This window comes from Pseudoduganella sp. UC29_106 (assembly GCF_044055365.1).
Taxonomy (GTDB): domain Bacteria; phylum Pseudomonadota; class Gammaproteobacteria; order Burkholderiales; family Burkholderiaceae_D; genus Rugamonas.
On sequence record NZ_CP171977.1, the window covers coordinates 3,852,930 to 3,909,807 of the forward strand.

The following is a 56,878-nucleotide window of genomic DNA, read 5'->3' on the forward strand; positions in this document are numbered from 1 at the left end:
CCTGCCGCAAGGAGATCGATGAAGCCCTTTCCGGTAACCTGTGCCGCTGCACCGGCTACCGCCCCATTATCGACGCCGCCGCCCGCATGGGCGAGCTGCCGGCCGTCAGCTTCGACCGGGAAGCCCTGAAGGCTACCCTGCAGGACTTGCAACGAGACACCATGTTCAGCTACACCCACGACGGCCAGACTTTCCACGCGCCGCGCACCCTGGCCGAAATGACGGCGCTGCGCGCCGCCAAGCCCACCGCCACCATCCTGGCCGGTTCCACCGACGTCGGCCTGTGGGTGACCAAGCAGATGCGCAACCTGGGCGATGTGATCTACACGCGCCAGGTTGCGGAACTGCATCGCATCGCCATCGCGGATGGCAAGCTCGAAATCGGCGCCGCCGTGTCGCTGGACGACGCCTACCGCGCCGTCAATAATCTGTACCAGAATGACTCGCTGCACGAAATGTGGCAGCGTTTCGCTTCCCAGCCTATCCGCAGCACCGGCACCCTGGGCGGCAGCGTGGCCAACGGGTCGCCCATCGGCGACTCCGCGCCGTGGATGATCGTGCTGGGCGCCGAAATCGTGCTGCGTTCGGACAAGGGCCAGCGCGTGCTGCTGCTGCAGGACTTCTACCTGGATTACATGAAGAAGGATTGGCAGCCGGGCGAATTCGTGGAAGCCGTGCGCATCCCGCTGCCGAAAAAAGACCAGCAATTCCGCACCTACAAACTGGCCAAGCGCTACGACCAGGACATTTCCGCCGTCTGCGCCGCCTTTGCCATCGAACTGGAAAACGGCATCGTGCGCAATGCGCGCATCGCCTACGGAGGCATGGCCGCCACCTCGCGCCGCGCGCCGCAGGCGGAAGCCGCCATCAACGGCCAGCCATGGAACGAAGACGCCATGCGCGCCGGCATGGAAGCGCTGGCCCGCGATTACACGCCGCTGACCGATATGCGCGCTTCGGCCAACTACCGCATGCGCACTGCGCAGAACCTGCTGCGCCGCTTCTGGATGGAGTCGCGCGTGGAGGACGCCGTACCGAACACCTATGTCAACGCATACGCATACAAGGAAGGAGCCGCAGCATGAACAGCAAGTCCGAATCGTTCATGACCATCGGCGCCGCCAAGGGCTGGGCCGAAGTGGGCCAGAGCCATCCGCACGAATCGGCCATCCTGCACGTGCTGGGTGAAGCCGTCTACACCGACGATATCCCGGAGGCGCAGGGCACGCTGCATGCCGCGCTGGGCCTGTCCGCCAAGGCGCACGCGCGCATCCTGTCCATCAACCTGGAGCCGGTGAAAGCGATGCCGGGCGTGGTGGCCGTGTACACCTACAAGGATATCCCCGGCACCAACGACTGCGGCCCGATCATCCACGACGACCCAATCCTCGCCGAGGAAAAAGTGGAATACATCGGCCAGCCCATCTTCGTGGTTGTGGCGGACACGCACGACCACGCGCGCCACGCCGCGCGCAAGGCCGATATCCAGTACGAAGAGCTGCCCGCCATCCTCACGCCGCAAGCGGCGCGCGATGCCGAATCCTTCGTCGTGCCGCCGATGCGGCTGACGCGCGGCGATGCACAGGCGGCTTTCGAACGCTCGCCCAACATCCTGAAGGGCACGCTGAACGTGGGCGGCCAGGAGCAGTTCTACCTGGAAGGCCAGATTTCCTATGCCGTGCCCAAGGAAGGCAACGGCATGCATGTCTACTGCTCCACCCAGCACCCGACCGAGATGCAGCACGTGGTGTCGCACGCCCTGCACTACCCGTCGCACGCCGTAGTGGTGGAATGCCGCCGCATGGGCGGCGGCTTCGGCGGCAAGGAATCGCAGTCCGCGCTGTGGGCTGCTTGTGCCGCCGTCAGCGCCGCGCACCTGAAGCGCCCGGTGAAGCTGCGCGCCGACCGCGACGACGACATGATGGTGACCGGCAAGCGCCACTGCTTCTATTATGAATACGAGATCGGCTACGACGAGCAGGGCCTGATCACCGCCGCCAAGGTGCAGATGGTGAGCCGCGCCGGCTTCTCGGCCGACCTGTCCGCGCCGGTCGCCACGCGCGCCATCTGCCACTTCGACAATACCTACTACCTGAGCGACTGTGATATCCGCGCCATGGCGGGCAAGACGAATACCCAGTCCAACACGGCCTTCCGTGGCTTTGGCGGACCGCAGGGAGCGATTGCGATCGAATACATCATCGATGAAATCGCCCGCAACCTGGGCAAGGACGCGCTGGACGTGCGCAAGCTGAACTTCTACGGCCGCAACGACGAGGAAGGCCGCAATGTCACGCAGTACGGCCAGAAGGTGGTGGACAATGTGATCCACGAGCTGGTGGGCCAGTTGGAGAACGAATCCGCTTACCGCGCCCGCCGCGAAGCCATCCGCGCCTTCAATGCCACCAGCCCGGTGCTGAAGAAAGGCCTGGCGCTGACGCCGGTGAAGTTCGGCATCGCCTTCAATGTCACCCACTTCAACCAGGCCGGCGCGCTGGTGCACATCTATACCGACGGCTCGGTGCTGGTGAACCACGGCGGCACGGAAATGGGCCAGGGCATTAATACCAAGGTGTGCCAGGTGGTGGCGCATGAACTGGGCATTCCGCTGTCCCGCGTGCGCGCCAGCGCCACCGATACCAGCAAGGTCGCCAACACTTCCGCCACTGCCGCATCGACCGGCGCGGACCTGAACGGCAAGGCCGCGCAGGATGCCGCGGGAACGCTGCGCAAGCGGCTGGTGGAATTCGCTGCGCGCACCTACGGCTGCGCGTCCGACGAGGTGATGCTGGCCAACGGCACCGTGTTCGCCGGCGAGCTGGCCGTGCCTTTCGCCGACCTGGTGCAGAAAGCCTACCTGGCGCGCGTGCAGCTATGGTCCGACGGCTTCTACGCCACGCCGGGCCTGAGCTGGGACCGTGAATCCATGAGCGGCAATCCCTTCGGCTACTACGCATACGGCGCGGCGGTGGCGGAAGTGATCGTCGATACGCTGACCGGCGAATGGAAGCTGCTGAAGGCGGATGCCCTGTACGACGCGGGCAATTCACTGAACCCGGCCATCGACGTGGGCCAGGTGGAAGGCGCCTTCATCCAGGGCATGGGCTGGCTGACGACGGAAGAATTGTGGTGGAACCCGCAGGGCAAGCTGATGACGCACGCGCCGTCCACCTACAAGATTCCGGGCGTATCCGACTGTCCGGAAAACTTCAATGTGCGCCTGTTCAAGAACCGCAATCCCTTCGACAGCATCCACCGCTCGAAAGCGGTCGGCGAGCCGCCGCTGCTGCTGCCGTTCTCCGTGTTCCTGGCCATCCGCGACGCCATCGCCTCGGTGGCCGACTACCGCGTCAACCCGCCTCTGCGCGCTCCGGCAACCGGCGAGGCGATCCTGGATGCAGTGGACGCCGTGCGCGCTCTGGCATGACGCTGGCGCGCCGTCTCAGCGCTGAAGCCCTTGGCACAGCGCTGCTGCTGGCCATGGTGGTGGGTTCCGCCATCATGGCCAACCGCCTGGCCGGCGGCAATGCCGCCCTCGCCCTGCTCGCCAACTCGATCGCCTCCGGCGCGGGGCTGCTCGCGCTGGTCCTGGCGTTCGGCGACATCTCCGGCGCGCACTTCAACCCTGCCCTCACCTTGTCCCAGGCATTGCAAGGCAAGATGGACTGGCGCGAGGCACTGCCCTACGCCTCCGCGCAGGTGCTCGGCGCTTTCGCCGGCGTGGCAGCAGCGCATCTCATGTTCGGCGAGCCGCCGATTACCGCCGCCAGCGTCGCCCGCGCTGGCGCATCGTTGTGGCTAAGCGAGTTCCTGGCCACCTTCGGCCTGATCGCCGTAATCATCGGCTGCTCGCGCAAGCGGCCGGACCTCACGCCCTTCGCAGCCGCCGCTTACATCACGTCCGCCTACTGGTTCACCGCCTCTTCATCGTTCGCCAACCCAGCCCTCACGCTGGCGCGCATGGCGAGCAACACTATCGCCGGAATCCGCCCAGGCGACGTCCCCGCCTACATCGCCGCCCAACTCCTCGGTACCATCGCCGCAACAGCAATCTTCAACTGGCTGCACCGCCCAGCTCGCTCCGCCGCCAAAAATTCGGGGTCAGCTCTGTCATTCGGACACGACTGACGCACCTTTGAGATTTCTCAATACTTTTCGCACGAAAAGAAAACACCCGCCACGCAATTACGCTGTGGCGGGTGTTTTGATCTGGATCAAAGGTGTGGCGCGGATGTCCGAATGACAGAGCTGACCCCGAATTTTGACTCCGAATTTTAGCCGACGGTGCCGATGATGGAGACTTCGCGGTTTTCGGGGACTTCGTTGTAGGACAGCACATGCAGCCCCGGCGCGAACAGGCGGGCGTAGCGCGCGAGCAGCGGACGGATCTGCGGCAGCACGAGCAGCAGCGGCGGCGTGGCCTGTTGCTTCATCTGCTCGCGCGCCACCGGCATGTTGACTTGCAACTGCGCCAGCAGGTGCGGGTCGATCGGGTAGTTGTCGAGCACGACCTTGCCGGTCTGGCGCGCCTGGTTCAGTGAGCCGAGCAGCATGTTTTCCAGCTCGCCGCCCAGGTTGAAGGCGAGCAGCTCGGATTTTTGCCCGAACAGCCCGGATACGATCTGGCGCCGCAGCGCGCAGCGCACCTCCGCCGCCAGCAGGATCGGGTCCTTGGTGGTTTCGGACGAATCCAGCAGCGTGGTCGCAATCGGCACGATGTCCTTCAGCGACACATTCTCCGCCAGCAGCACGCGGAACACGCGCAGCAGCTGGGTGTGCGTGAGCGCCTTGCCCAGCGCGTCGGCCAGCTTGGGCGACATCGCCGTCAGGCGTTCCAGGATGGCCGGCACGTCCTCGTGGCGGAACAGCTCCGGCAGGTATTCGCGAACCAGCTTGGAGACGTGGGTGGCGATCGCGCTCGGCGCCTCCACCACCTGGTAGCCCATGCCCAGCGCGTGCGCCTTGTCCTTCGGCTCGATCCAGGTCACGGGCATGCCGTAGGCCGGCTCCACGCCCGGGATGCCGTCGATATCGCCGTACACATTGGGCGACGGAATCGCCATCAGGCGCTCGGCAAACACTTCGGATTGCGCCACCACGGTGCCGCTCAAGACAACGGAATACTGCGAGGGCTTCAGCCCCAGGTCGTCGCGCACATGGATATTGGGGATCACCATGCCCATGCCTTCGGACACGCTCTGGCGCACCCCGCGCAGGCGCTTGGTCAGCACCTCGCCATGCGCCTTGTCGATCATGCCGACCAGCTTATAGCCCAGCATCACCTGCAGCTGCTGTACGGCCGGCAAGCTATGCCACTCCAGCTCCGGCGCCTTTTCGTCGCGCAGCGCGGCTTCGATGGCGGCCAGGTTGTCCGGCGGCGGCGCCACCTGGATCTGGTTCATGCGGTAGGCCACATAGGCCAGCACGCCGGCAAAGGTGAGGAACATCAGCCACGGCATGCCCGGCACCAGGCCGAGGATGACCATCACGGCCGATGCGCTGAACAGGACGTTCGGATTGGCCAGCAGCTGGCTGCCCACCTGCTTTTCGAAGTCGCCCGAGTCGGACACGCGGGTCACGATGATCGCAGCCGCGGCGGACAGCAGCAGCGCCGGGATCTGAGCGACGAGGCCGTCACCGATGGTCAGCAGCGCGTACTGGCGGAAGGCGTCGCCAAAGCTCATGTCCTGCATCAGGGCGCCGATGGCCACGCCGCCGACGATATTGATGATCAGGATCAGGATGGATGCGATCGCGTCGCCGCGCACGAACTTGGCCGCACCATCCATGGCGCCATAGAAGTCCGCTTCCATCGCCACTTCCTTGCGGCGCAGGGTGGCTTTCTCCTGGTCGATCAGGCCCGCGTTCAGGTCGGCGTCGATCGCCATCTGCTTGCCGGGCAAGGCGTCCAGCGTGAAGCGCGCAGACACTTCGGAAATACGTTCCGCACCCTTGGTCACCACGGCGAAGTTGATGATCATCAGGATCACGAACACCACCAGGCCAACGACATAGTTACCGCCGATGACCACCTGGCCGAAGGCTTCAATCACGCGGCCCGCGGCATGCGTGCCCTCGTGGCCGTGCAACAGCACCACGCGGGTGGAGGCAACGTTCAGTGTCAGGCGCAGCAAGGTTGTCGCCAGGATCACGGTCGGGAAGACCGAGAAGTCCAGCGGCCGCTTGGCGTTCACGCTGACCAGGATGACGATCAGCGCGAGGACGATGTTAAACGTGAACAGTACATCCAGCAGGATGGGCGGCAGCGGCAGGATGATCATCGCCAGGATCGTCAGCAGGAACGCTGGCGTGGCGAATTTATGGCGACGCATCTCTGCGATCAACCTGGTCAGGAAATTCATGACGGGGTAACCTCACTCATACTGGTTGGTACTGGAACCTGGTCCCGGGAACGCCGGCTCGGCCTTACGCCGTCCGTCGCGGAATGCTTTCAATTGCAGCACGTAGTTCAGGACCATGGACACGGCCTGATACAGCTGCACGGGGATCTGCTGGTTGACCTGGCTGGTATTGTAAATCGCGCGCGCCAGCGGCGGCAAAGTCATGACCTCCACACGGTGCTCGGTGGCGATCTGGCGGATGTAGAGTGCCATTTCGTCCACACCCTTGGCGATCACGAACGGCGCCTCGGCGCGCTTCTCGTCGTATTTCAGCGCCACCGCATAGTGCTCGGGGTTGACGATGACGACGTCCGCCGTCGGCACCGACTTGCGCGCGCTACGCTGGGCCAGCGCGCGCTGCAGCTGGCGGATGCGCTGGCGCACTTCGGGCCGGCCTTCATTGCTCTTGTGTTCTTCCTTCAGCTCCTGCTTGCTCATGCGCTGCTGCTTGGCGAAGAAGAAGGCCTGCGCCGGCACGTCGATGATGGCGAAGATGATGAAGACGGCGACCATGGCCATCAAACCATCCATCATCTGGCCCGAGCCGAGCACGATGGCGTCGCCGAGCGGCAGGCCTTGCAGGCGCGTATAGTCGCTGACGGCGCCACGCGCCACATGCACCAGCACCCAGGCCAGCACCGCGGCCTTGCCGACGGAGATCGCCAGCTCGAAGCCATGCTTGCCGCTGAACAGGCGGCCGATATTGCTCATCGGGTTGAGGCGCTCGAATTTCGGCTCCAGGTTCTTGGCGCTGGCGACCCAGCCGCCAGGTACCATCGCGCCCAGCACGATGAAGAGCGGCACGGTGAACAGCGGCATCACCATCTTCAGCAGCAGCAGACCCGCGCTGAGGAAGACGGTGGTGACGATATTGTCGATGGCGCCTTCGCTGTCCAGCGGCGCAAAGCTCTGGTGGAAGATCTCGCGGAATTCGGCCACATAGGTCGGCAGCAGCCAGGCGAACAGCTTCAGGCTGACGAGGATGCCAATGGCCGTCGCCAGGTCGCGCGAACGCACCACCTGGCCTTCCTGGCGGGATTTCCTCAGCTTCTGTTGTGAAGCCTTTTCTGACTTGTCGCCGCCGGTATCGTCAGCCATGGCCAGTCGCCCGCATCTGTTGCTGGATCATGTCGAGCACCTGGTTCGACATGCGGATGTAATGCGCCGGGATGAAGCGCACCACCTGGCCCAGCATCAGCAGGCCGAAGATGGTGATCATCGAGAATCCCAGCGCGAAAAGGTTCAGGGTCGGCGCCACGCGGTTCAGGAAGCCGAAGCCCAGTTGCACCACCATCGTCGAAAACACGATGGGAATGGCCAGCAGCATGGCGGCCGAGAATATCCAGGCCACGTTCCAGGCCACGGTCTGCAGCAGCAGCGGGCCATAGCCGCCGCCCAGCGGCCAGGCCTTGAAACTGGCGCCCAGCACGCCGGTGATGACAAGGTGGCCATCGATGCCGAAGAAGACGAGGATGGCCAGCATCGCCAGCAGGGCCGAAATCACGTCGGAGGAAGTGCCGTTCAGCGGATCGTTCATCACCGCCAGCGAGAAGCCTACCTGGCTCGATACCACGAAGCCCAGCGTGGCAATCACCGACATGGCGAAATGGAAAGCCAGCCCCAGCACGCCGCCAATGACGGCCTGCTCTACGGTTGCCGCCACACCTGCCATGGAAATCGGTTCGATCGCCATGCCCTGGCTGCCGGACACCGGCGCCATCAAAATAGCCAGCACCACGGAAACGAGAATGCGCACCGTCACCGGCACCATCGCTTCGCCAATCACCGGCGCGGCCGACAGCATCGCCATGGCGCGCACGAAGGGCCACCACAAGGCGCTCAGCAGGGGAACGAAATTGGCGAGGACCTGTTCCATGGCCTAGCCGACCAGTGTCGCCGCTCGCGTGAAGATGGACACACAGTAGTCCATGAGATAGCCCGTCATCCAGCGCCCGGTAAGGACGATGGCCAGCAGCGTGATCAGCAGGCGCGGCAGGAAGCTCAGCGTCTGCTCGTTGATCTGCGTAGCGGCCTGGATGAAGGCTACTACCAGGCCCGCAACGAGGCCCGGCACCACCAGTACCATCACAAGGATCATCACGATGTGCAGCGCCTCGATGACGAGATCGACGGCGACGTCCGGGGTCAGCATGCTAATACGCCTGTATGCTCGTGACGAGCGTGTTGACAGTCAGGGTCCAGCCATCCACCAGCACGAACAGCAGCAGCTTGAACGGCAGCGAAATCACCAGCGGCGACAGCATCATCATACCCATCGCCATCAGCACCGACGACACGACAAGGTCAATGATCAGGAAGGGAATGAAGAGCAGCGCGCCGATCTGGAAAGCCGTTTTCAGTTCCGACAGCACGAAGGCCGCCAGCTTGACGGTGAAGGCATGGTCGGCCGGCGTGGCGACGTTGTCTTCTCCCGCCAGGTGGGCAATCTGCTTCAGCGCCGCCTTGCTGGTCTGGGCCAGCATGAATTTCGACACGGGGCGCTCGGCAATCTTCAGCGCTTCCTGCAGGCCGATCTTGTCCTGGTCATACGGCAGGAAGGCATCCTTCCACACCTGGTCGCCAATCGGCTTCATCACCAGCAGGGTCAGGATCAGCGCCACGCCCGTGATGATGCGGTTGGGCAGGCCCTGCTGCAGGCCCAGGGCCTGACGCAGCAGCGCGAGCACAATGACGAAACGGGTAAAGCTCGTCATCATCATGACCATGATGGGCAGCAGGCCCAGCAGCGTCATGATGATGAGGATCTGCATCTTCACCGAGAGCTCGGTCTTGGCGCCGGGGACCACCCCGGCCAGCAGATCCTGCGCCTGCACGGCCGTGCAGGCGCCCGAAAAGCAATGCACCGGCCAGCAGGCCGGGCATCAGACGGCGCACAGTCATGGCGCCATCATGTCCAAGTTCAAACCATCCAGATCGATGACCTTGAGACCATAGTTTTCACCGGCTACCACCACTTCGGCGCGGCCGATGGCGGTGCCGTTCACCTTGATCACCAGCGGCTCGCCGGCCAGCACATCGAGCTCCACCACGCTGTCCGGGCCGATGTTCATCAAGTCTTCCAGCGACAGGCGGGCCGAACCCACTTCCAGGGTCAGGGTGACGGGAATCTTGCGCATCATCGCCGGTAAATCGCGGCGCGGCGCGCGCGCTTGCGGCAGCTCGGACAGGTCGCTGTTCACCGTATCGATGATCATCTCTTCGCCCATATCCTCCAGCAGCGCATCATTGGTGCCGTTCGGATTCACATTCATCATATTCATTCGGTATCTTCAAAAGAGGTTAAGCAGAGTTTGCCCTTGTGCTCGGTAACCGCAGCTGTAAACAGGCGGGAGTCTTCGAGCAATACATCTGCTCTGTGCAGGCTGACCGGAATCACATCCCCGACACGCAAGTCAAACAGCATGCCCAGGGTGACTTCCTTGCTGACCAGCCGGCCATTCAGGCCGACCTGGAGCCGCGCCGCCAGCGGCCCAAGGTTCTTACTACTCTTCCTCGTCGCGTCGCGCTCGGGCAAGACGCCGCGCAGCACATCGGACATCAGATTCTTGTCGAGTGCGAACCAGCACTTGCCTTGCAGTTCGCCATCGCTGAGGTGGACGGTGATGACCCAGGTGCCTTTCGGCGGATGGGTGCCAACTCCATATTTAATAGCCTCGCCGTCCGCTTCACGGGTGGCGCCGGCTGGCAGATTCGATTCGATGCGGCCCGCCAGCGTGGCGGCCAACTGTTGCCCCAGCGCCACAGAAAGACGCTCTTCCGTTGCCGTGACGCGGGCATTTTCGTCCACCACGGCCACCGCATTGTCGCCCGCCCTGGCGCTGCGGCCGTAACGGAAATTGAGTACGCGCAGCAACACTTTGCGTTCGAGCGAGAAGGCGATATTGCCCGCAGGGGCTGCAAAATTGAGCCAGCGCGTACGTGCTTCACTGCCGTCGAGGCGGCCAAATTCCACCTCGTCCACCTGGAAGCTGCCCCAGTAGCGGCGGTTGACGTTCAGGCGCATGGCCTGGGTCAGGTCATCCCTTAGCTGCGCTGCAAAAACAGGCAGGCGATGCACCGGGCGCCCCAACAAAGAGGGGTCAAGGACTTCGTGTCGCACTGTGGTCTTGGTGATGGTCATTCGAATGGTCATCCTTCCTCGCTACATCCTAGCGCAATACCACGCCGTACAGGAGGATCTCGGGACCGTAGAATAACCGAAATTCGGCGATATTGCCACGGAACAATACAACGCCTCTGCAAAAAGACTTTACAGGAAAGTTGCTAGCGGGTAAGCTTCAGGGGATTTCGCGAGTGCAGCAAATTGCATTTTAAAAGCGCTTACTATCTGATTAATAAGCACTTTTTGAAAAAGAGCAAATGTTAGTAGTGATAACAACATTGCGCTGAAACCAATACTCAAAGTGACAGGCTCTTGCTTTGGATTTTACATTTCACCGCGCCCCGGCGGGCTCCTGGGCAAGCATGCAACTAAAAGTAATGGATGAGCTGCACGTCCCGGCCGGAAATGGAGAAAGCAATGGCAAATGAATTCGCGGGCCTGATCAGGGCCGACCTCGCCTCCCTCAGTAACGCGGCCGCCGACCTGGCCCAGCAAGCCGGCACCATCGCCCCGGCCGCCCAGTTCGGCAATTCTGCTGCGCCGCAGCATTTCTCTTCGCCCAATCGATGAAGGACGCCGTGGACGGCGTCAACGCTGCCGATGTTGCAGCCGGCGCCAGGATGGCCGATGTCGACGCCGGCCGCAGCGACGACCTGGTGGGCGCCATGCTGGCCAGCCAGGAAGCCAGCCTGTCCTTCTCGATGCTGATGCAGGTCCGTAATAAAGTGATGGGCGCCGTAGATGAGCTCATCAAGCTTCCGCTGTAAGCCACGAAAGTTCCTGACGTGATCACCACCCTCAAGTCCGCCTTCGGGCGCTGGCGCTCCGGCGCCACCGCCACGCCTGCCGTCAACCCGGCTGTCCTGAAGAACCTGTATCCCCTGCTGCTGCTGGCCATTGGCCTCACGGCGCTGGTCCTGATGTTCCTGTGGAAGGACCAGAGCGGCTACAAGCCCGTGTTCGGTGCGCGTGAAAAAGTCGCCGTGTCCGACATGATGAGCGTGCTGGACGCCGAGAAGATTTCCTACCGCATCCACCCGGACAGCGGCCAGGTCCTGGTCCCTGAATCCCAGCTGGGCAAGGTGCGCATGCTGCTCGCCGCCAAGGGCGTGACCGCGCAGCTGCCGGCCGGCCTGGAGCTGATGGACAAGAACGACCCGCTGGGCGTTTCCCAGTTCGTGCAGGACGTGCGCTTCCGCCGCGGCCTGGAAGGTGAACTGGCGCAGTCCATCATGACGCTGGATGCGATCTCGCATGCCCGCGTCCACCTGTCGATCGCCAAGTCCACTTCCTTCGTTTCTTCCGACGGCGAAAAGTCGTCCGCTTCGGTGGTGGTGCAGACCAAGCCGGGCCGCACGCTGGCGCCGGAGCATATCGCCGCCATCGTGAACATGGTGTCCGGCAGCGTTGCTTCGCTGAGCCCGGCACGCGTGAGCCTGGTGGACCAGAGCGGCAACCTGCTCTCATCCCACGTTGACCTGGCCGACGGCTTCGATGCCTCCAGCGCGACCAACGAGAACGCCAAGCGCTTCCAGGACGAGATCAAGGCCAATATCAAGGGCCTGCTCGGTCCCATCGTCGGCGACGACAATTTCAAGATCAGCGTGACCGCGGCCGTCGATAACGACAAGGTCGAAGAGACGATCGAAAAATACGGCGCCGATCCGAAGGTGACCAGCGAAGCCATGCGCGAAGAGCAGGACCGCAACCGCATCGCCATGGGCGTGCCGGGCACGCTGTCCAACCGCCCTCCTCCAGCCCAGGCCGCCACCAATGCCGGCCAGTCCGGCGAAGGCCAGAACCAGCCGGAAGGCACGGCGCCAAGAACGCCACCAGCCGCCAGTACGCCTATGACCGCAGCATCACCCAGACCAAGCGCGCCCGCGGCCGCCTGGAGCGCCAGAGCGTGGCTGTGGTGCTGGCGCACGCCGCGGCAGTCAATCCGAAGACCGGCTGGTCCGCCGCCGAAATCGCCAACATCGACAAGGTGTTGCGCAACGGTCTGGGCATCAACGCCGAGCGCGGCGACACGCTGGTCGTCAGTGCCATGAACTTCCCGGCCAAGGCCGCGCCGACGCCATGGTGGCAGGAGCGCGACACAGTGGTCGATGCATCCAGCTGGCTCAGTTACGCAGTGGCCGCCATCCTGGGCTACCTGCTGATCCTGCGTCCGCTGATGCGCCTGCTGACCGCGCGCTTCGCTCCGGCCGCAGCGCCACGCAGCACGGCCCGCATCGAAGCGACGCTGGCGCCGAATGGCCAGCCGCTGGGCGGCAATGGCAGCGCGCTGCCGGGCGCCGCCGGCGCCGCCCCTGCCCTGCCGGGCGCCACCGCAGCCGCCGCACTGGCCGCACCAGAGGGCGCGACGGCCGAAGCAACCGGCGAAACCATGCATGCCGGCGCCAGCCCCGTGGTGCCGCTGCTCGAGAATTACGACCTGCCGCCAGCTGGTTCCGCTGTCGATGTGATGGTCGACCACCTGAAGGTACTGGCCGAGAAGGAACCGGAGCGCGTGGCCGAAGTCGTCAAACAATGGATGCAGAAAAATGGCAGATCTCAACAATAATCCCGAGAACCTGGACGTTGATAACGGCCTGAACCCGGTCGAACAGGCCGCCATCGTGCTGCTGTCGATCGGCGAGGAAGGCGCGGCCGCCGTGCTGCGCTGCCTGTCGCGCGAGGAACTGCTGGAAGTGACCCAGGTCATGTCGCGCATGAGCGGCATCAAGGTCGAGCAGGTCAAGCACGCCATGCAAACCTTCTTCGACGACTACCGCCAGCAATCCGGCGTGCATGGCGCGTCGCGCTCCTACCTGAAGCGCTCGCTGGACCTGGCGCTGGGCGGCGATATCGCGAACAGCGTGCTGAACAGCATCTACGGCGACGAGCTGCGTCCGAAGATGGCGCGCCTGCAGTGGGCTTCGCCGAAGTGGCTGGCAGACTACATCGCCAATGAACACGTACAGATGCAGGCTGTCTTCCTGGCCTTCCTGCCGCCGACCCTGGCCGGCCAGATCCTGGATGCGCTGCCGCTCGACGGCCGCGACCTGATCCTGCTGAACATGGCGCGCCTGGACGAGATCGACCGCGACCTGCTGATCGAACTCGATGAACTGGTGGGCCGCTGCCTGTCGTCCTTCGACTCGCAAAGCACCAGCGTGGAAGGCGTGCGCCAGGTGGCCGAGATCCTGAACCGCCTGCCGGGCAACCGCGCGCAGATCGTCGAACTGCTGCGCGCCCACGACCCCGAAGTGGTGGCGCAGATCGAGCTGTCGATGTACGACTTCCTCATCCTCTCGACCCCAGACCGAAGTCACCCTCACCCGCATCATCGAGGAAGTGCCGCTGGAAATGTGGGCGATCGCACTGAAGGGCGCCGAGATGTCGATCCGCGATGCCGTGCTGAAGACCATGCCGAAGCGCCAGGCGCAGGCATTCGAAGACATGATGCGCCGCGCCGGTCCGGTGCCGATGTCGCGCATCGAATCGACGCGCAGCGAAATCATGGCCACCGTCAAGGCGCTGGCCGACGCGGGCGAAGTCGAAGTGCAGCTGTTCGCCGAAACGGTGGTCGAGTAATGAAGCAATTCCGCCCCTACCGCTTCCCGCCGCTGTCGCAGTTCGTGCCGCCGGCCGGACGCGTCAACGGCTCGGGCAATGCCGCGGCCGATGCCGCGCAGTGGCAGGCTTCGTTGTCCGAAGGCTTCGAACAGGGCCAGCGCGACGGTTACGAGATCGGCCTGCAGCGCGGCCAGGAAGACGGTTTTGAAGCGGGCCGCACGGCCGGCTTCGAACAGGGCCGCGAGGAAGGCAGGCAGGAAACGCTGGTGGGCTTCGACCAGCTGGCGCGTCCTGTCGATGCGATGCTGAAAAGCCTGAAGAAGCTGCGCGCCGATTACCGCGCCGCGCAGCGCAAGGAAGTTGTTGATCTCGTCGCGAAAGTCGCACGCCAGGTCATCCGCGCCGAACTGGCGCTGCAGCCGGTGCAGATCATGGCCCTCGTCGATGAGACGCTGGCATCGATGCCGCCTACGCGTGAAGAGATCGATGTCTACCTGAACCCGGAAGAATTGCGCCGCATCGTGGAGCTCGATCCCAAGCGCGCCAAGCGTTGGAACATGATTGCCGATGCCAGCATGGACTTCGGCGAATGCCGCATCCGGGCTGGCGATAGTGAAGTCGATGCCGGCTGCCATCAGCGTCTTGCTGCTGTCATGGAACAGGTCGATAATCAGCTGCAGGTCGCCGATGGCGGCGATGAAGAGGACATGGGCGAAGCATGATTGCAGAGGCACTGCGCAAGCTGGAGCTGGATGAAGTTCCGCTGGCCACGCCGACCGGGCGGCTGGTGGGTGCATCCGGCCTGTTGCTTGAAGCTGCGGGTTGCAAGCTGCATACCGGCCAGCGTTGCCAGATCGAGACAGTGTCGGGCGAATGGCTCGACGCGCAGGTGGTCGGCTTTCGCGACAAGCTTTCATTCCTGATGCCCTTCAAGAAGGCCGTAGGCCTGACCACCGGCGCGCGCGTGCTGCCGTCAAACGACAAGACCATCTTGCAAATCGGCCCTTCGTGGCTGGGCCGCATGGTCAACGGCCTGGGTGAACCGATCGATGGCATGGGCAAGCTGGGCGGCGAGCATCTGCTGGACGCGCAGCCGCCGCGCGTCAATCCCCTGAAGAAGAAGCCCGTGACCGAGCCGCTCGATGTGGGCGTGCGCGCGATTAACAGCATGCTCACTTTGGGCAAGGGCCAGCGCGTGGGCCTGATGGCCGGTTCCGGCGTCGGCAAGTCGGTGCTGCTCGGGCTGATCACGCGCCAGACCGTGGCGGACGTGGTCGTCGTGGGCCTGATCGGCGAGCGTTCGCGCGAAGTGCGCGAGTTCGTTGAAATGTCGCTCGGCCCGGAAGGCTTGAAGAAAGCCGTGCTGGTGATTGCGCCAGCCGATGAATCGCCGCTGATGCGCATCATGGCGACCGAATTGTGCCACTCGATCGCGGCGCATTACCGCGACCAGGGCAAGAACGTGCTGCTGCTGGTCGATTCGCTGACCCGTTATGCGATGGCCCTGCGCGAAGTGGCGCTGGCCCTGGGCGAACCGCCCGCCACCAAAGGCTATCCGCCCTCCGTGTTCTCCAACCTGCCGCAGCTGGTGGAATCGGCCGGCAATGGCGAAAACCAGGCCGGCCACATGAGCGCGATCTACACCGTGCTGGCCGAAGGCGATGACCAGCAAGACCCGGTGGTCGATACCGCGCGCGCCATCCTGGATGGGCACATCGTGCTCACGCGCGAGCTGGCCGAGCGCGGCCACTACCCCGCGATCAATATCGCCGCTTCCATCAGCCGCTGCATGAACCATGTGATCACCAAGGAGCACATGCTGGCCGCACGCGCGCTGAAAGCGTCGATGGCGCGCCACGAGCGCGTGCGCGACCTGATTCCCCTCGGCGCATATGTGCCCGGCGCCGATCCTGTGACGGACAAGGCCGTCAACCTGCATCCGCACATCGAGGAATTCCTGTGCCAGGGCACCAAGGAAGCGGCTCCCTATGAGCCGTGCGTGGCGCAACTTGAAAGGCTGATGGCATGAAGAACGAGCACACCATCCGCAACCTGTCCACCCTGGTGACCTTGCGCGATAACGAAGTCGAGAAGCTGCAGTCCGAACTGGCCGCCAAGGAGAACCTGCGCGACCGCTACCAGAAAACGCTGGACCGCCTCACCACGCTGTACGAAAGCTCGGGGCCAACCGGCCGCCTGCCGATGGCCCTGGCCACTAATTGCGGCGACTACAAGCAGGCCGTGATGGCGATGGCCGACAGCCACCGCGTCGACCTGAACATGCATGAAGCGGATATGGCCGTGTCCAAGCGCGCCTTGAACGCGGCCTATGCCAAGCGTGAAGTGCTGAGCCAGGTGCTGATGAAAGAACAGCAGTCGGTGGCCAATGCGCTGAATGCCAAGGAACGCAAGAACCATGATGAATTGGCAACCCAGTTGTGGTTCCGCGGTCAAAAATGAGGCAGTCAAGGAAAATAATTTCATGAAGTCCCTCGTTAGGTCGCCCCTTACCTTGGTACACTTCAATTAATTTCCTCGGAGCATGAAATGGCAACGTCTTCCGTCCCGACATACGATCCCCAGACCACAGCTAAGCAGCTGGCGCAGCTCTACATCCAGGGCCGCCAGGACCTGGTCGACGCCCAGGGCAAGGTGGCAACCGCCACTAGCAGCGCACTGACCAAGCTGGGCGGCTCGCTGTCGACCTTCCAGAGCGTGCTGAGCAGCATGGGCACCAAGAAGTCCGTACTGGCCAATACCGCCACCTTCAGCTCCGATGTGGGGACGGCGACCGCCAGCGCGACGGCCAGCGCCGGCACCTATAACTTCTATGTCGAACAGCTGGCCACGGCCGGCCAGGTGTCCTATGGCGGCGTGACGGACGCGGACTCGGCCACGGCCGGCGACCTGACCGTGACCCTGGCCGACGGCACCAATTTCGTGGTGACGCTGGCCAACGCCGACAAGAACCTGGACAACAAGATCAGCGCCAAGGAAATCGCCGCCGCCATCAATGGCGCCGCCGGCAATAACTCGCGCGTGACCGCGTCCACGATGACGATCAATGGCGCTTCGACCCTGGTGCTGACCTCGGCAAAAACCGGTGCGCTCAATGATGTGTCGCTGGACGTCAGCGGCATTACCGATCCCGCCCTGGCAGCCCAGCTCGATGTGAGCAACCAGACCCGCGTTGTGACGCCGCAGGATGCCAGCGTGTGGGTGGGCGACCCGAACCAGCCCGGCAGCACCCAGCTGACGCAAGCGTCGAACACCTTCACGGTGGTCGATGGCGTCTCGATGACCTTTACCAAGGCCCAGGCAGTGGGCGCCGCGCCGGTCACGCTGACGGTCGCCAACGATCCGAGCGGCACGGCCGCCAATGTGCAAGCCTTCGTCGATGGCTGGAACAAGCTGCTGGCCACGTTCAAGGACCTGGGCGACCACGGCGACGCCGCCGCCGGCAAGGCCCCTGCCATCTTCGCCAGCGACGCGGGCCTGACGACGCTGCGCAACAGCATGGCTACCATGCTGCGCAAGGCCAGCGGCAACGAAAGCCTGGCCACCTTCGGCATCACCCTGCAGCGTGACGGCACCCTGGCGCTGGATACGGCCCGCCTGAACAAAAAGCTGGCAATCGACCCGACCGGCCTGGACAGCGTGTTCGGCAACGATATCGCCGGCACCGGCGTGCTGGGCGGCCTGTCCAAGCTGATGGACCAGTGGACCGATACCACCAAGGGCCAGATCACGGCGCGCAAGGACAGCAATACCAAGCTGCAGGCCTCGATCACGACCCGCCAGGCAGCGCTTTCGACCCAATACGACAACGCCTACAAGCGTTACCTGACCCAATTCACCCAGCTGCAGGCCCTGCAGTCGCAGATGAGCAATACCGGCAGCATCTTCGACGCGCTGTTCAGCAAAAGCAGCGATAACTGAAGAGATTAAATGATGGACTACGACGCCTACGCCAGCTACCACTCGACCAACCTGGACGCGCAGACCGCGCGCGCCTCCCCTGTCGAACTGGTGCTGGTCCTCACCGACGGCTTGCTGGAGGAGCTGGCGCGGGCCCGTGGCCACATCGTTGGCAAGCGCTACGAGCTGAAGGCGAACAGCCTGGACAAATGCACCCAGATCATCAACGGCCTGTCCAGCTCGCTGGACTTCGACACCGGCGGTGAAGTGGTGGCCAACCTGGGCCGCCTGTACGACTACTGCGCCGGCCGCCTGTACCGCGCGGGCGTGGACATGGACCCGGCCGTCATCGATGAGGTGGTGGGCCTGCTGACCACGATCCGCGCCGGCTGGCAGGGCGTGCAGGACAAGAATGGATAGACAGGCGACGCTGCTACAGCTGGCTCAAAAGCTGAGCGCCGCCACCGCTGCCTCCGACTGGCAAGCGCTGGCGGCGATTGACGCTCTGGTGTCGAACGCGCTGCCCGCCCTGGCCGCCCAGGGCCGCTGGACACCGGCCGAGCGCGCCGCACTCAATGCGCTGCGCGGCCAGCACCGCGCCGCGCTGGCAAAGGTCAGCAGCGCAACGGACGAGCTGGACAAGCATTTGCACGATTTGCAGAACAACCGCGAGGGCTTTATCGCTTATGCCCTCGACAATGAAAACGTCGTTACCGGAACAGAAGCATGAGCCTGAACATGAGTACCCATAACCCAGCCGGCGCAACCGGCAAGGCTTTCACCACCCTTCCGGTCTCCCCTGCCCCGGCGCCCGCTGCCGCGCACGCCGCGTCCACCGCCAAAGGTAGCGCCACCAGCGCTGCACAGACAGCCGCCCAGGCCGCCGCACGCGCGAACGCCGCGCGCGCGGACGCACGCAAGGCCGATGGCGCGAAAACCGCCGCGGCCGGCGCCCGTCCGGCCAGCGCAAGCGGCGCCCGCGCGTCCGACGCGCAGTCCGCCGTCCGCCAGCAAGGCGCCGATACTCGCAGCAGCGCCGACAACCGCGCCGACGCCAGCAGCGAGGCGCGCGACGCCGCCCGGCTCCCCGGTCCGTACCGACGCACGCAACGTTGCCCGCCCGGCTGAACCGGCCGCCCTGCCCGCTTTCGCCCAGCTGCTGGACCTGTCCGCCCTGCAGGCTGAAGACGCGCACGAGCCAGGCGCCGAACACGAAGCCCAGGCCGCTGCGGATGGCGCCGACACGCCCGAATCACTGGCCGCCATGCTTCCCAGCTTCGCCGTGCTGCCGCTGTCGACCAATAACGGCGCCACGCAAGGCGACGGTTCCGGCCAGGGCAGTGCACAGGACAGCGGCGCAACTGCCATCGCCGGCCAGCAAGGGGCACAGGGCAGCGCCGCCTTCGCCCTGTCCGCCGGCGCCAGCAATGCCGCCGCGCTGCTGGCCGCGCAAGCTGCCGCTGCCGCGAACGCCGCGTCCGCGCAAGCCGGCATCGCCGCCGACAGCGCCCGCCAGGCCGCAGCCAACGCCATCACCGCCGGCGCTGCTGCGCGCAATGCCGCCGACGCGCTCGCCAGCCAGGCCGCGGCCACCGCAGTCCCCGGCCAGGCCGCAGGTCCTGCCGGCGCAGGCCCAGCGCCCGCCGTATCTACCGGCCAGCTCGCCGCCCAGATCGATAGCCAGTCGGCCGCCGCGCTGAAGGGCGACTCGCTGGCCTCGACCAGCGGCAAATTAGCCAAAGCCGGCGCCGATTCCACGCCGGGCGCCCCCGCCACCGACGCACCCGCTTTCCGCAACCTGATGGCGGCAGGCGCCGGCGCCCAGAACAGCGACACGATCAAGCTGGCCGGCAGCCCCGAGCAATGGCAGCAGCCGCTGCGCTCCGCCCTGGGCGAGCGCCTGCAGCTGCAACTGCAGCGTAATAACGAACACGCGGTAATCCGCCTGGAACCGCCGAACATGGGCAGCATCGAGATTTCCATCCGCCACAGCGCCGGCGCGCTGCAGGTGAACCTGTCGGCCAGCAACAGCGATGTGCTGCGCCAGCTGAACAATATCGGCGACAGCATGCGCCAGGACCTGTCCCAGCGCCAGTTCACCGAAGTAGCGGTGACGGTCAGCGCAAGCGCCGGCCGCAGCCTGGCCGACAACGGCGGCGGTGGGCGCCAGGAACGTGAACAGCAGGAGCGCGGCCCCGGCCGGGCGCTCAACGAGGGCGACGACTCGCCCGCCACCTTTGCCATGAATGAGCGGGAGTAAGCGATAGATGAATAAGAAACTGGTGGTCATCCTGGCAGTTGTTGGCCTGGTCGCGGCGGGCGCCGCCGGCGGCGCTGTCTGGCTGCTGAAGTCCGATGGCGGCAAGGCCGGTACGGTCAAGAGCGAAGCGAAGAAGGAAGAGGCCAAGCCGGTCAAATACCTGACGGTGGAAAAAGTCATCGTCATGCTGCGCCGTAATCCGGGCGATACCGTGACCCACTATATGTCGGCCGACCTGGTGGTGACCACGCCGCTGGAACAGGAAAAGGAAACCAAGGAACAGCTGCCGATGCTGCGCAGCGTGGCCGTGCGCACGCTGTCGGCCCTGCCGATGGAAAAGGCGTCCACCATGACGATCGACCAGTTTGCGGAAGAACTGAACAAAGCCTTCGATGAAGTGTATGCAAAAGAGCAGCGTGAACGCCCGTTCCGGGAAGTCATGATTGGCAAGCTGATCCTGGAGTAAACACAGCCATGGGCTACGTAGAAGAGGTGGCATACGCGGAGGGCTACGGCGAAACGAGCGCCGCCCACGCGCTCACCCCGGCCGAGGAAAGCAGGCACCTGCTGGCGTACGCGCCGCTGGTCAAGCGCATCGTGCGCCAGCTGAACTCGCAGGTCGCGGGCGCCATCGACCGCGATGATATGGAGCAGATTGGCCTGATGGGTCTGCTCGAAGCGCTGCGCCGCTACGGCGAGCCGGATGCCGCCTTCGGCAGCTATGCCAGCCTGCGCATCCGCGGCGCCATCCTGGACGAGCTGCGCCGCCAGGACTGGCGTCCACGCGCCGTGCGCCAGCAAAGCCACAAGCTGCGCGACGCCGTGCGTGAGCTGACGCGCAAGCTGGGCCGCGAGCCAAGCGAGAAGGAAGCCATCGCCGGCCTCGGCATCTCGGCGGACGAATACATGACTTACCAGCTGGATGAAAACGCCGAGCTGATCGCCAGCTTCGACGAACTGCTGCAGGACACGATGGCCGATACCGGTTCCATGCCGGGCCCCGAGGAGCAGCTCCTGCTGCGCCGCAGCCTGGAGCAGGCGCTGAACGGCCTGGACGAGCGCGAGCAGCGCGTGGTGCAGATGTATTACGAGTTCGAGCTGAGCTACAAGGAAATCGCGGCGGTGCTGGACCTGACCGATGCGCGCGTCTGCCAGCTGAACAAGGCAGCGCTGAACAAGATGAAGGCGGTGCTGCAGGCGTAAGCGCCGCGCCCCACGGGACAACAATTACCAAGGTAGAGAATCATGCAGCAATTATTCGGCATCCTGATCGTGTTCGGCAGTATCTTCGGCGGCTATGCCATGATGGGCGGCGCCTTCCACGCTATCTGGCAACCGATGGAACTGATCGTGATTGCCGGCGCGGGCACCGGCGCCTTCGTGCTGGGTAATCCGCGCCACGTGCTGGCCGAGACCTTCACGCAGATCAAGCACATCATCTCGCGCAAGAAATACGATTCCGAGTTCCAGCGCCAGTTGCTGCTGCTGATGTATGAGCTGCTGCAGCTGGCCGCCGGCGGTCTGAAAGCGCTGGACGCGCACGTGGAAGCGCCGAAGGAAAGCCCGCTGTTCCAGCGCTACCCGCAGGTGCTGGAAGAGCCGAAACTGCTGGCCTTCATCGTCGACAATTTCCGCCTGATGGCCATGGGCAAGATCAACGCCCACGAACTGGAGGGCGTGCTGGAGCAGGAACTGGAAGCCATCCACGAAGAACTGACCCAGCCGGCCAAGTCCCTCAACAAGATCGCGGAAGCGATGCCGGGCTTCGGTATCCTGGCCGCGGTGCTGGGCATCGTGATCACCATGGGCGGCGTGGGCGAAGGCGCCACCTCGGCCGAGATTGCCGAGCACGTCGGCGCGGCGATGGTCGGCACCTTCATTGGCATCTTCTTCTGCTATGGCGTGCTGGACCCGATTTCGAATATGCTGAAGCAGCTGGTGAACCAGGAAGCGTCCACCATGGAATGCGTGAAGGTGGTGCTGGTCACGCATGTGGCCGGCAAGCCGCCCCTGCTGGCGATCGACGCCGGCCGCCGCCTGGTGCAGCTGAACATCAAACCGAGCTTTGCCCAGCTGGAAGGCTGGATCAATGCCCTGGAAGGGCGCGACGCCGAGCCTGATTCGCGCCGTGGAGGTGGCCGTGCTAAAGCCGCATGACAAGCATGAGCAAACCATCGTCAAGCGCGGCGGTGGCAAGCATGCACACGACGAGCACGGCGGCGCCTGGAAAGTAGCCTTCGCGGACTTCTGCCTGGCGCTGATGTGCCTGTTCCTCGTGCTGTGGCTGATGGCGTCGCGCAATACGGAAAGCCTGGAACAGATCCTGACCGAGGCGGACGGCAACAAGACCGACCAGGGCAAGGGCGTGATGCCGCAGCAGATCGGCGGCCCGCGCGGCAGCCTGATCGAGCGCTTCCCCATGCCGCGCACGGGTTCGACCGATGTTGACGGCACTGCCACCAAGGGCTTCAACAAGGTGCCGCAGCAAACAGCCGAGCAACGCATCCGCTACGAAACGCCGGAAGACCTGACCCTGCTGTCCCGCACCCTGGCCAAGATGAGCGCCGATGCGGGCCTGTCCAGCAACCTGGAGTCGGTGGTCACCCCTTACGGCCTGCGCGTGATGATGCACGATACCGATAACCAGGGCATGTTCGTGCGCGGCAGCGCTGTTCCCACCGGCAGATTCGCCAAGCTGCTCAACCAGATGGGGCCGCTGTTTGCGAAGATGGAAAACCAGATGCTGATCGTCGGTCACACGGATTCGTTACAATATGCGGATACCAGCCATTCCGCGTTCTCGAACTGGAACCTGTCGTCTAACCGCGCCATGGCGGCACGCGCCCAGCTGTTGGCCGGCACCATGCCGAAGGATAGCGTGCTGCAGGTGGTGGGCATGGCCGACCGCGCCCCGCTCGACCCGAAGCGTGCCGACGCCGGCGTCAATCGCCGCATTGAGATCCTGATCCTGACCAAGGGCCAGGCCAAGGCGATTGCCGACATGTTCGGCATGCCGGGCGAGCAGTCGCCGGTGAAGAATATCGATGAAGCCTTACCGGATGTGAACGTGCTGAAGCAGCTGCGCGACAAACTCCTCGAGGGCAGGAGCAATCGCAATGGCAATTGAGAAGACGAGAGGCAACCGCATGAGAATCAGCACTTCCACGCCGGGCGGCGTGGCCGTCCAGACTGTCGCCGAGACGGCGCCGGCCGAACCGGTCCGCTCCACCGCGCCCGCCGCCGCCCAGGGCGAACTGCAGTCGGCCGTGATGCAGCCTGCGCTGCAGGCCATGAAGGATATGCCGGACATCGACCACGAGCGCGTGGCCCAGCTGCGCGATGCGCTGGCCAAGGGCGAGCTGCCCTTCGACGCCGGCAAGCTGGCCGGCCTGATCCAGCGTTTCCACCGGGGCGAGAAGTGACGACACCCTTTTCGTCCCTGTCGCGCCAGGACGCGATGAAGCTGCTGCTGGAGGGGATTACCGCCGACCTGGCGGACTACCAGCAGCTGCTGGGCCTGATCGAACAGCAGTTCGAGGCCGCCATCCGCCACCAGAGCGCGCGCCTGGGCGAAATCGCCGACGCCATCGGCGCCGCCGTTCCCCTGCTGGAAGCGCGCCGCGCCCAGCGCCTGGAGCTGGCGACCCGCCTGACGGGCCCCAATCCTGCCATGACCCAGGTATTCGCCCTGCTCCGTCCCGAGCCGCGCGCGAAGCTGGAAGCGGACTGGCGCCAGCTGGAAGTGCTGGTGCGCACCGCCAAGGAACTGGGCAAGCGCAACGCCGAGCTGCTGGCCGAACAATTCACCATCATGCAGCGCGTGCTGCATGGCGACGACCAGACTTATGAGCCGGCCTGATTTCTTTACCGCGCCCACGCGCGCTACCGCGGCCACTGCCGCAACGCAGTCGAACATGACGTCGGCGCGCCCTGCGCTGCCGGCGTTCAGCAGCGCCCCGTCCGGCGCCGTGCCCTCGGCTGGCTTCTCGGCCACGTTCCGCGCGGTGCAGGCCGATGTGTCGGCCTATCTGGCAAACGGCAGCAGCAATTCCACCAGCGCGCCCGCCGGCGCTTCGCTGAATGCTGACGGCGCCGCCCTGCGCGCCCGCCTGCAGGCCGGCCGCGCCATCGGCGGCACCACCGAGGGCGTCGATAATGCTTCGCAGCTGGAGTTCCTGGAGGCGATCCGGCCGTATGCGGAAGAGACGGGACAGCGGCTGGGCGTGTCGCCCGATATCGTGGCCGCCCACGCGGCGCTGGAATCGGGCTGGGGACAGCGCCCGGTGCGCACCGCCAATGGCGGCGACAGCAACAACCTGTTTGGCATCAAAGCCAGCGGACAGTGGCAGGGCGATGTGGCTGCCAGCACCACCACCGAATATGAACACGGCGCGGCTGTGAAGCGCGTGGAGCGTTTCCGCAGCTACCCGGACCAGGCGGCTGCTTTCCGCGATTATGCGGATGTGCTGACGGATAATCCGCGCTATCAGGCGGCGCTTAACGCCGGCACGGATGCGCGGGCGTTTGCGCGCGGGCTGGCGGCGGGAGGGTATGCGACGGATCCGTCCTATGCGGAGAAGCTGGCGGGCCTGGCGGCGCGCATCGCACGCAAATAAAACCCACGGCGTAACCCTGGTGTCTGCCACGTCGTGGCAGACACCTGTTTTAGGCCGTGGGTTTTAATGAGGCAAATCGGCCGGTTCGACGGTGCCGGCGTCGGTGACGCGGGCGCGGATGATGGTGCCGCTGCTGTTGCGCACGCGTACGGATGCGCCGCGCGCGCCGGTGTCCAGCGCCTCGCCGGACATACTGACTTCAATCTGCTCACGCCGCGCCACGATGCGTACCTGGTCGCCACGTTTCACCAACGCAGGCGCGACGAGCATATTCTGCCGCAGCACATCGCCCGCGCGCACGCTGCGGCGGGTGGACATGCCCTCGACCGCGGTCAGGTCGGAGAAACTATCAGGCATGCCGCTGATGTCGTGGCGCTCAAGCAACACATCAGAAGGCGACAAAAACTTCCCCGGCATTAAATCCGTTGCAGCAACGACCACCTTTGCTGAAATTTTTGCACGCACCACGAACTCGTAGCGCCACCCCGGCGACGCACCGCAGACTACCACGAAGCGCATGCGCGAAAGGCTGCGCGCATCAAGGGTTTCCACGTTTACCGCAGTGGGACAGGCCGGCAGCGGACGACTGGTTTTGACCACTTCGACATCGAATTTCGGCTCAAGGTAACCGGCGATCTCTGACTGTTTTGTCAACGTTGTTGTCGCCGCTTCTTGCACTTTCGCCAAGGTTAGCTCTGAGAAAGTCGCAGAAAAAGCAGTGGATTGAATAATGCCAGTGAGCAACAAAGCGCTAAAACCGGGTACAATAAGTTTGTTGAACATAGGCAATGCCTTTATGAATAGTCTTCCGCTGAAACGCACGGACGCATTCTACCCGCAGGGGCCCACGGAGAAGCAACAATGAGCATCAATTTCAAAGACGCGGTTGGCCTGCACGCCGACGCACTCCATCTGCGGGCCGAGCGCACGCGCATCCTGGCATCGAATATTGCAAATGAGAACACTCCGGGCTTCCAGGCCCAGGATATCGACTTTGCATCGTCCCTTGCCCAAGTGCAAGCCGAAGCCAATGGCGAGCTGGCCCTGGATGGCGACAGCGCGCCGCTGTACCGCGTGCCCTACCACCCGACCGGCGACGGCAACACCGTCGAGATCGGCGTGGAGCAGGCAGCCTTCTCGCAGAATGCCACCGATTTCCAGACCAGCCTGACCTTCATCAACATGAAGCTGCGCGGCATCGCCAAAGCGATCAACGGACAATAAGGCCCTCCCCCATGAGCTTCAAGGACATTTCCCAGATCGCCGGTTCCGCCATGGCCGCCCAGACCGTGCGCCTGAACACCGTCGCATCCAACCTGGCCAACGCCGATTCCGTGGCTGGCAGCGAAAACGAAACCTACCGCGCCCGCAAGCCCGTGTTTGCGGCCGTGATGAATGAAGGCCCGAACGCCGACAACGGCGGCCGCGTGCAGGTGCTGGACGTGGTCGAAAGCGCCGAGCCGCTGCGCAAGGTCTACGACCCGGGCAATCCGCTGGCCAATGCCGACGGCATGGTGTTCTACCCCAACGTCAACCAGGTGGCCGAGATGACCGACATGATGTCGGCCTCGCGCGCCTTTGAAACCAACGTGGAAGTGCTGGGACGCATCCGCGGCATGCAGCAATCTCTCCTGAAACTCGGCGAAGGCTAATCGATGCAAACCAATATGTTCTCCAACCTGGCTTCGCAGGCTAGCGGCACCAACGGCAGCACCGCTGTCAACGGCGCCACCAGCGCCGGCCAGGACATGTTCACCAAGCTGCTGGTGGCGCAGATCAAGAACCAGGACCCGCTGTCGCCGCAGGATCCGTCGCAGTTCGTGCAGCAGCTGACCCAGCTGTCCCAGACCGAGGCGCTGCAGAACCTGGCGAACCTGACCAGCAACAACGCTTCCGTGCTGCAGTCCATGCAGGTGCTGGCCCTGGGCGCGCAGGTCGGCTCCGACGTGATGACCAGCACCGATACCGTCACGCTGGACGGCTCGACCAAGGTCAAGGGCGAAATCACCCTGCCCGCTTCCAGTGCCAAGACCTCGCTGGTGCTGACCGGCAGCAATGGCGTCGAGCACTCGGTCGCGCTCGGCACGCTGGCCGCCGGCACGGTGCCGTTCGCGGTCGATCCGCAAGCCATGGGCCTGCCCGAAGGCAGCTACAAGATCAAGGTCGTCACCAGCGGTGGCGAACAGGCGTCGATCGATGTCGCCGGCCGCCTGAACAGCGTGCGCCTGGGCGCCGGCGGCGCCATCATCCTGAACGTGGCCAATGTGGGCGAAGTTGCTCCGGCCGCTATTACTGCATTCAACGGCAAGTCCAGCGCTGCCGCCACTTCCGTACTCTGAGAAAGGTACCGTCATGAGCTTTGATATCGCACTGTCTGGCATTCAGGCCATCAACGATCAGCTGAACACCATCAGTAACAATATCGCCAATGCCGGCACTTTCGGCTTCAAGTCCAGCCGCGCCAACTTCGCGTCCATGTACGCGGGTTCGCAGCCGACCGGCACCCAGATCGGCTCCGTGAGCCAGAGCATCGGCTTGAACGGTGGCGTGCTGAACACCGGCCGCTCGCTGGACGCATCCATCAACGGCCGCGGCTTCTTCGTGGCCAAGGACGCCACCGGACAAACCACCTACACCCGCGTCGGCATCTTCAACAAGGATGCCACCGACTACCTGGTCGACGCGGCCGGCCGCAAGGTCCAGGGTTACAGCCTGACGCCGCCGAGCACCGTGCTCGGGCCCATGGGCGACATCAAGGTCCCGACCGGCCTGCTGCCGGCCAAGGCCACCACCTCGATCGACTTCGTTGCCAACCTGTCCGCCGACTGGACTCCGCCGACCGGCACCTTCAATCCGGCCGACGCAACGGCTGCTACGCCGGTAGTGCCGGACCCCGACTCCTACAATATGTCCAAGGTGACCCTGGTGCACGATTCTCTGGGCAACGAGCACACCGTCACGCAATATTTCATCAAAGACAGCACCAATCCTCTTCAAGTCAATGTCTGGGTTTCGGTCGATGGCGTCGACCTGAGCGTGACCACGCCACCGAACAATCCATCGTACGCCCTGGTTTTCGACTCCAACGGCAAACTCGACGAGTCAAGCAATCCGGCCATCGCCGGCGGTGGGCCGTACACCTTTAACGTCGGATTCTCTGCAGCACCCGCTACCGCAATGAGCGTGAAACTGGACTGGACTGGCACGACCATGCAGAAAGGCGAGTCGACCACCTCGACCAACCGCGCGGACGGCTACGCTGCCGGTTCGTATATCGGCGTCGACCTCGCCGATGACGGTTCGGTGATCACCAAGTACTCGAACGGCGAGAAGCAGACCATTGGCCGCGTTGCCCTGGCCACCTTCCCGGATGAAGAAGCGCTGACCCCGGTCAACGATACGGCATGGATCGCCAACAACAACACGGGTACGCCGAACTACTCGGAGCCGGGCAAGGGCGTGGCCGGCAGCCTGTCGGTGACCACGCTGGAGCAGTCGAACGTGGACATCACTTCGGAACTGGTGAGCCTGATGACTTCGCAACGCAACTACCAGGCGAACTCGAAGGTCATCACGACCGAGAATCAGATGCTGCAGTCGTTGATGCAGGCGCTGTAAGAGGCTTAGATGGATGCGCTGATCTACACTGCGATGAGCGGGGCCGAGCGGGCCCTGCGCGGCCAGCAGGTCCACGCCAACAACCTGGCGAATATGGACACGGCCGGCTTCCGCGCCAATATGGAACTGGCCACCGCCAGCAAGCTGCCCGGCTATGGCTACGACGACCGCCATATGACCCAGTTGCAGGCGAACGCCGTCAACACCCGCCAGGGCACGCTGAAGGCCACCGGCCGCGAGCTGGACGTGGCCATTTCCGGCGACGGCTTCTTTGCCGTCCAGGGGCCGACCGGTGAAGCCTATACCCGCGCCGGCGCCATCACGCTGGACGCGGATGGCACCATGACCGTCAACGGCATGCAGCTGCTGGGCGAAGGCGGCCCGATCACCCTGCCGCCTTTCCGCAAGATCGAAATCGGCCAGGACGGGACCGTGTCCATCCTCGGCCAGGGCACCACGGCCGAAATGCAGGTGATCGACAAGCTCAAGCTGGTCAAGGCCGAAGGGTCGGAACTGACCAAGAACGAGGCCGGTTTGCTGGTGGCGCGCGATGGACAGCCGCTGCAGGTGGATAACACGGTGCAGGTGCGCGCCGGCCATCTCGAAGGGTCGAATGTGTCGGCCATCGAGGAGATGGTGGCGACCATGAGCCTCAATCGCACGTTTGAGATCCAGATGAAGTTGTTCAAGGCCAGCGATTCGATGAATGAGGTTGGCAACCGGTTAATTAGCGGCTGAGCATAGACGGCGGATCAATGATCCGCCCTACGCGACAACACAAAATCCAGAGGAAAATATGAATCCAGCAATGTGGATCAGCAAGACCGGTGTGCAGGCGCAGGACGCGAAGCTGCAGGCTATCGCCAACAACCTGGCCAATGCCAACACCGTGGGCTTCAAGAAGGACCGCGTGGTCTTCGAAGACCTGTTCTATTCCGTCGAGCAGCAGCCGGGCACCCAGCGCGCCGACAACAATACCCTGTCGCCGACCGGCGTCCAGTTGGGTAACGGCACGCACATGACCGGCACGCAGAAAGTGTTCACGGACGGCGCCACCCAGATCACCAACAACAAGATGGACGTGGCCGTGATCGGCAACGGCTTCCTGCAGGTGCGCCGCCCGAACGGCGAATCGGGCTATACCCGCGCCGGCCAGCTGGGCGTGGACCAGAACGGCGTGCTGATCAACGCACAGGGCCTGCCCCTGGTGCCGCAAGTCACCATCCCGGCCACGGCCACCAGCATCACGATCGCCGAGAACGGCACCGTGTCCGTGACCACCCAGGGCAATACGATCCCGCAGGAAGTTGGCCAGCTGACGCTGAGCTCCTTCATCAACCCGACCGGCCTGCTGGCCCTGGGCGAGAACCTGTTCCAGGAAACCCAGGCTTCCGGCGCACCGACCGAAGGCCGTCCCGGCGACGCCCAGTTCGGCAAGCTGAAGCAAGGCGCCCTGGAAGGCTCCAACGTCCAGGTGGTGGAAGAAATGGTCGACATGATCGCAGCCCAGCGCACCTATGAGATGAACACGAAAGTTCTGTCCGCAGCCGACAATATGCTGCAATACCTGGCACAGGCGGCACGATAATGAAAGCGCAACTGGGCGCAATGGCCGCGTTGCTGCTGGCCGGTTGCGCATCCCTCCAGCCGGCGGCCGTGCGCCCCGGCCCCATCGACGAACCGCCCATCGCCTCGCGCAGCAGCACCCCGCGCGGCACCTCGGGCGGCGTCTTCAGCCCGGACGTCAACATTTCGCTGACCTCGGACAGCCGCGCCTTCCGCGTCGGCGACGTGGTCACCGTAATCCTGCAGGAAACCACGCAAGCGTCGAAGAGCGCGGGCACCACGATCGGCAAAGATTCCTCCACGTCGATCGCCCCGCCCGGCCTGCTGGGCAAGACTTTCCCGAAAGCCGGCATCGACCTGTCCGGCAGCAATTCCTTCAAGGGCGACGCCAGCGCCACCCAGCAGAACGCCCTGTCCGGCGCCATCACGGTGATCGTGCAGGAAGTGCTGCCCAACGGCCTGCTGCGCGTGGCCGGCGAAAAGGCGCTGACCCTGAACAATGGCGAGGAATTCGTGCGCCTGAAAGGCTACCTGCGCCCGGCCGATATCGACGCCAACAACCAGGTGTCCTCGCTGCGCATCGCCAACGCCCGCATCGCCTACTCGGCGCAGGGCACGCTGGCCGATTCCAACCAGCCTGGCTGGCTGACCCGCTTTTTCCTCGGCCCCCTGATGCCCTTCTGAGGTGAATGAATGAAACGCTGGATGCTCCCCGTCCTCGCCACCGCCGCCCTGCTCGGTGCCGCCCTGCCCGCTTCGGCGGCGCAAACGCTGCGCAACCTGGTGTCGATCGAAGGCGTGCGCGAAAACCCGCTGGTGGGCTACGGCCTGGTAGTCGGCCTGAACGGTTCCGGCGACTCGACCCAAGTCAAGTTCGCCAGCCAGTCCGTGGTCAATATGCTCAAGCAGTTCGGCGTGAAAATGCCCGACGGCCAGGACGCCAAGTCCAAGAACGTGGCAGCCGTGATGGTGTCGGCCGTGTTCCCGCCCGGCTACCGCCGCGGCCAGCCGATCGACGTCACCGTGTCCTCGCTGGGCGATGCGAAAAGCCTGCGAGGCGGCTCCCTGCTGCTGACGCCGCTGCGCGCGGCGGACAATGAAGTCTATGCCATGGCCCAGGGCAATGTGGTGGTGGGCGGCCTGAACGCCTCCGGCAAGAGCGGCTCCTCCGTGACCGTGAACACGCCAACCGCCGGCCGCATCCCGAACGGCGCCATGATCGAACGCGAAATTCCCACCGATTTCGCCAGCAAGCCGAGCGTGCACCTGTCGCTGAAGACGCCGAATTTCCAGACCGCGACCAATATCGTGGAATCAATCAACCGCAAGTTCGGTGAAGTCGCCACCACGGCCGACGGCACCGGCATCGACGTGGTCGCGCCAGAGAATCCCACCCAGCGCGTAGCCTTCATGGCCAAGCTGGAATCGCTGCCCATCGAAGTGGGCGCGGAAAATCCGAAAGTGGTGTTCAACTCGCGCACCGGCACGGTGGTCATCGCCGACGGCTTGCGCGTGAAGGCGGCCGCCGTCACCCACGGTTCGCTGAAAGTGGTGATTTCCGAAAGCTCCAAGGTCAGCCAGCCGGCGCCGTTCAGCCGCGGCCAGACCACGGTCACGCCGCAGTCCAACGTCAGCGTTGACCAGGGCACGCCGCAAATGTTCAAGTGGCCGGCCGGCGCCAAGCTGCAATCGATTATCGACGTGGTCAACAGCCTGGGCGCCACGCCGGATGACATCATGGCCATCCTGCAGGCGCTGGACCAGGCCGGCGCCATCGAAGGCGAATTGGTGGTGATCTGATGGACGTTGCCCGTTTCGATCCCCTGCTCATGCGCGCGGCCGACGCAGAGCTGCCGGCCCAGCCGGCACCGGCCGCCAGCCAGGCCGACGATCCGGCCTACCGCGCCAAGGCCACCGAGGCCGCTGTCAAGTTTGAAAGCTTCTTCATCGGCCAGATGCTGCACAAGATGCGCGAGTCCGCCCGTTCGGTGGGCGAGCACGACAAGCAGGACGAGTCCGTCAACAGCGACATGCTGGACATGGCCGACAATATGGTGGCCGACCAGCTGGCCGGCCGCCACGCTTTCGGCATCGCCGACGCTATCCTGCGGCAGCTGCTGCCCGCCTCTCCAGATAAAAAGTCACCGCCGGCTTAATGTATCGCAAGACGCGGTCGCCTTTAACGAATAACGGATTTACAGGAACAGATCGCCCATGTCCATTATCAACAATGCACTGACCGGTTCGCTCGCTGCCCAGGCGGCCCTGAACACGACCAGCCAGAACATTGCAAACCTGCAAACGAAGGGCTACACCCGCCAGGGTGTGCTGCTGACGGCCGTCGCGCCGGGTATTGGCACGATGACGGCAGGTTATGGCGTGCAGATCAGCAGCCTGCTGCGTTTCTCCGATACGTACAAGACCCAGCAGCTATGGCGCGCCAATTCCGACCTCGGCCGCTACACCCAGACCCAGCCGTACATGACGCAGCTCGAGCGCGTGATGGGCGACGACAAGACCAGCCTGTCCAACGGCATCGACAAATTCTTTTCGGCCCTGAACGCGGCCGGCGTCGATCCCACCTCCACCCCGCTGCGCCAGCAGGTGGTGACGGCCGCCGATGCGCTGGCCCAGAGCTTCAACAGCATTTACGCAGTGACGCGCAACCAGCAGCTGTCCGTCATCCAGCAGCGCGAATCGATCGTCCCGCAGTTCAACACCCTGGTGAAAAATATCGCCAGCTTGAACGAGCGCATCCAGACCGCGGGCGCCCTCGGCACCAATACCTCGGCCCTGATCGACGAGCGCGACCAGCAGATCGACCAGCTGGCCAATTTCGCCTCCATCGAAGTGCTGGAGCAGACCGACGGCACGCGCAGCGTTTCGCTGAAAGGCGGCCAGCCGCTGGTGATGGGCAAGGTGGCGGGCAGCCTGAGCATCGATACCAGCAGCGGCAGCCCGGTGCTGACCGTCGGTTTCGCCGGCACCGCCTTCGCGCTGGACGACACGAAGCTGGGCGGCCAGCTCGGCGGCCTCGGCGATTACGAAAAGAACACCCTGCTGCCGCTGCAGCGCTCGATCTACGACATGGCCGACCAGATGGCGCAAAAGGTGAACGCCCAGCTGGCGCTCGGATCGGACGGCGTCAACCCGCCGCCCAGCGGCGTGCCACTGTTTAACTTCAACCCGACCGGCTTCGGCGGCCTGATGTCGATCACGGCCGGCTTCAAGGCGTCCGACCTGGCTTTCTCGGCCGATGGCACGCCGGGCGACAGCGGCAACCTGCAAGCCATTATCGATATCAAGAACCAGTCGGTGAACCTGACTTCGGTCGGCAGCGTGCTGCTGGGCGACGCCGATACCCAGCTGGTCGGCAAGCTCGGCATCGACAGCGCCCAGAACCAGGCCCTGCTGAAAACCTCGACCACCATCCGCCAGCAGTCGGAAGATGACTGGTCCGCCACCAGCTCGGTGAACAAGGACGAGGAAGCGATCAACCTGGTCGAGTACCAGAATATGTACCAGGCGAACATGAAGGTGATCGCCGTCGCCAACCAGTTGTTCGACGCCACGCTGGCGATGTTCGGTTAAGGAGAGCCCATGCGTATCGCATCCATGCAATTCCAGGCGACGATGAACCGTTCGCTGGGTCTCAACCAGGGCTCGCTGGCCCAGCTGACCGAGAAAATGGCGACCGGCAACAAGCTGCTGGTGCCGTCGGACGACCCGATCACCAATGTGCGCCTGTCGCGCCTGACGCGCGAAGAAGCCATCCTGAACCAATACGTGGACAATATCGCGGCAGTCAAGGTCCGCCTGAGCAAGAACGAAACCTACCTGGACGGCATGGTGGGCGACATCAACGCCGCGCGCGACCTGCTGGTCTGGTCCGCGGATGGCTCGAACACGCCGGCCGACCTGAACTCCATGGTCAACAGCCTGACCGCGCTGCGCGATTCCGTGTTCTACAACACCAATACCCGCGACCAGGAAGGCAAATACATCTTCTCCGGCACCCTGACCGGCACCGCGGCCATCACCGATATCGGCCCCGCCGGATCGAAGTACCAGTATGTCGGCAACAACGGCCAGCAAAAGGTCGTGGTGGGCAATGGCATCACCCAGGTGGCGAACGTGGACGCGCAAGGCATCGAGACCTGGCTGAACCAGATCGACGACGCCATCACGGCCCTGGGCACGCCCGGCGCCGACCCGAACAATCCTGCCACGCGCGCCATCCTGACGACCGCCCTCGACGGTTCGGATGCCGCCCTCGGCCTGATCACGCAGAAGATCGCTTCCTTCGGCGGCGCGCAAAACGTGATGGAAACGCTGTCGAATAACCACAGCAATGTGAGCCTGTCCAACAAGATTGCGATGACGGACATGGGCCAGCTCGATTATGGCGTCGCCGCAACCGAATTGAACGGCTACAATAACGCCCTGCAAGCGACTTACCAGGCTTATTCCAAAATCGCCAATCTGTCGCTCTTCAACGTACTGTAAGACATATGGAAATCGTCCAGCGCTCAACCACTACCGGCTATGCGACCGGCCCGTCCGCGACCGGCACGTCCGGTTCGGCGGCCCCCAGCGCCAGCCAGGTCGAGGCTGCGCTGGCCGATGCCGGCGCGTCCACCGAAGTGCAGAACGGCGTTGCTGCCGACAGCAAGCCCGTTCCCCTGCGCCGCGGCCTGACCAAGTGGGACCAGCCGCTGCAGAACGATATCTCGGGCGCGCAGCAAGCCGTCGACTTCCTGGAACAGAGCGCCGCCCAGCTGCGTGCGCTGAAAACAGATATCGCCGCCAAGCTGGCAGTGCGCCAGATGCGCGACGGCCAGGTGGAACAGCGCGTACGCCAGTTCACCGATAATTGGAAAACGCGCAGCGCCGCATCCGGCGGCACGCTGGATGCGCAACTGAATTTCTCGGCAGCCCCGTCCAGCCAGCGCTTCACCGTGCGCGGCATGAACCTGGCCAACTTGCGCAATGGCGCGCGTGAAACCCTGGCCATTTCGGTCAGCGGCGGCACCGCCGGCCTGCGCTCGGTCCACCTCGGCCCCGGCCTGACCGACAACGAAATCGTCAACCGCTTCGACCAGGCGCTGGCTCCGGCTGGTGTGCGTGTTTCTGTCAACAAGGATGGCGAGCTGGTGTTCTCCACCGCCGAAGGCAACTGGCCGGCCGTGCGCGAAGCGCTGGCAGTCCAGGGTGGCGGCATCCGCTTCCCGGCGGGCCAACTGAACCACGTGCGCGCGGAAGCCGAAGCACCGGCCATCGTGCCGGAAAACTGGGGCACTTCCGATATCGAATCGATGCGCGCCACCCTGCAGCAGGTAACGCAGGCGCTGGCCCATGTGGAAGAAGCGCTCGCCAAAGTACGCCTGGAACTGGCCAACGCCAGCCGCCGCGCCGAGGAAAGCCTGCCGGACATGGAGCTGGTGGGCATGGGCCAGATGGCCGAAGTATTCGCCAACCTGTCCAAAGAACCCGGCTACCAGCAGCTCGTATCCCTCACCTCGGCCCTGGTCGGCATCAACCGCGACCGCGTCATCTCCCTCCTCCGCCTCGGCTGACGGGCAAGGCCGCCCGTTGGCGCGTCAGGGCGGATCATTGATCCGCCGTGCTCGCAGGCCGCGCTGCCATTTTGGCCAGTTCGCCCGCCGGCAACGGTGGCGCATACACAAACCCCTGCACATAATCGCACCCCGCCGCCTTCAGCAGATTAAGCTGCGCCTCCGTCTCGACGCCCTCGGCAACCACCTTGAGCCCCAGCTTGTGCGCCATCACGATAATCCCCTCGCACAGCGCCAGGTCGCCTGAATCGCCGGCCAGATCCATGACGAAGCTGCGGTCTATCTTCAGGTAATCGATTTCCACCTTCTTCAGGTGGGACAGCACGGAATGCCCGGTGCCGAAATCCTCCAGCGCCACCTGCAGTCCCATCGCATGGTACTGGCGCAGGCGTTCGACCACGGTGCTGCTCTGGTCCAGCAGCAGGCGTTCGGTGATTTCCACCACGATGCTGCGCGGCGCGAGCTGCAAGCCCTCCACATATTTCATCCACTCATCCAGCTGGCGTGTACCGGCGCGGAATTGCACGGGCGACTGGTTCACGCTGATCTGGAATGCAGTGCCCAGCTCTTTCTGCCAGCGGGCGGCCTGGTCGGCGGCGGTGCGGAAGACCCAGTCGCCGATATCCAGCATCAGCCCGCTCGCTTCGGCGCTGCCCATGAAATCGGCCGGGTTCAGCAGGCCCCGCTCCGGATGGCGCCAGCGCAGCAGCGCCTCGGCGCGTTCGATGCGGCCGGTAGCCAGGTGTACGATGGGCTGGTAATGCAGCTCGAACTGATTGTTCGTCACGGCCATCGTCAGGTCGGCGGCAAGGCGCAGGCGCAGCTGGGCCGCCGCCTGCATGTCCGGCGTGAAATAGGAGTAGCGGTTGCGGCCGCCGTTCTTGGCCGCATACATGGCCTGGTCCGCATGGCGCAGCAGCTGTTCGGAATCGGCGGCGTCCGAAGGATAGAGCGCGATGCCGACGCTGGCCGACACGGAACCCGTATGCACGCCAAGCTGGAAAGGCTTGTTCAGCATGGCGATAATTTGCTGCGCAACGCGCTCCACGCTGCTTACATGGTCCAGCCCCGGCAGGATCACGACGAATTCGTCGCCGCCGAGGCGGGCCAGCGTGTCCGAGGCGCGCACGCAGGACGTGATGCGCTCAGCCGCTTCGACCAGCAGCTTGTCGCCCATCTCGTGGCCAAGGCGGTCGTTGACTTCCTTGAACTGATCGAGGTCGATGAACAGCAGCGCGAGGAAGAGCCCGTCGCGCTTGGATTTCTTCATTTCCTGGGCCAGCCGGTCGTGGAACATATTGCGGTTCGGCAGGGCCGTCAGCGCATCGTAGTTGGCCTGGTGCCAGATCAGCTCGGACGACAGCTTGTGCTCGGTGATATCGCTCACCAGCGCCAGCGCGCCCAGGTAACTGCCGTCGGCGTCGAAGATGGGATTGGTGGCCAGCGTGGCCCACATCTCGCTGCCGTCTCGGCGGATGAACTTGAATTCGTGGCGTTCAGCAACGCCGTGCTGGCGGCGCGCGATATTGCGTTCGAGGATCGAGCGGCCCTCCTCGTCCATGAAATGCACCAGGGGCTGGTCCAGCATCTCCTCGATGGTGTAGCCAAGCATATTGGCCATCTTCGGGTTGACGAAACTGGTCATGGCAGAAGCGTCGATTTCCCAGATGCCCTCCTCGGCCGAATGCACGATGCGGCGGAAGCGTTCCTCGCTCTTCTCCAGCGCAGCCAGCTTGCCTTCCGCCAGTTCCAGCACCACGCGGAAGCTGGGTGCGCCGGGGGCGCCGCTGGCCAGCAGGGTGACGGGGAAGCCGCGGTCGCCGCGTCCGCGCGTCATCTGCAGCGAACAGCGCTGCGGTTCGCTGCTGTGCAGGGCATTGCGCACGAAGGCTTCGAAGTCCGCCACGAAACGCTGCGCGATGTATTGGCGGAAAGGAACGCGTTCGGGATTGTGGCGCGGCAGACCCAGCAGGTCGGCGCCGACCAGGTTCATTTGCAGCACGGTGGTGTCGGCCGCCAGCACGAAGTAGCCGACGGGCGCCAGCAGATACAGGTCGTTGAAGTAGTCCTGCTCGCGCTCGAACTGCAGGCGCGCGTCGCTGTCCTGGCGAACGGACGGCGGCGTGCCGCCCATGGCTGCCAGCATGGCTTCATGCGGCATCATGCCATGTAGTGCCTGCCCCCCCTTCAAAGGGCCCGCCTTCTCTTCGGCGGGCGGTGCATACTGGTCTTTTTCCATATCGCCCCGCCTATTGTTATGGAGTTAGACTAGCATGCAATTATGACAATGTCGAGTTATGCGCCGCGGGCCTGCACGCACGGCGGATCAATGATCCGCCCTACACCCTGCGGGCAAGTTCGCACGGGCGATCGGTCGGTGATTCGACGCGGTGGCCCGGCGGGTCACGGGACGGGTGATCCAACGCGAATGGCCCGAAGGGTGTAGGGCGGATCATTGATCCGCCGTCGATGCGCCGCCTGAGGCTTACGCCTGGCGATGCGAACGGTTGAGGCGCGCTTCGGCGTAGCGCTGGACCTGCTCGAACAGCAAACTCAACACCCAGTAGATCGCCGCGGCAGCGAGGTAGAGAGGCAAGGGCCGGAAGGTCGCCGCGATCACCTCCTTGGTAGAAAGCATCAGCTCCGTCATCGTAATCACGGACACCAGCGACGTATCCTTGATCAGCGAAATCAGGGTATTGCTCATCGAAGGCACAGCCACGCGCAGGGCCTGCGGCAGGATCACATGGCGCAAGGTCTGGCCATAGCCCATGCCCAGGCTATAGCTTGCCGACCACTGTCCCCTGGCCACGCTGAGCATCGCCCCGCGCAGGCTTTCGGACAGATAGGCGCCCGCATTCAGGCTCAGCGCCAGGATGCCCGCCGTCACCGGCGTGAATTCGATGCCCACGCTGGGCAGGCCATAGTAGATCACGAACATCTGCACCAGCAGCGGCGTGCCGCGCATCAGGCTCACATACACGCTGGCAGGCCAGTTGACGAGCTTCCACGGCAGGATGCGCATGACGGCAGTCGGAAAACCGATCACCAGTCCGCCCAGCATGGACGCCACGGCAAACACCAGCGTATAGCCGGCGCCCTTCAGCATCACGGGCGCCGCCTCCTGCAGCAATTCAAACCAGTCCATCGCTTACGGCGCCTTGCTGACGTCGCTGCCGAACCACTTCATTGAAATCGCTTTCAGGCTGCCATCGGCGGCGGCATCGGCCAACGCCTTTTCCAGCGCAGCCTTGAATTGCGGGTTGTTCTTCTGGAAGGGAATGCCCATGCGCTCAACCGCGCCGACGCGTGCGCCCGCCTTGATCGGCAGCTTGGTCGACTTCAACAGCCAGGCCGCGAGCAGGCTGTCGTTCAGCGCCGCATCGATGCGGCCGGCGGCCAGGTCCGCCAGGTTTTCCGGCGCCGCCGGGTAGCTCTTCACCTCGATGCCCGGCACCGCCTTGGCCTGTGCCTCATACACGCTGCCCTGCCCCGCGCCGATGCGCTTGCCTTTCAGCTGCTCCAGCGAAGTCCAGTTATTCTTCTCATCCTTGCGCACGATCAGCATCGGCGAGGAATAGATGTAGGGGCTGGAAAAATCGAATACCTGTTCGCGCTTGGGGTTGATGCCAACCTGGGAAATGATCACGTCGTACTTGTTGCTGGCCAGGCCGGCCAGGATGGAGGCCCACTCGGTAGTCACGAATTCCGGCTTCACGCCCAGTTTGCCAGCCAGCAGCTTGGCCACGTCCACGTCATAGCCGACCAGCTCGCCCGTTTTCTGGTCCTTGAAATTGAACGGCGGATAAGTACCTTCCATCGCCACCTTCAGCGTGCCGCGCGACTTAACCGTTTGCAGCAGGTCGGCAGCCGACGCATGCAGGGAGGCGCCAGCCAGCAGGGCCGCCGCGAACAGGGACATCAGGGGTTTGCGCATCATGCGGTCTTCCTTCGCTTCAGAAATGACGGCGGCGGCCAAAGTTATGGCCGACCACGAGTGTCGAGGTGACAATCAGGCTGGACAGGCCGATGATCAGCTGCACCAGCTTATCGTCCGGCAGCACCCACTGCGAGCCCTTGGGCGGCTCAGCCTGGGCGACGGCGACAATCAGGGGCGACACCCAGTCCGCGTCAGGAGTAACATCGAGGATGACAGCGCCATCGGCGGTCTGCATGTAAATTTCACCGCCGGCGGCCAGGCTGAAGCACACGCCGTAGCCGGTTTCCTGCTTGCCGACATGCTCTTTCAGCGCCAGATCATGTTCGGCGATCCATAGCTCGACGTCGGCAGGCGTTTCCAGCGCCGTCCACGGTACAGGCCGGAAGCGCGGTTTATCTTGGTCCTGGTTGTCCTGCATTGTCATCCACTGGAAATATTGCTCGGCCGCCAGTGTAACCGAACGGAGGGAAATCACAATGAAAGTTAAGGGATATGTGTCGGAGTTCGAGGAATTCTTCGGCCACTTGCTGGCCGACCATCCCGAATATGTGGCAGATCAGCAGAAGGGATGGAATATCTGGTGGGGACCACCAGGTGAACCTGGAGGCAGAACGGCTGGCACGGACCGACGCCGTGCCGACACCGCCCTACTACTATCACTAGGCTGACACTACCGTCGCTGAGCGCCGCGTCGGCAGTTCGATGCCGTGCTTGGACATCAGGCGGTACAGCGTCATCCGTGACACGCCCAGTTCGCGCGCCACCGAGGTCATGCTCTTGCCTGCATCGAGGCGGGTCTCGATGGCGAGCCGCTCGGCGCGCGTGACCGCGCAATCGAGGTCTTCGGCACTATTTCGCGCCTGGGCGCCGTCCAGGCCGAGGTCGGAAGCGCGGATCAGCCGCCCTTCCGCCATGACGGACGCGCGCCGCACCCGGTTCACCAGTTCGCGCACATTGCCCGGCCAGGTGTATTCGCTGATGGCGCGCAAGGCATCGCGCGCGAAACCCTTGACGCCCGCCGCGCGCTCGGCGGCAAACACGCTGAAGTAGTGCTGGGCCAGCGGCACGATATCTTCGCGCCGCTGCCTCAGGGGCGGCGTTTCCAGAGTCAGCACGTTCAGGCGGTAGAACAGGTCTTCGCGGAAACGCCCTGCCCGTACGGCATCGACCAGGCGCACGTGGCTGGCGGCAATCACACGCACATCGACCTGGCGGCTGCGGGTAGCGCCGAGCCGGTGGATGGTACGCTCCTGCAGGAAGCGCAGCAGGTTGGATTGCATGTCCAGCGGCAGGTCGCCGATTTCATCGAAGAAAATAGTGCCGCTGGATGCGGCCTCGATCAGGCCGCACTTGTCCCGGCTGGCGCCGGTAAACGCGCCGCGCTCATAGCCGAACAGTTCGGCCTGTATCAGGCTGGCAGGAATCGCGCCGCAATTGACGGGCACAAACGGCGCGGAGGCGCGCTGTGAATGCTTGTGCACGGCGCGCGCCACCAATTCCTTGCCGGTGCCGCTTTCGCCCCAGATCAGCACAGGCGCCGGTACGCTGCTGACCTTTCGGATATTCTGCCGCAGCGCCGCCAGCGCCGGGCTGACTCCCACCAGCGACATCGAATCGGCCGCTTCGAACTCGGGCTCGGCCTGCAGCGATGCCAGTCCGTGCACGTGCCCGAGCGTATGACCAAGGCGCTGGAAATCAATGGGAGAAGTATGAAAGTCGAAGCATTGCTCGACCATCGTTTGACAAAATGCCTGGTGCTTTAAGGCAGCGGGATTAAAAGCCGCCACCCATTTGACCCTCCAGTGTTCCCGCAGGAAGCTGTCGAGCGCATCTACCGAAAGACGCCGCACGTCAACCAGCAACAGGCCAACAAGAAATGGCCTGGCACGTAGTACGGCTCTCGCCTCATTCAGGCAGGAAACCTGGCAAATTTCCCAATCTCGGAGATAGGCACTCAACTCCTCTTGCGAAACCCACTCAAGGGCTACGCATAAGAGCTGTTTTTTCATTTTTCTCTCGCCGGTGAGCTTGCTCACCAGTTCATCTTACGCCCACACTGTTCAACTACCAAGCCGAAACCGGATCGTGCGCAGGGTGTGTTGCGTTTTGATATGGTTGAGAGAACTCAGCCTTTCCAGGTCCTTTGCAGCCCCGTATCCGCGTGGATCCAGCCGCCGCGCGGGCCCTCGCGGTAATAGAAACCGACACCGCCGCCGCGGAAGCTTTTCACCAGTCCACCCAGGACTTCCGGGTTCAGGTTGCTGATCCGAATGTCCGCCGCCTTGCCATCCATATGCAGCGACTGGCGCGCGGCCGGAATGCCCTGCTCGCGCAGCTTCTGGTTCGAGGCCGGCGTACGGTAGCCGGACAGGATTTCCACCGGGCTTTCGATGCCGAAGCGCTGTACAAAGGCTTGCGCGCTCCACAGCGTTTCCAGCAGCTTGGGATCGATCGGGATGGTTTCCTTGCCGTTCACGTCGCGCAGCAGGTGGCACAGCTCCTGGTAGGCAGTATCGATGATGTCGCCATCGCGCCAGTAAGTCACGCGCGCCTTTTCGCCGCTCTGGGGACGGGTCACGCTCAGGGTGCGGGGCTTGAGCCAGAAGTCAAGGTCCAGCGACTGAGAGTCAAAAATGTCGGGAGGAGGAGCCAGCTCCTGCTGGCGGGCCTGGCCGATCAGCGGCACGCCCAGCAGGGCGGCGCCGGTCATGCCCAGGCTCCGATGAAGGAAGTCGCGTCGATTGGCCATAGCAAACCTGTCAATTGCACCAAGGAATACTATAGCGTATAGCAGGGGGAGTTGAGAAAGCTCTTTAAGTAATTAAGCTAAATTTAAGTAGCGCTGCAGCCGCAGAAGCGCTTGCGCTTCCCTTCCGGCACGTCGCAGACGCTGCCGTCCAGCTGCTTCCAGAAGAACACGGTTTCCACCCCATAAGGCGAACGTACATTGCCCGAGCGCAGATACCCCTGCCGGGCAAAGAAGTCCTCGCCGGTCGCCGTACTGTGCAGTTGCAGGGCTTTCACGCCCCAGCTGCAGGCCTGCTCTTCGACGCGGCTCAGCAGCGCCTTGCCCAAGCCCTTGCGGCGCGCTTCCGGCAGCAGGTAGCACAGGGCCAGCTTGCCGGCCCCCGTCAGCAGGGCCACGCCGACAACATGGCCTTCTTCAACAGCGACGATGGAAAAATTGGTGGGCGAAGCAAACCAGCTGGCCACCATCTCGGGCGTTTTGTTCCCCAGCCAGGCTTGCAGGATGGCGGGATCGTTCTGGTGATCGAGTACACAGCACTCCGCGATCGAGCGGCGTAGCACATTGCACGCCGCAGGGGCGTCCGACGATGCAGCCAGGCGAATTTCAAAACTCATGTATGCTCACAAATAACCCAATCACAGGCCGACTATACAACAACCGGCCGAACCTTGCGGAGCACGGACCGTCTAAGCATATAACCAGAAAATAGTTTTCTTTTTGCGCAATATTTTAGACCATGCATATGTGATTTCCCTATAGAGACCGCCATGACTAATAAGAATTTCGCATTAAGCCTCATTTTCGCCGCAGCAGCCTTTGGCGCGGCTCCGCTGGCATCTGCCGCCGAGACGCAACTGCTCAACGTCTCCTACGACGTGGCGCGCGAATTGTACAAGGATATCAACCCGGCTTTCGAAGCCGCCTATAAGAAGAGCACCGGCCACGACGTCAACGTCAAGATGTCGCACGGCGGCTCCTCCAAGCAGGCGCGAGCCGTAGCCGATGGTCTGGAAGCTTCCGTGGTCACCATGAACCAGGCCAACGACATCGATATGCTGGCCGACCGCGGCGTGGTAGCGCCGGACTGGGCCAAGAAGTTCCCCAACAATGCAGCGCCCTCCTATTCAACCATGGTCTACCTGGTGCGTAAGGGCAATCCGAAGGGCGTGAAGGACTGGGCCGACCTGGCCAAGCCCGGCGTGGCCGTGATCATCCCGAACCCGAAGACCGCCGGCAATGGCCGCTATACCTACCTGGCCGCCTGGGGCTCCGTCGTGAAAAAAGGCGGCACTGAAGCCCAGGCGCGCGAACTGGTCACCAAGATCTTCAAGAACGTGCCGATCCTGGACGCCGGCGGCCGCGCCGCCACCACCACGTTCACCCAGCGCCAGATCGGCGATGTGCTGGTGACCTTCGAGAATGAAGTGAACCTGGTGCGCGCTGAATTCGGCGACAACTTCGAGGTCGTGTACCCGTCCATCTCGGTGGTCGCCGAAAATCCGGTGGCCGTGGTGGACAAGGTGGTCGACAAGCGCGGCATCCGCAAGGAAGCCACCGCCTACCTGAACTTCCTGTATTCGGACGCCGGCCAGGAAATCATCGCCAAGCACTACCTGCGCCCCCGTTCGGAAGCCGTGTACAAGAAATACGCGGCCAGCTTCAAGCCGATCACGCTGTTCACGGTGGACGATGTCTTCGGTGGCTGGCGCGCCGCGCAGAAGCGCCACTTCGACGATGGTGGTGAATTCGACAAGATCTACGCGACCAAATAAAGACATAAACGTGAAAAAAAGGGGCTGCGGCCCCTTTTTTTCGTGCCGCTGTCGCGCTGGAGGCCGCAGCTAGGCTAGAATTCACTTTAAGTCTATCATCCAAGTTTGTTAAAAGTTTCCCAACCACTATGATCAAGAAAATCGCCGCCATCTTGCTGATGTCGACCTCCGCAGCCGTACTCGCCGCGCCCTCGCTGGGCTCGCAGTCCGTGCTCGTCGTTGAGGATGAGACGGGCAAGGTCCTGGTCGAGAAAAACGCGAATGACGTTGTTCCGATCGCCTCCCTCACCAAATTGATGACCGCCATGGTCGTGCTCGATTCCAAGCTGGATATGGAAGAAGAGATCGCGATCGACCGTGAAGACGTCGACACCCTGAAGCACAGCACCTCGCGCGTGCCCGTCGGCGCCAAGTTCTCGCGCAGCGAAATCCTGCAGCTGGCCCTGATGTCTTCGGACAATCGCGCCGCCGCTTCCCTGTCCCGTACCTATCCGGGCGGTCCGACGGCGTTCAAGGCTGCCGTGCAGGCCAAGATCAAGGCGCTGGGCATGACCAATACCACCATCGAGGAGCCGACCGGCCTGTCGCCGCACAACACCTCGACCGCCGCCGACCTGGTGAAGATGGCCACCGCCGCCGGCAACTACCCCGAAATCCGCCGCATCACCACCGACAAGGCGGAAGTGATCAAGGTCAAGGGCCGCGACGTCGAATATCACAACACCAACCGCCTCGTAGGAGCCAAGGGCTGGGATATCGGCCTGTCCAAGACCGGCTACACCGAGGAAGCGGGCCGCTGCCTGATCATGCGCATCACCTCCGCCGGCCGCAACGCGACCCTGGTGCTGCTGAACGCCAAGGCCAATTCCGCCCGCCTGATGGACGCCTTGAACATCCGCCGCATGATTTCCGGCGACGAGGGCGAACCGAAAGTCATGCGCGCCTCCAACGGCCGCAAGAAGGCGCCGAGCGCCGCCAAACCCCGCCGCCGCCGCGCGGCATAAATGCGGGTCCAAATGTTTCGACGGCGCGTAGGGCGGATCATTGATCCGCCGTGCGTGCTCCGCCAATAAGCTCCCGCAAGCCGCTTGCGCGATGCGTCCGCATCGCAATCGCCTCCGGCAACACACCCCCATTCGGCGTCACCAGCGTAAAGAACTCCCGCGCCCGCGTAATACCCGTATAAATCAACTCGCGCGCCATGACGCTGCTCGCCTCGCGCGGCAGCACCAGCGCCGTGTGTCTGAACTCCGAGCCCTGCGACTTGTGCACGGTCATGGCGAACGCCGTCTCCACATCGCGCAGGCGGGTCGCCAGCACGCTGCGCACTGCTTCCCCGTCCGAGAAATACACGCGCAATGAGCCCGGCCGCTCCGGATCCGCCAGCGTCAGCCCGATATCGCCGTTATACACGCCGGTCGCATAGTCGTTGCGCGTGATCATGACCGGCCGCCCCACATACCACTCGCCCCGGCGGCGGATCAGCCGCGCCGCCTCCAGCCGCAGTGCAATGGCTTCGTTCAGGCCGGACACGCCCCACTCTCCCTCGCGCACGGCACACAGCAGGCGGAAAGCCTCGAAGGCCCGCAGGACCCCGGCCACCCAGTCCTCATGAGCCTGACCGGCGCGCGGACCGGCCTTCACGAGCTTCAGGTAGGTGCGGTAACCGCCTTCCGCGCCCGCGCGTCCATCGACGGCGAGCCGCAGCACGTCTTCCTGCTGCGCGCCGTCGTTCCACAGCAGCTGGCCGGAAGCATCGTTGCGCAGCACCACGCGCGCAGCCTCGGTGTCACCAATATTGACTGCCGTCGCCAGCTGGCCGATCGGTCCGCTGAAGCGGCGGCTCTGGCGCAGCATTACGGTTTGCTGGGCCAGCGCGCCCAGGTCGCCATGAAAATCCGGTGGGATATGCTGGCCGGTGGACGCTTCGACATAGGCCAGCGTGGACTGGCTGTAGCCGCCGCGCTGGGCGTTGTAACACAAGTCCCCGAGCACCGCGCCGGCTTCCACGGACGCCAGCTGGTCCTTGTCGCCCAGCAGGATCAGATGCGCGTCATCCGGCAACGCATCCAGCAGGGCCGCCATCATTTCGAGGTGGACCATCGACGCTTCGTCGACAATCAGCACATCCACATCCAGCGGGTTGCCGGCGTTGTGCTGGAAGCTGCGCGTGTCGGGACGCGCGCCCAGGAGGCTGTGCAGCGTGCGCGCGCCGCCCATGCGCTCGGCCAGTTCGCGCAGCGGCAGCTGCCCGCCGACCTTGCCGGAGAGCTGGTCCAGCGCGTGGTCGATCGACTGCTTCAGGCGTGCGGCGGCCTTGCCGGTTGGTGCGGCCAATGCCACACGCAGATTGCCGGCCGCCTCGCCCTGCATGGCGAACAGCAGGGCGAGCAGGCGCGCAACGGTGTAAGTCTTGCCGGTGCCGGGACCGCCCGTAATCACGGCCAGCTTGCCGCGCAGGGCGATGGCGCAGGCGATCTTTTGCCAGTCGGCTCCGCCTTCGCGCGGCGCATGGTCGAACAGCACATCCAGCCATGCGCGGGCCGCGGCGGCGTCCGGCATGGCGGCGCCCTCTCCGCTTGTCGTACGCTGGCGCACGGCGTCGGCCACCACGTTTTCGTCGCGCCAGTAGCGGCGCAGGTAGAGGCGGTTTGCCGCCAGCACGAGGGGCTGGCCGTCGTCTCCCGCTCCCGCGCCGCGTACCTGGCGGAGGGCGTGCAGCAGCCGGCTCCATTCCTTCGCGCTGGCCGGGAGCTCGCCGGCGGCGTCGCGCAGGGCCGCCCATTCTTCGTCCGACCAGCCGAGCATGGCCGAGGGGTCGGCAAGGTCTTCCAGCAGCAGGCAGCTATGGCCCCGGCCCTCGAGCTCGGACAGCAGCAGGCAGGCCAGGATCAGCGCGCCCGACGGCGACGCGGCGGCTGCATACGATGACGTAGCGGCGGTGTCGTCGAGGGACGCGATGAAGCGCGCGAAGGCGGGAGCGAGCCGGCGCATTTTGCCGGCAGCAGTCAGCGCATCGGCCTGGGCGAGCAGTGGGTGTTCAATCATCATGGTCATATTCCGGCTGTGCGGCCTCCTCCAGCAGCGCGTCCAGGCCATCGAGGAGCGCGGGGTCGGGCGGCAGCAGATAGCAGCCGTGCGTGCTCTCGTTGGCGACGCCGCGCAGGAAGAAGAAAATCGCGCCGCCGAGGTGCAGCGAAGGATCGTACGCCTCGCCCAGGCGTGCGCGCAGCAGGCGGTGCACGGCCAGCATATAGATGGCGCCCTGCACATCGTAGCGATGCTCCGCCATGCCATGCGCCAGCGCCGACTTGTGATACGAAGCGTCGGAACCACCCAGGGTGTTCGACTTGTAGTCCAGCACCCAGTAGCGCCCCTCATGCTCGAACACCAGGTCGCTGAAGCCTTTCAGCATGCCGTGCAGCTGGCGCTCCGGCAGCGCGGGACGCGCCATGCCATCGAGGAGGTGCGCGCGGCACAGCCGGTCCAGCGCGCCCGTGGCCAGGCGCTCGCTGGGGGAACCAGAACTCCATCTCGGGCAGCACATGGCCGATGCCGTCCAGCGAAGCGCCCAGCGGCGGCAGCACGGTGCTCGCAATCGCGCGCACCCAGGCAATCGTGTCTTCCTGCCGGTGCGCCCAGCCTGCGCGCTCGATGCGGCGCGTGATGCGCTGGTCGAAGGACGTCTCGTGCACGCTGCCGAAGCCCTCCTGCCCCAGCCACTCCAGCTGCTCGTGCAGGAAATTGCCGGGCACCGAACCGCGCGGGAAGCGGTGCCAGGGCGCGTCCTCGATGCGCAGTGGCGAAGCGACAGAATCCTCAGCCTCCAGCAGTTTCTCCTCGCCGGCATCGCGCGGCACCGGCGGCGCATCGGAAGCGAACACGCCTGGCGACGACGCCGGGCCGCCGGTGCGGCGCACCAGCGAAGTAAAGCTGCCGACAGCCCAGTCGCGCTCGAAGTCCGCATCGAACAAACGTGGCGGCGGCAATGGCGCCAGCTGCTCCACGCGGTTCAGCATCGTCACATGCTGCGCCGCGCCCAGCGTGGTGATGCCGATTGCGCCGCACTCGCCGCGCAGTTCCTGCCAGCGCTCCAGCAGTTGTCCGGACGGCGTGGGCTCGCCGCCAGTCAGCAAATAGCCCAGCGCCGAATCGTGCAGGGTGTTCTCGCCCGATTTGCGGGCCGGCAGCGCGGCCACGCCCAGCCACAGGAAGTGGCGTGCGCGGGTCAGCGCCACATAAAGCAGGCGCAGGTCTTCCTCGATGCGTGCCGCTTCCGCCGCGGCCTGGGCATCCTCGGACAAGGTCATGTCGATCTGGCGCTTGCCTTCGCTGTCGGTGTATTCGAAGAAGCTGCGATTGCGCTTGTCCACCTTGCGCGCCGTGACGGCAAACGGCAGGTACACCAGCGGATACTCCAGACCCTTGGACTTGTGCACTGTGACGACCTTGACCAGCTCTGCATCCGATTCCAGGCGCAGCACACGCTCTTCGCCGCTGTCCGTCTCGTTCTCGATCTGCTCCGCCAGCCAGCGGATCAGCGCCTGCTCGCCATCCAGCTGGCGGCTGGCCGATTGCAGCAGTTCGGCCAGGTGCAGCAGATTGGTCAGGCGGCGCTCCCCGCCCGCTTCCGCCAGCAGCGCGGCGGGCAGGCCCAGTTCGTGGATGAAGCGGCGCAACATGGCCAGCACGCCCTGGCGCTGCCAGACCACGTGCAGGGATTTCAGCTGCTCCACACGGCGTTCCCACGCCAGTTCATCGGACGAGAATTGCGCCAGTTCGGCCAGCGGCAGATTGGCCGTGCGCGTGGCAAAGGCGGCGCGGGCCAGAGCGCCATCCAGCGGATTGGCCAGCGCGGACAGCCAGCGCAGCACATCCGCCGCTTCCGCGCTCGCCAGCACCGAGTCCTTGTCCGACAAATACACGCTTGGCACGCCGCGCCGCTGCAGCGCCTTGCGCACGGCAGCCGCTTCACGCCGGTCGCGCACGAGGATGGCGATATCGGCCGGCTGCAGGCGCTTGAAGCCCTCCGGTCCCTTGAAGCCCGTGGTTTCATCGTTAAGCAGGCCGACTATATGCTCGGCGCAGTGCTGGGCGAAGAAATCGCGGTAGCCGTCAGCGCTCAGTTCTTCCGCCGTGCAGGACACGGTCAGCGCCTGCAGTTCGCCCTCCACGCCCACCAGCACCTCGGCGCGGCCCTTGGCATCCACCGCATCGAAGGGCAGCGGATTGCCGTCACCATTGCGGAAGCGGAAGGCGCCACGGGCAAAGCCGCTGCCCTCGTTCGCCAGGCTTTCGGCGTGCAGGAAGACGCGGTTCACCGCATGCACCACTTCCTTGGTGGAGCGGTAGTTGGTGCCCAGCTGATAGTGGCGGCCGTGGGTGGCGCGGCGGGCGGACAGATAGCTGTGAATGTCCGCGCCGCGGAAGCCGTAGATCGATTGCTTCGGATCGCCGATCAGGAACAGGCCAAGCTCGCGGTTGTTCTCCGCCACGCGGTACAGCAGGTTGAAGATCTCGTACTGGCTGGGCGCCGTATCCTGGAATTCGTCCACCAGCGCGACCGGATATTGATCGGTGATGCGCTTGCGCAGCGCGGCGCCGTCTGGCGCCTTGCAGGGCGAGGCGCAGGCGTTCCAGCATGTCGGCAAAGCCGAACTGGCGTTTCTGGCGCTTCAGTTCTTCCATGCGGCGCGCGATGGTCGCCGCAGCGTTCCTGTACAGCGCGTGGCTCAGGGGCTGAATCTCGCGCAGCGCTTCGGCCAGCGGGGCGATGGCGTCGAAATCGGCGGGGATGGCGGGCGTAAAGCCCTTGGCGCAGGCGTCGGCGATGCCTTCGCTAGTCAGGCGGCGCCAGGCGGTGTCGTTCAGCGCCGGCTGCACCTGCGCTGGGTCGTTCGCCCAGTCACGCAGCGCCTGGAACCATTTCGCCACATTCTCGGGCTTCATTTTCGCGCCGTGGAAGCACTTGGGCTGGGCTTCGCGGTGCGACACAATCCATTGCTCCATCCTGTCGGCCCGCTCGGCCCAGCCTTGCTTGAGGCCCGCCAGCGCGGCCTGCTGCTCGCGCTGCACGCGGCCGATCAGTTGCGCCAAAGGCTCGGGCGCGGCGCCCTGTGCAGACTCGGGACGCCGTGCCAGGTCGCGCACGCTGCGCTCCAGCGCGTGCACATCGCGCCAGGTGTCCAGCAGCGCGTTAAGCGCCGGCTCGGGCAGCGGGTAGACTTGCTGGCGCCAGTAGTCGTGGGCGGCATCTTCAAAGAGGGCGGCTTCGTCGCTGACCAGTTCTTCGTCGAACAGGCTGCCGCTGTCGAAGGCGTGCTCGCGCAGCATGCGCTGGCACCAGGCGTCAATCGTGAAGATCGCGGCTTCGTCCATCGTTTCGGCGGCCAGCATCAGGCGGTGAGCGGCCTGCAGGCGCTCGCTGTGGCCGGGGAGTCCTGCAGGACTGCGTCGAGATAGTCGTCGCCTGTGGCGTGCTCGTTGCGGAAGTAGGACGCCGCTTCCACCAGACGCTCGCGCACGCGGTTGGACAGCTCGCGCGTGGCGGCGCGGGTAAAGGTCATCACCAGGATTTCGCTGGGCAGCAGCGGACGCGGATAGCCATGGTCGCCGCCGTGGCCCAGCACCAGCCGCACGTAGAGCGCGGCAATGGTCCAGGTCTTGCCGGTACCGGCGCTGGCTTCGATCAGGCGCGAGCCGTGCAGCGGAAAAGTCAGCGGTTTGAGCTGCTGGGTCATTGTTCTTCCTCGCCTTCGATGGGCGCGACCGTGATGGCACTGGCCAGCCAGTCGGCCAGCGGCTGGTAAAGCGCCCGGCTCACATCTTCGTGGTCGGGCTCTGCGCGCAGCGCGGCGTATTCCGGCCACAGGCGGGCCAGGCAGAGATCGTCCACTTCGCCGCTTAGTTCAAAACCGCCATCGTAGACGGGACGCGGGTCGTCGCCTGCTACCAGCGCGAGCGCGGTCTTGCAGGCGGTGGGCAGCGGACGGTTCATGCCGTCGCACCAGATGCGCACCAGGTCTTCCAGGGTCTGATGTGCATCCTGCTGGCCGAGCGGGTTCATGATGACGATGGCGTCACGCGCGACGAGGAAGCCGGTGACGGGGTGGCCCTGGGCGGCGGCGGCCAGTTGGCGCAGCCACATGGGAATCAGTTTATCGCCGCGCACGGCGCCGCCCTTTTCCAGGACCTTGGACGACATTTGCATCAGCCATGCGGTATCGGCTTCGCCGGTGCGCAGTTGGTCGATCCAGTCCTCCAGTGTGACGCCGGCCAGTTGCAGGTGCAGCGCGAGCTTGGGCGCGATATCGCGGTATTGCGTGCAGAGCGTGAGCCAGGCGGTGCGCACGGGCACCAGTCCTTCGACCAGCTCGTCGCGCTTGCGCTCGCCGATCAGGCCGATCGGTAGCAGGCCCTCGCGCTGCAGCTTTTCCGCGCGCGCTTCCAGGCTGGGGCGCACCTGCTCCAGCGGCTCTTGCCCACCGCTGTCGTCGAGCATGGCGTCTTCCAGCTGGTAGCGGTCGAGGCCATCCAGGGCGAACGGTTCCTCATCTTCGCCTACCATGGCCGCGTCGCCGAAGATGACGCCCAGGCGCTGGCGGAAGAAGTATTTGACCGGCTGGCGCAGGAAGGCGGCGAGCATGGACAGTTTCAGGCGGAAGCCTGCTTCGAGCTCATAGGGCGGCAATGCGCTTGCTGCAGAAGCGTCGGCAGGAGCGACGTGCGAGCTGGCGTGTCCGGACGCAGGCGCCGCGGCGGCGGGGGCACTGGGGGACGCGGCGGCGGTGGGCGCGGGGGTGGCGTGGGCGGCGCGCCATTCGGCGGCGTAGGTGAGCAGGCCGTCCTGCTCGAAGTAGCGGCGGCTGAAGGGCTGGAGCGCGTGTTCGGTGGTGCGGTCGGACAGGTCCAGCGCCCAACCGGCGCGCAGATAATCGCACAGCTGCGAGACGAGTACGGAAGGCGGCTGCTCGCTGTTGTCGCGCACATTGCGCCCTACCCAGCTGATATACAGCTTGTCGCGCGCGGCCAGCACGGCTTCCAGCATCAGGTAGCGGTCGTCGTCGCGGCGCGAGCGGTCGCCGGGACGCGCCATGCCCGGCAGGGCCAGCAGATCGAAATCGGCGCGCGAGGCGCGGCGCGGGAAGTCGCCATCGTTCATGCCCAGCAGGCAGACCACGCGGAAAGGCACCGCGCGCATCGGCATCAGTGTGCAGAAGGTCACACCGCCGGACACGAACTGGTGCTCCAGCGAAGGCTCGTCCAGCGCGCCCAGCCAGGCTTCGCGCAGCACGGCCAGCGGTACTTCCTCGTCAAAGCCCGCGCCGTCGCAGGTTTCCAGCCACTTGTTCAGGGTATCGTTCAACTGATTGAGCGTGAGACGGTCGCCCTCCTCCTTCGCATCGAAGAAGGAAGACAGCAGCAGGCGCGCCTGCTCCGCCCACTCGGCAGGCGCGCGCGGAACCGACAATTGCGCGCGCCAGTACAGCAGTGCCTCGATCATCTGCGCCAGGGATCCAGCCAGCGCCGCATCGAGGCCGCCCACTTCGCCATAGGGCTCGATACCATCGAAGCTGGAACCATTACCGCTGGCGTAGCCAAGCAGCATGCGGCGGATGCCGAAGATCCAGGCATTCTGTTCGCCCGCCGGCGCCAGGCCGAGGCCCGCGCGGTGCTCGCGGTCCAGGCCCCAACGCACGCCGGCGCCTTCGATCCACAGGCCCAGCGTCGGCAAGTCATCCACCGTCAGGCCGAAGCGCGACGCCAGCGCCGGCACATCCAGCAGATCGCGCACTTCGCTTTGTCGGCAGCGCTGCTGCGGCAGGCGCAGCAGCCATTCCAGCGCCACCAGCAAGGGATTCACGCTGCGGTCGTTCACGTCGCCGATTTCGAAGGGAATATGGCGCGGGTCGTTGCGGCGGTGCTGGCCGAACACGGCGTGAATGGCGGCGGTGAAGACGTCGATATCCGGCACCATCACTACGACGTCGCGCGGGACGCAGCGAGGGATCTGCGGCGAACATGGCCAGCAGCTGGTCGTGCAGCACCTCGACTTCGCGCTGCACGCTGTGCGCGATATGGAATTCGATGGAGCGGTCGGCGGCGTCCGGCGGCGCCTCTTCGCGCGCGGCCGGATGTTCAGACAAAGGCAGCAGCTCGCGCACGGCCGCCTGCAACTGGCCTAGCAGCGTATCGCCCTCGCCGTCGCTGAACAGGTCCACGCGCAGGTTATCGCTGCGGCCCGCGCCGGCGGACGCTTCGTCGAATTCATCGAGCATGCGGATATAGTCACGGCCCTGGCGCCCCCAGCCCGCCAGCAGCGGATGGCTGTGGGCATGCAATTCTTCCAGCGGGATCGCGCCAAGGTCCACGCCCTTGCGCAGCGACTGGCGGCGGTGCGCAGCGCGCAGCAGGTCGCGGCCTTCGATGATGTCGCCCCAGTAGTATTTGCAGGGATTCGGCACAGCCAGCACCACCTGCGTGAAGCGGGCCAGCGTGGCCAGCGCCTGCAAGGTCTGGTACGGCAGCGCGGACACGCCGAACAGCACGATGCGGCGCGGCAGCCGTCCCAGCGGCTGGGCGCCCGCTTCGACCGCACGCACGAAGGCCTGGTGCACGCTGGCGCGCCCCAGTTCGCGTTCGTGCTGCGGCACGCTGTCGATCACGGCACGCCACAAGGCGGCCTGCCACTTTTGATCCGGCGCGAGAGCCAGCGCTTCGCCGCGCGCGCTGCGCAGCTGGTCGCGGCCAGCCGCCCAGTCATCCAGCCAGTCGGCGCGGTACACCTGGTACTGGTCATACAGGTCGGCCAGGCGCTCGGCGAGCTGCAGGCGGCGTTCAGGGTCGCCGTCGCCGAGGAAATGGCGCAGGGGCGCGAAGACATCGTCGCAGAGCAATGTTGGCAGGAGGCGCATCAGGCGCCAGGTCAGCGGGGCTTTGTCGAAGGCCGAAACCGGCGGGACCTGCTCACGGCCGAGCATGCCGCGGTAGGCGTCCCACAGGAAGCGCGCCGGCAGCGCGACGCGGGTGGCGGCGCAGATGCCCGTTTCCTCGGCCAGCGCAATCTTCAGCCATTCGGCCACACCGTTCGATTGCACCAGGACGATTTCCGGCTCGAGCGGGTCCAGCGGATGGCTGCGCAGCCATTCAAATACGGCCGCGCGCAGTTGTTCCAGTTGGTTGCCGTGCAGGACCAGGAGGCCGGGGGTTATTGTCATCGAGATTTGGGCCGGTGGCAGAAGCGTACATTATAAGCGGAGCATGCAGCGGCGGATCAATGATCCGCCGTGCGTGATCAGCCGGGGACGTTGGCATTCAACTCGGCGCCGATATGCTCCCGCAGCTTATCCAGCAACGGCTGCATGCGCCCCACGATGTCCCGCGCGATGGCGACGTCATCCTCCGGCTTCAAATGTTCCAGCTGCAGGCACAGCTCCGCGAAACTCATGGCCCCAACGGCGCGCGCGGAAGACTTGATGCGGTGCCCCAGTTCGGACAGCCGCTTCATATCTCCCTGCTCCAGCGCCGCGCGCACCTCGACCAGCCCATCGCGCGCCGAATCGAGGAACATATTCGCGTACTTACGCATCTTTTCAGGCTTGTTGCCAAAGGTCTGAGCCAACGCGCGCATGTCCAGCAGCTCGCCTGGTCCGCTCGGCGCCGCGGCGGGCTCCGGCGCCACCGGCGTGAGCGCAGGCGCAGACAATGGCGCTGGCAAGGGCGCGGCTGCGGACGCGGTCGCAGCGCCACCGCTCACCGGCGGCGTGCGCCCCTCGGCGGCGCGCTGGCTCATCCACTTGGCCAGCACCGAGAACAGCAGGTTAGGCGCAATCGGCTTGGTCACGAATTCGTCCATGCCAGCCGCCAGGCAGCGCGCCTGGTCTTCGCGGCCGGCATTCGCCGTCATCGCGATCACCAGCGTGCCGGACAGCTTCGGGTGTGCGCGGATGATGCGGGTGGCCTCGTAGCCATCCATCACCGGCATCTGCACGTCCATCAGCACGCAATCGAAATGCTCTTTCAGCAGCAGGTCGATGGCTTCCTTGCCGTTGTTGGCCACGACCACGGTGGCACCGGCGTCTTCCAGCAATTCCTGGCCCACCTGCTGGCTGAAGATATTGTCCTCGACCAGCAGGATGGAAGCGCCATGGATCGAGGCCAGAACGTCCGGCTGGATGGCATTGGTGTCCGTCGCCTGCAGCAGGTGCGTGCCCTTCATCAGGCGCGCGGTGAACCAGAAGGTCGAACCGTGACCCGGTTCGCTGTCCACGCCCACGGCGCCGCCCATCAGCTCCGCCAGCTGCTTGCTGATCACCAGGCCCAGGCCCGTGCCGCCGTAGCGGCGCGTGGTCGAGGTATCGGCCTGGTGGAAGGACTGGAACAGGCTCGCCACCTGGGTCGGCGTCATGCCGATGCCGTTATCCTGCACTTCGAAGCGCACGACGGTCGTGTTGTCGCGGTCTTCCACTGGGCGGGCGCGGATGAAGATGCGGCCGTTCTCGGAAAACTTGATGGCGTTGCTGACAAAGTTCAGCAGCACCTGCTCCAGGCGCAACGGATCGCCGCGCAACTGGTGCGACAGGCCGGGCCAGATCTCGAACACCAGCTCCAGGTCCTTGCGCGCGGCCGCATCGCCCAGCTGGTTCGAGATATTGGTGAGCAGCGATTCCAGGGCGAAGTCCAGCACTTCCAGATCCAGCTTGCCGGCTTCGATCTTGGAGAAGTCCAGGATATCGTTGATGATGCCCAGCAGGTGCTGGCCGGAGTGATAAATCTTCTGCAGGTAATCCTTCTGCTTCGGATTGGTCACGGACTTCAGCGCCAGGTGGGCCATGCCGATGACGGAATTCATCGGCGTGCGGATTTCGTGGCTCATATTGGACAGGAAATCGCTCTTGGCCTGGTTGGCCGCCTGCGCCTGCTCCTTCAGCTTGTGCAGCTCGGTCACGTCGGTCGAGAGCGCGATGACGACGGCCGTATCCTTGTCCAGGTGCACGGGCGCCTTCACGGTCCACAGGTGATGCACGACGCCTTCCTTGTCGCTGTACTTGTCTTCGCCGGAGCGCCGCAGGCCATCGGCCAGCACCGCGCGGTCCTCGATCCAGGCGTCATCAGCTGCGGCCGCCGGCATCACTTCGCGGTCGAATTTGCCGACGATCTCCTCGACCGGCAACCCAATCACTTCGGCCATCTTCGCGTTGGCATAGATGAAGCGGCGGTCCTGGTCTTTCATGTAGACGTGGGCGTCGACGTTATCGAGCACGCTGTCCAGCAGGCGGCGCTGCTCCACCGCGTTGCGGCGCTGCGAGTACAGCGAGAAGAAGTAACTGTAAATGAGCATCGTGCCCATGAAGCCCGTGGCAAACGCCACCAGCGGCAGCCAGCGGTCAAAGCCGGTGATCATCGCATCCTTGCGGGCGTAGAACTGGGCCTTCCACAGGCTGCCGTTGAAATCGATGGGCAGCACGGCGATGAAGTAATCCTCGGGATCGCCCGGCAGCGCGGCCGGCTTGTCGATCGAGCCGTTATCGTTGAACAGCAGGCGGTCGTCCTTCTCGATCTGCAGGCGGCGCTTTTCCGGATCGGTGGAGGAATCCGCGTACAGGATCATGTGCACCTGGCGGTCGGCCATCTCGTCGATGGCGCCCTGCACCAGCTTGGCGACCGCAAAGCCGATGCCGACCGAACCGAGGTAAGCAGCGCGGCGGCTGGACACGTCGTCCACCGGCATGCCGCGCTTGTACACCGGCAGGCGCATGCCGAGGCCGATGTGCGGCTG

Annotated in this window: 48 protein-coding genes and 8 pseudogenes (2 of these 56 only partly in view); 36 read left to right on the forward strand and 20 right to left on the reverse strand. The window is 64.5% G+C overall.

The window, feature by feature from the left end:
• The 3 genes and pseudogenes from xdhA to ACHMW6_RS19365 form a co-directional block, all read left to right on the forward strand.
• A pseudogene (xdhA, locus tag ACHMW6_RS19355) lies at window positions 1-1,085 on the forward strand (xanthine dehydrogenase small subunit) (its annotated part extends 382 nt beyond the left edge of the window); the annotation flags it as partial.
• Entirely contained in the window at window positions 1,082-3,427 is a 2,346-nt protein-coding gene (xdhB, locus tag ACHMW6_RS19360; RefSeq protein WP_395399033.1) for a xanthine dehydrogenase molybdopterin binding subunit, read from the forward strand. The pseudogene xdhA and the gene xdhB, both read left to right, overlap by 4 nt.
• Window positions 3,424-4,128 carry an MIP/aquaporin family protein gene (locus ACHMW6_RS19365; protein WP_395399035.1) on the forward strand — a complete coding sequence of 235 codons (705 nt, stop codon included), beginning with the start codon at window positions 3,424-3,426 and terminating at the stop codon, window positions 4,126-4,128. Before xdhB ends, ACHMW6_RS19365 begins: the two co-directional genes overlap by 4 nt.
• 146 nt (window positions 4,129-4,274) lie before the next feature.
• Here ACHMW6_RS19365 and ACHMW6_RS19370 read toward each other — a convergent pair whose 3' ends face one another.
• From ACHMW6_RS19370 to ACHMW6_RS19400, 7 genes and pseudogenes are all read right to left on the reverse strand, one after another.
• Window positions 4,275-6,362, reverse strand: coding sequence for a flagellar biosynthesis protein FlhA (locus tag ACHMW6_RS19370; RefSeq protein WP_395399037.1), 2,088 nt, complete (start codon window positions 6,360-6,362; stop codon window positions 4,275-4,277).
• Window positions 6,359-7,499: pseudogene (gene flhB / locus ACHMW6_RS19375) on the reverse strand (flagellar type III secretion system protein FlhB). The gene ACHMW6_RS19370 and the pseudogene flhB overlap by 4 nt, the downstream one beginning before the upstream one ends.
• Complete coding sequence (locus ACHMW6_RS19380; protein ID WP_395399039.1) at window positions 7,492-8,277, reverse strand: flagellar biosynthetic protein FliR; 786 nt, start codon at window positions 8,275-8,277, stop codon at window positions 7,492-7,494. Before ACHMW6_RS19380 ends, flhB begins: the two are co-directional and overlap by 8 nt.
• A gap of 3 nt (window positions 8,278-8,280) precedes the next feature.
• Window positions 8,281-8,553, reverse strand: a complete 273-nt coding sequence (locus ACHMW6_RS19385) for a flagellar biosynthetic protein FliQ (RefSeq protein ID WP_395399041.1) — start codon at window positions 8,551-8,553, stop codon at window positions 8,281-8,283.
• A gap of 1 nt (window position 8,554) precedes the next feature.
• Window positions 8,555-9,235: a flagellar type III secretion system pore protein FliP gene (fliP, locus tag ACHMW6_RS19390; RefSeq protein WP_395399043.1), complete on the reverse strand. Its 681-nt coding sequence runs from the start codon at window positions 9,233-9,235 to the stop codon at window positions 8,555-8,557.
• 63 nt (window positions 9,236-9,298) lie between these two features.
• Window positions 9,299-9,673 (reverse strand): FliM/FliN family flagellar motor switch protein, encoded by a 375-nt coding sequence (locus ACHMW6_RS19395; protein ID WP_395408658.1) that lies wholly within the window; start codon window positions 9,671-9,673, stop codon window positions 9,299-9,301.
• 5 nt (window positions 9,674-9,678) lie between these two features.
• Window positions 9,679-10,542, reverse strand: a complete 864-nt coding sequence (locus tag ACHMW6_RS19400; RefSeq protein ID WP_395399045.1) for a FliM/FliN family flagellar motor switch protein — start codon at window positions 10,540-10,542, stop codon at window positions 9,679-9,681.
• 399 nt (window positions 10,543-10,941) lie between these two features.
• Here ACHMW6_RS19400 and ACHMW6_RS19405 point away from each other — a divergent pair.
• The 18 genes and pseudogenes from ACHMW6_RS19405 (at window position 10,942) to flgJ (ending at window position 24,879) form a co-directional block, all read left to right on the forward strand.
• Window positions 10,942-11,291 (forward strand): annotated as a pseudogene (locus ACHMW6_RS19405) (flagellar hook-basal body complex protein FliE).
• 153 nt (window positions 11,292-11,444) lie between these two features.
• Window positions 11,445-13,090 (forward strand): annotated as a pseudogene (gene fliF / locus ACHMW6_RS19410) (flagellar basal-body MS-ring/collar protein FliF).
• Window positions 13,071-14,103: pseudogene (locus ACHMW6_RS19415) on the forward strand (flagellar motor switch protein FliG). The pseudogenes fliF and ACHMW6_RS19415 overlap by 20 nt, the downstream one beginning before the upstream one ends.
• On the forward strand, window positions 14,103-14,807 hold the full coding sequence (gene fliH, locus ACHMW6_RS19420; RefSeq protein ID WP_395399047.1) for a flagellar assembly protein FliH: 705 nt from the start codon (window positions 14,103-14,105) through the stop codon (window positions 14,805-14,807). Before ACHMW6_RS19415 ends, fliH begins: the two are co-directional and overlap by 1 nt.
• Window positions 14,804-16,114: a flagellar protein export ATPase FliI gene (gene fliI, locus ACHMW6_RS19425; RefSeq protein WP_395399049.1), complete on the forward strand. Its 1,311-nt coding sequence runs from the start codon at window positions 14,804-14,806 to the stop codon at window positions 16,112-16,114. The genes fliH and fliI overlap by 4 nt, the downstream gene beginning before the upstream one ends.
• Window positions 16,111-16,545, forward strand: a complete 435-nt coding sequence (locus tag ACHMW6_RS19430) for a flagellar FliJ family protein (RefSeq protein WP_395399051.1) — start codon at window positions 16,111-16,113, stop codon at window positions 16,543-16,545. Before fliI ends, ACHMW6_RS19430 begins: the two co-directional genes overlap by 4 nt.
• 87 nt (window positions 16,546-16,632) lie before the next feature.
• Window positions 16,633-18,024 carry a flagellar filament capping protein FliD gene (gene fliD, locus ACHMW6_RS19435; RefSeq protein WP_395399053.1) on the forward strand — a complete coding sequence of 464 codons (1,392 nt, stop codon included), beginning with the start codon at window positions 16,633-16,635 and terminating at the stop codon, window positions 18,022-18,024.
• 12 nt (window positions 18,025-18,036) lie between these two features.
• Window positions 18,037-18,423 (forward strand): flagellar export chaperone FliS, encoded by a 387-nt coding sequence (gene fliS, locus ACHMW6_RS19440; RefSeq protein WP_395408659.1) that lies wholly within the window; start codon window positions 18,037-18,039, stop codon window positions 18,421-18,423.
• Window positions 18,416-18,733 (forward strand): hypothetical protein, encoded by a 318-nt coding sequence (locus tag ACHMW6_RS19445; protein ID WP_395399055.1) that lies wholly within the window; start codon window positions 18,416-18,418, stop codon window positions 18,731-18,733. Before fliS ends, ACHMW6_RS19445 begins: the two co-directional genes overlap by 8 nt.
• An 8-nt stretch (window positions 18,734-18,741) precedes the next feature.
• Window positions 18,742-19,131: a hypothetical protein gene (locus ACHMW6_RS19450; RefSeq protein WP_395399057.1), complete on the forward strand. Its 390-nt coding sequence runs from the start codon at window positions 18,742-18,744 to the stop codon at window positions 19,129-19,131.
• Window positions 19,132-19,267: 136 nt separating this feature from the next.
• Window positions 19,268-20,263, forward strand: coding sequence for a flagellar hook-length control protein FliK (locus ACHMW6_RS19455; RefSeq protein ID WP_395399058.1), 996 nt, complete (start codon window positions 19,268-19,270; stop codon window positions 20,261-20,263).
• 7 nt (window positions 20,264-20,270) lie between these two features.
• Complete coding sequence (locus tag ACHMW6_RS19460) at window positions 20,271-20,729, forward strand: flagellar basal body-associated FliL family protein (protein WP_395399060.1); 459 nt, start codon at window positions 20,271-20,273, stop codon at window positions 20,727-20,729.
• Window positions 20,730-20,737: 8 nt separating this feature from the next.
• Window positions 20,738-21,466: a FliA/WhiG family RNA polymerase sigma factor gene (locus ACHMW6_RS19465; protein ID WP_395399062.1), complete on the forward strand. Its 729-nt coding sequence runs from the start codon at window positions 20,738-20,740 to the stop codon at window positions 21,464-21,466.
• Window positions 21,467-21,508: 42 nt separating this feature from the next.
• Entirely contained in the window at window positions 21,509-22,420 is a 912-nt protein-coding gene (gene motA, locus ACHMW6_RS19470; RefSeq protein WP_395399064.1) for a flagellar motor stator protein MotA, read from the forward strand.
• Window positions 22,404-23,390 carry a flagellar motor protein MotB gene (locus tag ACHMW6_RS19475; protein WP_395399066.1) on the forward strand — a complete coding sequence of 329 codons (987 nt, stop codon included), beginning with the start codon at window positions 22,404-22,406 and terminating at the stop codon, window positions 23,388-23,390. Before motA ends, ACHMW6_RS19475 begins: the two co-directional genes overlap by 17 nt.
• A gap of 19 nt (window positions 23,391-23,409) precedes the next feature.
• Entirely contained in the window at window positions 23,410-23,685 is a 276-nt protein-coding gene (gene flgM / locus ACHMW6_RS19480) for a flagellar biosynthesis anti-sigma factor FlgM (RefSeq protein WP_395399068.1), read from the forward strand.
• The gene (gene flgN / locus ACHMW6_RS19485) at window positions 23,682-24,122 is read left to right on the forward strand and encodes a flagellar export chaperone FlgN (RefSeq protein WP_395399070.1); all 441 of its coding nucleotides are present in this window, start codon (window positions 23,682-23,684) and stop codon (window positions 24,120-24,122) included. The genes flgM and flgN overlap by 4 nt, the downstream gene beginning before the upstream one ends.
• Window positions 24,109-24,879 carry a flagellar assembly peptidoglycan hydrolase FlgJ gene (gene flgJ, locus ACHMW6_RS19490; protein WP_395399072.1) on the forward strand — a complete coding sequence of 257 codons (771 nt, stop codon included), beginning with the start codon at window positions 24,109-24,111 and terminating at the stop codon, window positions 24,877-24,879. The genes flgN and flgJ overlap by 14 nt, the downstream gene beginning before the upstream one ends.
• A 63-nt stretch (window positions 24,880-24,942) precedes the next feature.
• Here flgJ and flgA read toward each other — a convergent pair whose 3' ends face one another.
• Window positions 24,943-25,662, reverse strand: a complete 720-nt coding sequence (flgA, locus tag ACHMW6_RS19495) for a flagellar basal body P-ring formation chaperone FlgA (RefSeq protein WP_395399074.1) — start codon at window positions 25,660-25,662, stop codon at window positions 24,943-24,945.
• Window positions 25,663-25,740: 78 nt separating this feature from the next.
• Between flgA and flgB the strand changes: the two genes are divergently transcribed.
• Genes flgB through ACHMW6_RS19555 form a run of 12 tightly spaced genes read left to right on the forward strand, consistent with a single transcriptional unit; the run spans window position 25,741 to window position 35,639 of the window.
• Entirely contained in the window at window positions 25,741-26,103 is a 363-nt protein-coding gene (flgB, locus tag ACHMW6_RS19500) for a flagellar basal body rod protein FlgB (protein ID WP_395399076.1), read from the forward strand.
• Window positions 26,104-26,114: 11 nt separating this feature from the next.
• The gene (flgC, locus tag ACHMW6_RS19505) at window positions 26,115-26,531 is read left to right on the forward strand and encodes a flagellar basal body rod protein FlgC (protein ID WP_395399078.1); all 417 of its coding nucleotides are present in this window, start codon (window positions 26,115-26,117) and stop codon (window positions 26,529-26,531) included.
• Window positions 26,532-26,534: 3 nt separating this feature from the next.
• The gene (locus ACHMW6_RS19510) at window positions 26,535-27,218 is read left to right on the forward strand and encodes a flagellar hook capping FlgD N-terminal domain-containing protein (RefSeq protein WP_395399080.1); all 684 of its coding nucleotides are present in this window, start codon (window positions 26,535-26,537) and stop codon (window positions 27,216-27,218) included.
• A gap of 13 nt (window positions 27,219-27,231) precedes the next feature.
• Window positions 27,232-28,497: a flagellar hook protein FlgE gene (locus ACHMW6_RS19515; protein ID WP_395399082.1), complete on the forward strand. Its 1,266-nt coding sequence runs from the start codon at window positions 27,232-27,234 to the stop codon at window positions 28,495-28,497.
• 9 nt (window positions 28,498-28,506) lie between these two features.
• On the forward strand, window positions 28,507-29,235 hold the full coding sequence (gene flgF / locus ACHMW6_RS19520) for a flagellar basal-body rod protein FlgF (protein WP_395399083.1): 729 nt from the start codon (window positions 28,507-28,509) through the stop codon (window positions 29,233-29,235).
• 58 nt (window positions 29,236-29,293) lie between these two features.
• A complete protein-coding gene (gene flgG / locus ACHMW6_RS19525; protein ID WP_395399085.1) occupies window positions 29,294-30,085 on the forward strand; it encodes a flagellar basal-body rod protein FlgG in 792 nt (263 codons plus the stop codon).
• Complete coding sequence (flgH, locus tag ACHMW6_RS19530; RefSeq protein ID WP_395399087.1) at window positions 30,085-30,747, forward strand: flagellar basal body L-ring protein FlgH; 663 nt, start codon at window positions 30,085-30,087, stop codon at window positions 30,745-30,747. The genes flgG and flgH overlap by 1 nt, the downstream gene beginning before the upstream one ends.
• Before the next feature lie 9 nt (window positions 30,748-30,756).
• Window positions 30,757-31,863: a flagellar basal body P-ring protein FlgI gene (locus tag ACHMW6_RS19535; protein WP_395399089.1), complete on the forward strand. Its 1,107-nt coding sequence runs from the start codon at window positions 30,757-30,759 to the stop codon at window positions 31,861-31,863.
• On the forward strand, window positions 31,863-32,219 hold the full coding sequence (locus ACHMW6_RS19540; RefSeq protein ID WP_395399090.1) for a flagellar biosynthesis protein FlgJ: 357 nt from the start codon (window positions 31,863-31,865) through the stop codon (window positions 32,217-32,219). Before ACHMW6_RS19535 ends, ACHMW6_RS19540 begins: the two co-directional genes overlap by 1 nt.
• A 58-nt stretch (window positions 32,220-32,277) precedes the next feature.
• Entirely contained in the window at window positions 32,278-33,654 is a 1,377-nt protein-coding gene (gene flgK, locus ACHMW6_RS19545; protein ID WP_395399092.1) for a flagellar hook-associated protein FlgK, read from the forward strand.
• A gap of 9 nt (window positions 33,655-33,663) precedes the next feature.
• Entirely contained in the window at window positions 33,664-34,569 is a 906-nt protein-coding gene (gene flgL / locus ACHMW6_RS19550; RefSeq protein ID WP_395399094.1) for a flagellar hook-associated protein FlgL, read from the forward strand.
• A 5-nt stretch (window positions 34,570-34,574) separates the two neighbouring features.
• Window positions 34,575-35,639 (forward strand): hypothetical protein, encoded by a 1,065-nt coding sequence (locus tag ACHMW6_RS19555; protein WP_395399096.1) that lies wholly within the window; start codon window positions 34,575-34,577, stop codon window positions 35,637-35,639.
• Between the two features lie 34 nt (window positions 35,640-35,673).
• Here ACHMW6_RS19555 and ACHMW6_RS19560 read toward each other — a convergent pair whose 3' ends face one another.
• The 4 genes from ACHMW6_RS19560 to ACHMW6_RS19575 form a co-directional block, all read right to left on the reverse strand.
• Entirely contained in the window at window positions 35,674-37,878 is a 2,205-nt protein-coding gene (locus tag ACHMW6_RS19560; protein WP_395399098.1) for a putative bifunctional diguanylate cyclase/phosphodiesterase, read from the reverse strand.
• A gap of 246 nt (window positions 37,879-38,124) precedes the next feature.
• Window positions 38,125-38,787 (reverse strand): amino acid ABC transporter permease, encoded by a 663-nt coding sequence (locus ACHMW6_RS19565; RefSeq protein ID WP_395399100.1) that lies wholly within the window; start codon window positions 38,785-38,787, stop codon window positions 38,125-38,127.
• A 3-nt stretch (window positions 38,788-38,790) separates the two neighbouring features.
• Window positions 38,791-39,579, reverse strand: coding sequence for a transporter substrate-binding domain-containing protein (locus ACHMW6_RS19570; RefSeq protein ID WP_395399102.1), 789 nt, complete (start codon window positions 39,577-39,579; stop codon window positions 38,791-38,793).
• A gap of 16 nt (window positions 39,580-39,595) precedes the next feature.
• The gene (locus ACHMW6_RS19575) at window positions 39,596-39,997 is read right to left on the reverse strand and encodes a hypothetical protein (protein WP_395399104.1); all 402 of its coding nucleotides are present in this window, start codon (window positions 39,995-39,997) and stop codon (window positions 39,596-39,598) included.
• Between the two features lie 58 nt (window positions 39,998-40,055).
• Between ACHMW6_RS19575 and ACHMW6_RS19580 the strand changes: the two genes are divergently transcribed.
• Window positions 40,056-40,247 (forward strand): DUF3460 family protein, encoded by a 192-nt coding sequence (locus ACHMW6_RS19580; RefSeq protein ID WP_395399106.1) that lies wholly within the window; start codon window positions 40,056-40,058, stop codon window positions 40,245-40,247.
• Here ACHMW6_RS19580 and ACHMW6_RS19585 read toward each other — a convergent pair.
• From ACHMW6_RS19585 to ACHMW6_RS19600, 4 genes and pseudogenes are all read right to left on the reverse strand, one after another.
• Window positions 40,239-41,243: a sigma-54 interaction domain-containing protein gene (locus ACHMW6_RS19585; RefSeq protein WP_395408660.1), complete on the reverse strand. Its 1,005-nt coding sequence runs from the start codon at window positions 41,241-41,243 to the stop codon at window positions 40,239-40,241. The genes ACHMW6_RS19580 and ACHMW6_RS19585 overlap by 9 nt on opposite strands.
• Window positions 41,244-41,258: 15 nt before the next feature.
• A pseudogene (locus tag ACHMW6_RS19590) lies at window positions 41,259-41,588 on the reverse strand (VpsR-related response regulator); the annotation flags it as partial.
• Window positions 41,589-41,704: 116 nt separating this feature from the next.
• On the reverse strand, window positions 41,705-42,289 hold the full coding sequence (locus tag ACHMW6_RS19595) for a YcbK family protein (RefSeq protein ID WP_395399108.1): 585 nt from the start codon (window positions 42,287-42,289) through the stop codon (window positions 41,705-41,707).
• A 122-nt stretch (window positions 42,290-42,411) separates the two neighbouring features.
• A complete protein-coding gene (locus ACHMW6_RS19600; RefSeq protein ID WP_395399110.1) occupies window positions 42,412-42,942 on the reverse strand; it encodes a GNAT family N-acetyltransferase in 531 nt (176 codons plus the stop codon).
• A 153-nt stretch (window positions 42,943-43,095) separates the two neighbouring features.
• Between ACHMW6_RS19600 and ACHMW6_RS19605 the strand changes: the two genes are divergently transcribed.
• Complete coding sequence (locus ACHMW6_RS19605; protein ID WP_395399112.1) at window positions 43,096-44,100, forward strand: sulfate ABC transporter substrate-binding protein; 1,005 nt, start codon at window positions 43,096-43,098, stop codon at window positions 44,098-44,100.
• Between the two features lie 128 nt (window positions 44,101-44,228).
• Complete coding sequence (locus ACHMW6_RS19610; RefSeq protein ID WP_395399114.1) at window positions 44,229-45,104, forward strand: serine hydrolase; 876 nt, start codon at window positions 44,229-44,231, stop codon at window positions 45,102-45,104.
• A gap of 37 nt (window positions 45,105-45,141) precedes the next feature.
• On the opposite strand, the gene recD is transcribed toward ACHMW6_RS19610, so the two are convergent.
• The 4 genes and pseudogenes from recD to ACHMW6_RS19630 form a co-directional block, all read right to left on the reverse strand.
• The gene (recD, locus tag ACHMW6_RS19615) at window positions 45,142-47,157 is read right to left on the reverse strand and encodes an exodeoxyribonuclease V subunit alpha (RefSeq protein ID WP_395399116.1); all 2,016 of its coding nucleotides are present in this window, start codon (window positions 47,155-47,157) and stop codon (window positions 45,142-45,144) included.
• Window positions 47,141-50,840: pseudogene (gene recB / locus ACHMW6_RS19620) on the reverse strand (exodeoxyribonuclease V subunit beta). The gene recD and the pseudogene recB overlap by 17 nt, the downstream one beginning before the upstream one ends.
• Window positions 50,837-54,317: pseudogene (gene recC / locus ACHMW6_RS19625) on the reverse strand (exodeoxyribonuclease V subunit gamma). Before recC ends, recB begins: the two co-directional pseudogenes overlap by 4 nt.
• A gap of 77 nt (window positions 54,318-54,394) precedes the next feature.
• On the reverse strand, window positions 54,395-56,878 hold the 3' portion of the coding sequence (locus ACHMW6_RS19630) for a CHASE domain-containing protein (protein WP_395399118.1). 606 nt of this gene lie beyond the right edge of the window; only the last 2,484 of its 3,090 coding nucleotides appear in the window; its start codon lies beyond the right edge, outside the window — the gene reads right to left on this strand; the stop codon is at window positions 54,395-54,397.

What these genes read in the sequence shown, in the direction of transcription:
- xdhB (WP_395399033.1), top strand. Translation starts at nt 1,082, where the DNA reads ATGAACAGCAAGTCCGAATCGTTCATGACCATCGGCGCCGCCAAGGGC.
- ACHMW6_RS19510 (WP_395399080.1), top strand. Translation starts at nt 26,535, where the DNA reads ATGCAAACCAATATGTTCTCCAACCTGGCTTCGCAGGCTAGCGGCACC.
- flgB (WP_395399076.1), top strand. Translation starts at nt 25,741, where the DNA reads ATGAGCATCAATTTCAAAGACGCGGTTGGCCTGCACGCCGACGCACTC.
- ACHMW6_RS19385 (WP_395399041.1), bottom strand. Translation starts at nt 8,553, where the DNA reads ATGCTGACCCCGGACGTCGCCGTCGATCTCGTCATCGAGGCGCTGCAC.
- ACHMW6_RS19610 (WP_395399114.1), top strand. Translation starts at nt 44,229, where the DNA reads ATGATCAAGAAAATCGCCGCCATCTTGCTGATGTCGACCTCCGCAGCC.
- ACHMW6_RS19600 (WP_395399110.1), bottom strand. Translation starts at nt 42,942, where the DNA reads ATGAGTTTTGAAATTCGCCTGGCTGCATCGTCGGACGCCCCTGCGGCG.
- ACHMW6_RS19570 (WP_395399102.1), bottom strand. Translation starts at nt 39,579, where the DNA reads ATGATGCGCAAACCCCTGATGTCCCTGTTCGCGGCGGCCCTGCTGGCT.
- ACHMW6_RS19575 (WP_395399104.1), bottom strand. Translation starts at nt 39,997, where the DNA reads ATGCAGGACAACCAGGACCAAGATAAACCGCGCTTCCGGCCTGTACCG.
- flgH (WP_395399087.1), top strand. Translation starts at nt 30,085, where the DNA reads ATGAAAGCGCAACTGGGCGCAATGGCCGCGTTGCTGCTGGCCGGTTGC.
- flgJ (WP_395399072.1), top strand. Translation starts at nt 24,109, where the DNA reads ATGAGCCGGCCTGATTTCTTTACCGCGCCCACGCGCGCTACCGCGGCC.
- ACHMW6_RS19395 (WP_395408658.1), bottom strand. Translation starts at nt 9,673, where the DNA reads ATGAATGTGAATCCGAACGGCACCAATGATGCGCTGCTGGAGGATATG.
- ACHMW6_RS19515 (WP_395399082.1), top strand. Translation starts at nt 27,232, where the DNA reads ATGAGCTTTGATATCGCACTGTCTGGCATTCAGGCCATCAACGATCAG.
- flgF (WP_395399083.1), top strand. Translation starts at nt 28,507, where the DNA reads ATGGATGCGCTGATCTACACTGCGATGAGCGGGGCCGAGCGGGCCCTG.
- ACHMW6_RS19450 (WP_395399057.1), top strand. Translation starts at nt 18,742, where the DNA reads ATGAGTACCCATAACCCAGCCGGCGCAACCGGCAAGGCTTTCACCACC.
- ACHMW6_RS19595 (WP_395399108.1), bottom strand. Translation starts at nt 42,289, where the DNA reads ATGACCGGCGCCGCCCTGCTGGGCGTGCCGCTGATCGGCCAGGCCCGC.
- fliH (WP_395399047.1), top strand. Translation starts at nt 14,103, where the DNA reads ATGAAGCAATTCCGCCCCTACCGCTTCCCGCCGCTGTCGCAGTTCGTG.
- ACHMW6_RS19365 (WP_395399035.1), top strand. Translation starts at nt 3,424, where the DNA reads ATGACGCTGGCGCGCCGTCTCAGCGCTGAAGCCCTTGGCACAGCGCTG.
- fliD (WP_395399053.1), top strand. Translation starts at nt 16,633, where the DNA reads ATGGCAACGTCTTCCGTCCCGACATACGATCCCCAGACCACAGCTAAG.
- ACHMW6_RS19445 (WP_395399055.1), top strand. Translation starts at nt 18,416, where the DNA reads ATGGATAGACAGGCGACGCTGCTACAGCTGGCTCAAAAGCTGAGCGCC.
- ACHMW6_RS19555 (WP_395399096.1), top strand. Translation starts at nt 34,575, where the DNA reads ATGGAAATCGTCCAGCGCTCAACCACTACCGGCTATGCGACCGGCCCG.
- ACHMW6_RS19560 (WP_395399098.1), bottom strand. Translation starts at nt 37,878, where the DNA reads ATGGAAAAAGACCAGTATGCACCGCCCGCCGAAGAGAAGGCGGGCCCT.
- flgA (WP_395399074.1), bottom strand. Translation starts at nt 25,662, where the DNA reads ATGTTCAACAAACTTATTGTACCCGGTTTTAGCGCTTTGTTGCTCACT.
- ACHMW6_RS19540 (WP_395399090.1), top strand. Translation starts at nt 31,863, where the DNA reads ATGGACGTTGCCCGTTTCGATCCCCTGCTCATGCGCGCGGCCGACGCA.
- flgL (WP_395399094.1), top strand. Translation starts at nt 33,664, where the DNA reads ATGCGTATCGCATCCATGCAATTCCAGGCGACGATGAACCGTTCGCTG.
- flgK (WP_395399092.1), top strand. Translation starts at nt 32,278, where the DNA reads ATGTCCATTATCAACAATGCACTGACCGGTTCGCTCGCTGCCCAGGCG.
- ACHMW6_RS19400 (WP_395399045.1), bottom strand. Translation starts at nt 10,542, where the DNA reads ATGACCATCACCAAGACCACAGTGCGACACGAAGTCCTTGACCCCTCT.
- fliI (WP_395399049.1), top strand. Translation starts at nt 14,804, where the DNA reads ATGATTGCAGAGGCACTGCGCAAGCTGGAGCTGGATGAAGTTCCGCTG.
- motA (WP_395399064.1), top strand. Translation starts at nt 21,509, where the DNA reads ATGCAGCAATTATTCGGCATCCTGATCGTGTTCGGCAGTATCTTCGGC.
- ACHMW6_RS19465 (WP_395399062.1), top strand. Translation starts at nt 20,738, where the DNA reads ATGGGCTACGTAGAAGAGGTGGCATACGCGGAGGGCTACGGCGAAACG.
- ACHMW6_RS19380 (WP_395399039.1), bottom strand. Translation starts at nt 8,277, where the DNA reads ATGGAACAGGTCCTCGCCAATTTCGTTCCCCTGCTGAGCGCCTTGTGG.
- flgM (WP_395399068.1), top strand. Translation starts at nt 23,410, where the DNA reads ATGAGAATCAGCACTTCCACGCCGGGCGGCGTGGCCGTCCAGACTGTC.
- ACHMW6_RS19565 (WP_395399100.1), bottom strand. Translation starts at nt 38,787, where the DNA reads ATGGACTGGTTTGAATTGCTGCAGGAGGCGGCGCCCGTGATGCTGAAG.
- ACHMW6_RS19430 (WP_395399051.1), top strand. Translation starts at nt 16,111, where the DNA reads ATGAAGAACGAGCACACCATCCGCAACCTGTCCACCCTGGTGACCTTG.
- ACHMW6_RS19605 (WP_395399112.1), top strand. Translation starts at nt 43,096, where the DNA reads ATGACTAATAAGAATTTCGCATTAAGCCTCATTTTCGCCGCAGCAGCC.
- ACHMW6_RS19460 (WP_395399060.1), top strand. Translation starts at nt 20,271, where the DNA reads ATGAATAAGAAACTGGTGGTCATCCTGGCAGTTGTTGGCCTGGTCGCG.
- recD (WP_395399116.1), bottom strand. Translation starts at nt 47,157, where the DNA reads ATGACCATGATGATTGAACACCCACTGCTCGCCCAGGCCGATGCGCTG.
- flgG (WP_395399085.1), top strand. Translation starts at nt 29,294, where the DNA reads ATGAATCCAGCAATGTGGATCAGCAAGACCGGTGTGCAGGCGCAGGAC.
- ACHMW6_RS19370 (WP_395399037.1), bottom strand. Translation starts at nt 6,362, where the DNA reads ATGAATTTCCTGACCAGGTTGATCGCAGAGATGCGTCGCCATAAATTC.
- flgC (WP_395399078.1), top strand. Translation starts at nt 26,115, where the DNA reads ATGAGCTTCAAGGACATTTCCCAGATCGCCGGTTCCGCCATGGCCGCC.
- fliS (WP_395408659.1), top strand. Translation starts at nt 18,037, where the DNA reads ATGGACTACGACGCCTACGCCAGCTACCACTCGACCAACCTGGACGCG.
- ACHMW6_RS19455 (WP_395399058.1), top strand. Translation starts at nt 19,268, where the DNA reads ATGCTTCCCAGCTTCGCCGTGCTGCCGCTGTCGACCAATAACGGCGCC.
- ACHMW6_RS19535 (WP_395399089.1), top strand. Translation starts at nt 30,757, where the DNA reads ATGAAACGCTGGATGCTCCCCGTCCTCGCCACCGCCGCCCTGCTCGGT.
- ACHMW6_RS19580 (WP_395399106.1), top strand. Translation starts at nt 40,056, where the DNA reads ATGAAAGTTAAGGGATATGTGTCGGAGTTCGAGGAATTCTTCGGCCAC.